Genomic DNA, 56,058 nt, shown 5'->3' on the forward strand with positions numbered 1-56,058 from the left:
CCCGAAAAATTAAAGACAACGGCACATCACAATTGAAGAGTGGAAAACCGGGGCAATTTTTGGTCTGTCCTTCATTTAGAAAGTTTTAATAAGTAAAGATGCCCTTTGCGCTTATTTTTATTGCAAATATTGCTATTTAAAAAATAGCATTCAGACCAGTATTAATGGTTTGACCAAAAGTGGCCAAAACACGGGTTTTTTCAACGCCCTGTATTTCCACTAAAAGCAATTTCATTGAAAATCTTGATGGCGTAACATTTTAATTAAATCTGATACAAAAATATTTCTTGAAAAAGAATGGCGTTTTTTGGCTTGGGCTTAGCTGCTTTCAAAAGGCAGTTTCAAGTAAGTTTTATTGCTACGAGGTGGAAGGCGAGGCACACGCTGATGGATAGATTGGTGTCGGGCGTTGATTCGTTACAGCGTCAAGTGGCAACAAAATCCAGATCACGCGAAGATGGGTGTCAAAACAGATGGTGAAGTGGGTGCATGTCGCTTTTGTGAAAAAACAACAATTTGCAAAAAGCCGTGACCAAGTCACGGGTCCAAAAAAGTCTGCCTTACTTGCCTATAACCATCCAAAAATCGAGCCTGTCGCGAAGCGGGCCCTTGTCGGTGAGTGCCATCTGTTGTTATTTCAAGTAGTAATCAATACAGTGGGTGATTCCGCCATGCTGCTGAAAGCCAAGCACAATGAACAGCGAGCGCAGAGCGCATTAAACAGATCATCACACTCATGACAAGGCTGCAAAAATGAATCAAGAAAATTTTATGGAAATTCTTGTTCGGGAAGGATTCAAGGAAGTGGTGACCGTCACGCGGGAACCCGACGGATCTCTTGAAATGCACACGCATCCTTTCGAGGCCAAAGCGCTGATCCTCAGGGGTGAATTGCAACTGCAGGCCGGGGATGAAGACCGCTGCTACCGGGTCGGCCAGGTGTTTCATCTGCTTGCAGGTGTTCGGCATTCCGAGCAATACGGGCCTGAAGGCGTGACGTATCTGGTGGGTCGTCGATAACTGTCCGTGCATGGGCAAAGCCCTGCTTGGCCACGGCTGCCCGGTTTAGCGTGCCAGCTGGTTGAGCTGGATGATAGGCAACAGCACGGCAAGAACAATCATCATCACAACCAGGCCCATCACCACGATCAGCAGCGGCTCCAGCAAGGTTGCCAGTTGCAGTGCGCGGCGTTGCACTTCGGTGCCGAGCTGCTTGGCCGCACGGTCCAGCATCACCGGCAACTGGCCGGTCTGCTCGCCCAGGCGGGCAAACATGCTCAGCAGCCCTGGAAAACGCTTTTTATGCCCGATGGCAGACGCCAGCGTCGTGCCTTCACGAACCAGTACCAGCGCGTCCAGTGCATCGGCGCGCATGGCCCGGTTTGACAACGTGTCGGCCGCCGCCTGAAGGGCCCTGAGAATCGGCACGCCAGCGCCCGCCAGCATGGCCAGGGTACCGGCAAAGCGGGCGGCGTTGTAGCCTCGTGAAAGTTTTCCCAGAATCGGCAATGTCAGCCAGCCCGCATCGAACCTTTCTCGAAAAGCAGCACTGGTCCAGGCCAGACGGAAGGCGCCTGCCATCACGGCCAGCGCCAGGATCACCAGCCAGCCCTGGTTGCGCACGAAGCCTGCCAGGCCCAGCATGATGACGGTCAGCACTGGCAATGCCCGCTTGCTGCCGGCAAACACCTGCGCCACCTGCGGCACCACGTAGCCCAGCAAAAAGGTGACGATGGCAATCGCTACCAGCGTGACGATGGCTGGGTACAGTGCCGCGCCTACCAGCTTGGCCTTGAGCTCCTGGCTCTGCTCCAGGTCATCGGCCAGCCGCTCCAGCACCATGCCGAGATTGCCGCTGTGCTCGCCAGCGCCCACAACTGCGCAATACGTCGCTGAAAACTCGCGCGGGTGCTGAGCCAGCGCGGTGGCAAAAGGGGTGCCGCCATTGACCTCAGCGCGCAGGTTGGCGACCAGGTGGCGCTGGGGAATATTTTCGGATTCGTCGGCCAGCGCCGTCAGCGCCCGCTCCAGCGGCAAGCCCGAAGTCACCAGTCCGGCGATCTGGCGCGTCCAGATGGCAAGTGCCGTGGCATTGAAGACACGTTTGCTCCACAGCGTGGTGTTCCAGCCTGAAGTGTCGGCCGGCTGCGCACCTCTGCCTGTCGCACCGACCGACTGGACCGACAGCGGCACCAGTGCCTGCGCCCGTAGCATGCTGCGCGCCGCACGTGCCGTATCGGCCTCAATGATGCCCTTGCGGGTTGCGCCCTCGGCAGTGAGGGCTTCGAATGAATAGGCGGGCATGGAAAGTCTCGTTAAACGTTCAGCAACCCCAGCGCCCGACCGCCCCAAACCAGCCAGGGCCGCGGAAACGGCTTAGCCAGGCCGCAGGCGCAGCGGCCCTCTCGGGGGGGCAGCGCAGAGCGCGTTGTGAAAAGCGTGGGGGTCATTTAGTCGCGTGTTACGCGCATCAACTCTTCGCGCGTGGTGATGCCGGCCCGTACCAGCCGCTCGCCATCGTCACGCATCAGCATCATGCCGTTTTTAAGGCCCGCTTCGCGCAGGTCGGCTTCTGCTGCCTGGTGGTGAATCTGCGCCCGTATGGCGTCGTTGGTCGCCAGCAACTCGAACACGCCAGTGCGTCCCTGGTAGCCGGTCTGGCCGCAGGTGGCGCAGCCGGCACCCTGGCAGTGAACGCAGACCTTGCGCACCAGTCGCTGCGCCAGCACGCCGAGCAGTGACGAACTGAGCAAAAACGGCTCGATGCCCATGTCGGTCAGGCGCGTAACGGCACTTGCGGCGTCGTTGGTGTGCAGCGTAGCCAGTACCAGGTGGCCGGTAAGCGATGCCTGGATGGCGATCTGTGCGGTTTCGAAGTCGCGGATTTCGCCGATCATGATCACGTCCGGGTCCTGGCGCAGGATGGCGCGCAGTGCCTTGGCAAAGTCCAGGTCTATCTTGGCATTGACCTGCGTCTGTCCGACACCGGCCAGCTCGTACTCGATCGGGTCTTCGACCGTCATGATGTTCTGGCGCCGGGTGTCCAGCCGCTCCATGGCGGCGTACAGCGTCGTGGTCTTGCCAGAACCCGTGGGGCCGGTCACCAGAATGATGCCGTGCGGCTGAGCCACCAGGTGCTCGAAGCGACTCAGCACGTCGCCTTGCATGCCAACGGCTTCCAGGTTGAGCCGGTCCCCGCTTTTGTCGAGCAGACGCAGCACGGCGCGCTCGCCATGCGCGCTGGGCAGCGTGCTGACGCGCACGTCCACGGCACGCGTGCCGATGCGCAGCGAAATGCGGCCGTCCTGCGGCAGGCGTTTTTCGGCAATGTCGAGTTCGGCCATGATTTTCAGCCGCGAGATCAGCGCCGCGTGCAGTGCCCGGTTGGGCTGCACCACGTTGCGCAGCGAACCATCGACGCGAAAGCGCACAGCGGAGTGGCGCTCGTAGGGCTCGATGTGGATGTCACTGGCGCCATCGCGCACCGCCTGCGTCAGCAAGGCATTGAGCATGCGGATGATGGGGGCATCGTCTGATGTCTCCAGCAAGTCCTCAATGGCCGGCAGCGCCTGCATCATGCGCGACAAGTCAACATCGCTTTCGACTTCGCTGATAACAGTGGCGGCGCTCGATTCGCTCTGGGAGTAGGCAGCGCTGATGCGTTGCTGGAGCAACTCGGGGGTCTCGACGCTGATGTGCTGAACCTCGAATTTGCGCATCACTTCGCTGATGGCGCCTGCCGTTTGAGGCGTGCCCAGGCTGTGCAGCCACAGTGTCAGGTCGCCGCCGAAGTCTTCCAGCAGCAACTGCTGGCTGCGGGCAAACGCATACGGCAAAGGGTAGCGGGCGGGATGTTCCATGCCTAGCGGTCGTTGATCATCGGCAGCGGCGTCGTCTGGAACAGGGGGGCTGGCACTGGACTGGCTGGCGCCACCCCGGGCATGGGCTTGATGTCCGGCAACACAGGCGACTCATTGATTGGCACCAGGCTGCTGTTGCGGGGCTGTGTCTGCTGCTGGGTAGTGCGCATCAGGTCATAGCGGTCCATCGACAGGGCATTCGTTGAAGCGCCGTCGCGTACCACCACCGGCCGCAAAAAGACCATCAGGTTGGTTTTCTTGCGACTGCGGCTTTCAGACTTGAACAGGTTGCCAAACACCGGCACGTCACCCAGCCCGGGCACCTTCTGGTCGTTTCCCGAATATTCGTCTTGCAGCAGCCCGCCGAGCACGATGATCGCGCCGTCCTCGACCAGTACGTTCGACTCGATCGAGCGCTTGTTAGTGATGATGCCGGTGGCGGAATTGACCGAACCCGGCTGCACGCTGGAGACTTCCTGGAAGATCGACATCTTGACTGTGCCGTTTTCGCTGATCTGCGGCTTGACCCGCAAGGTCAGGCCCACGTCCTTGCGCTCGATGGTCTGGAACGGGTTGACGCTGCCGTTGCCGCCACCGCCGGTGTTGGTGAACTGGCCTGTGACAAACGGCACGTTCTGGCCAATGATGATCTTGGCCTCTTCGTTGTCCAGCGTGATGAGGTTGGGTGTTGAGAGGATATTGCCAGCGCCCGAGGTCTGCAGAAAGTTGGCCAGGAAGCCGAGAAAGTACACGCCGTTGTTGCGCGCCGCCACGCCCAGGTTGAAGCCGGTTCCAGGGGGCAGAGGGGTGCCGTTGGAAGCGCCGAGGGCCGACTGGATGATGTTTTTGCCGCTGGTGCCAAAGTTGGTGCCTAGCAGGCCAATCAGGCTGTCGCCCTTGCCGCCAAGGGGCCCTTGCCACTGAATGCCGAACTCGGCTGCCTTGTCCATGTTGACTTCGGCAATCAGGCTTTCCACGTACACCTGCGCCCGCCGGCCATCGAGCTTTTCAATCACCGCACGCAGTTGCCGGTACTGGGGTTCCGAGGCAGTGATGATCAGTGAATTGGTCGCCGGGTCAGCCTGGATCTGCCCGCCAGTCGAAGGACCTGCACTCGGCGTGATGGGGGTGGTTGCCGCACTGCTGGACTGGCCTAGATTGTTGGCCCCGCCCGACTGAGCCCCCGTATTTATGGCCGATGGATTGCCCAGAAATGGCAATGCGGGACTGGAAGAGCCGCTGCCGCCGGTTCCGCTCATTGCAGCGCGCAGGACCGAGGCCATGTTGGTGGCATCTGCATTCTTCAGGTAGACCACGTAGATGTTGCCGGCGTCGCCGTTCGGGCCGTTCAGGTTCGGCGTGTCCAGGGTCTTGAGCAGCGACTTGACCAGTTCCAGGCGCGCGCCATTGGCGGCACGGACAATCAGCGAATTGCTGCGTGGCTCGGGGAGCACGGTGGTTTTGTAGCTGGCCTCGGCCGTCGCCACGCCGCCGCTGGCACTGTTGTCGAGCAGCCGAGTCAGCAGAGGCGCGAGGTCGGTCACCGACGCATAGCGCACCGGGATCAACTCGACATTGGTGGCGTTGGACACGTCCAGCGCTGAAATGATACGGCCCAGACGGTTCAGGTTGTCGGCATAGTCGGTGATCACCAGCGAATTGTTGCCGGGGTTGACGTTAATGGTGTTGTTCGGGCTGATCAGCGGGCGCAGGATTGGCAGCAGGTTGTTGGCATTCTCAAAGCTGAGTTTGAAGATCGTCGTGGCAATCTGGCCGCCGGCGACAGGCACATTTGTCGAAACCGCGCCGCCCTGAAGCTTGGCATCGGCTTCTGGAACGATCTTGTCCAAGCCAGCAGAATTGACCACCGTGAAGCCCTGCAGGCGCAGGATGGCCAGAAACTGGGTGTAGGCCAGAGCCGGGCTGACCGGGCGTTCGGTCGTCAGCGTGATCGTGCCCTTGACGCGTGGATCAACCACCACATTGCGGCCTGTCAGCGTAGCCATGGTGCGGGCCACTGCGTCAATGTTGGCATTGACGAAGTTCAGCGTGATGGCTTCGCCGCGCCGGCCTTCGGATGCCGGTGACGCGACTTGCGGCTGCGCTTGTGAATTAGAAGGAAATATGCCTGTTCCGCAAGCTAGAAGGGCACTTCCAGCTATTGAAAATATAGCAATTTGGTGTCGTTTGAAGTTCGGATGTTTCATGCGGCATTAACCCACTTTAATGACGGCCGTTGCGCCATTGCGCCGCCCGATGATGTTCAAGAGATTCGAGAGCGCGTCGACGCTCCCGGGCGTGGCGCTGGCAGAGCCGTCAAATCGCAGCCGCTGACCTACCCACTGGCCCTGGCCCGTGAGCAGCAGGCTGCCGTCAAGGGTAATCAGTTCCAGCGTGGACGGGTTGCCGCCCGTCAGCGTGACGCGGTAGCTGCCCATGGGCTGCAGCGTGGAAAGGCGTGAGGACATCTTCAGGGCGTCAAGCTGCAGGCGGCCTGCCAACTCTAGCCTGCCCTGCATCCAGCGGGCGTTAAGACCCTGGGTGGAAGCTGCCAGCTGACCTTGCGCCTGTACCGTATTCCACGGTGTGCCGAGGCCTGAAAGCAGTGCGGCAGGCCATTGCGACTGGCTGTCGGAAAGCGTCAGCTGAACGCCACCCCAGCCAGAAGTACGGGCCTGAACTTGCCATGCCTGCTGCATGCAGCATTCGGCGTTGAGCTTAAGATCCAGGCCAGTCCAGGCCGGCCGGATGCGCCAGCTCACCTGACCCGGCAGGGCCACGGCGTCCAGGCTGCCAGCGCCACCCGATAACACGAGTTGCGCCGAACCCTGCCAGAAATTGCCGCGTGGTGCGGCCAGCATGGCATGACCACCACTGGCCTGCAGGACCAGCGTCGCCAGCCAGCGTGCCGGAGCAAACAGCACAAAGGCAATTAGTAGGCCGCCCAGCGCGCCCGCCGCTGCCCAGCGCCAGGGGGCATTGGCAAAAGCAGGGATGGCAACGTTTGGGCTGGAGTAGGACATTGTCTGGCTAGCGGGCCGGCAGGCCCATCACGAGAACGCCATTCCAGACCGGTTCGCCTGGTTTCGCGGCGCGCACCAGGCGGGCTTCAATCAGTGCCGAGCGGGCATTCAGCCGCGCCTGCGCCAACCACTCTGCCAGCGCCTCCGGACTGGCGTCCTTGACGGTAATGTTGGCGCGCTCGCCTGCCAGCACCAGTTGTGTTCCCGCGCCCAGGGTCTGCTTGGTGGCGGCGGTCAGCGCGCGCACTGCCTCGTCAAAGCCCAATGGCGGCTGCTTCTGCACAGCCTGTGCCTGCAACTGCATCGCCTGCATGGTCTGCAGCTGCGCGCCCAGCGCTTTGGACTGCGTGTCTGCGGTGCGCAGCGTGGCCAATGACGGCCCGACGCTGAACTGCCAGAGCAGCAAAGCCAGGACCATCAGGACAGCCAGCCGGATGACGGTTTTTTCACGGCCCGGCAACCGGACCCAGCGCGCTCGCAGCGGCGCCAGAGTGCTCGTCAGGCTCATGGAAAACGCTCCTCTTTCATCGTCAGGCCTTCGGCATCCATGCGCAGGCGGTAACCCTGGGCCTGCAGCCGTGCGGCGATTTCAGCCACCGCCGAAGCCGGGAGAGAAAGCCCTTTCAAGCGGAGTTCAGTTGATATGAATTCAATAGCTGCTGGTACAGGGGTGTCGGGCGCTGCAGCCTTAAAATGCCCTAATTGAGTTTCCATGTCGGCAGTCGAGGCGATACCATTGCGGCGCTGCAGGTCAGACAGCGCGCGGGCCATCTGCACCGGCGCATTGACGACCACACGCACGTCGGGAAACGTGGTTGTCAACAGGTTGCGGATGGCGGCGCGCTGGGCGGCCTGCGAAGACTGCTCTTTCCAGGCCCAGGCCTGCAGGCCCACCACGTTTGCCAGCACCAGGGCTACGCTCGCCCAGCGCGCTGCGCGCCAGCGCGGCGCCCTGAACAGCGAGGAGATCATGGCCGACAGATGCTTGCGGGTGCGCGTGCCGCGGGTGTAGAGCAGGTCGAACTGCGCTAGGTCCCAGTCCGACTGCGCTGCCGCCAGCCAACGCTCGGGCGGTGTCTGCAGACGCGCGGGACGGTTGAAGAAATGTTCTGCCAATTCGGCAACGCCAGGTTCGGCCAGCACTTCGGCGTCTTCTGGCCATGCCATCAGCGCGGCGCTGGCCACTGAAAGCGGCAGCAGTGTCACGCCCTCTGGCCCGGTGCGCATCAGTTGGGGCTGGTCGGCTGTGCCGGTGACATGCAGCGACACGACCCCATCGCCAGATGGCGGTGTAAGTTCGGGGACGATGCGAGCTACCGGCCGGCCGGCCTGCGTCAGCATGGCCAGCCAGGCATGCAGCCAGGCTTTCTCGCAGGTCGCGACCCACACGGGTTCGTCGGTGCGTGGCTTTGGCTCGATGGCGAAATGCAGATGGCTGGTCTCGTCGAGCACGCTGTCTTCCAGCAGCCCGTCGAGCACGGCCCGCAGCCGCCCCGCATTGCCATCCTGGAACAGCCCGCCTTTCAACGCCCCACGCGGCAGGGCAAGTCGGTGCCAGGACAGGCGACAGGCAGGAACCACGGCCACGATGACGGCGCTGGAAGGTGCGGGCAACAGCGCTGCAGGCGCCTGCACAACGCTGAGCACGGTGAATCCGTCATCACTCAGAACGCCCTCGCAAAGCATGGCGGCAGTCGGAAGTGTCCGGGGAAGGGTGACGAGAAGTGTTGTCATGCTTGAATTCAGGGGCCCATTGTATGGGGGCGGGCGTCTCAATGCGCTGGTGCGCCCCGGTCTCGCCATAATGTTTTCACCTCCAGGCCGTCGCGCTGAACCACTGAATGTTCCTCAACCACCGCTTGGTTAAGTCGCAGCCGCCCTTGGACCTCGAAGAAACGTGAATTGACGCTGTGCTGCGCTTCATTAAGTGGCATGGCGGTCTGGCCGAGTTGTTCGGTCACTTCGGCCAGGGTCTTGAAATGATTTGCCTGGCGCATATTCACCAGGCGCTGGGCCAGCCCCATTTCCAGTGATGGGATGCAGGCTGAGAGCACCGTGGCGCTGGCGGTGTTCAGGTTGACCGGCGTGCGCACCGGCAGCAAGGTGATGTGAGGCCGCAGTATGGCCAGGCTAGCCGGCGACAGGCCCAGCCAGACCAGCTGGTCTAGGCGCTGCGGCATCAGGGGCGCCTGCTGGGTCGATGCGTTCTCAGGATTGACATCCAGCGCGAGCCGCAGGTTTTCAACCAGTACCTGCAATTCTCCGGGGGGAAGCCCGAGCAGCTCGAACAGTTTGGCAAAGGCCTTTACAGAAGGCTCGGACACTTTGCCGGCGCTGTCCACGAGGTTGATGACGTTCAGGCGCGACTGCAAATCGGTGATCAGGCCAGACAGGAAGGTTTGCGACGCGTTGGCCTCATCGTCCGGATCGGTTTTCTTGTCGGCTGCCAAAAAGGTTGACAACCGCGCTTCTTCAAGGGGCACCGCCCAGGGTTCCGACAGGTAGTCGGCGCCACCAGATCTGGCGTCTTCACGCAGGATCAGGCGCGCCCAATCGAGCGCACCGGTCAGCAGCCAAAGTGATTGCACCCGCGCGCGTTCGGCGGCCTCGACTTCGACACTGCGCCATTGTTGCCATAACGCGCCAGCTGCCAGGCTGGCCACCAGCGCCACCGTCAGCATTGCCGTGAGAAGGGCTGCACCCGCCTGTCGTGCAACTGCTGCACTGCACCGCCGAACCGGGGACTTTACAGCCGGCATCATGATTTGGCACCCGCCAGGGAGGGGCGCACCCAGTCGCGCGTAATGACGCCGTGGAGGGCTTCGCTGCCAGGCAGCGTCAGCACCAGCCGAACGCCGTCCGGCAGTGCTTGGTCGGAGTTCACGGGTTGTGTCGGGCTGCGGATCGGTGTGGCTGGTGAGTTGGCGTTGTCGCTGGACAAAGGATTGGTCCAGGCATTGCCGCGAAAGTAAAAAATCTGCCAATTTTCCAGCGGTGTGACACGGACTTCGTCCCTTTTTTCGGCATCGCCCGGGTTTTGTGCCCACTGGGCAGCACGCTCCCAGGCGATTTGCAAGGCGCCCTTGGAAAACTGTGGCGGCGACTGCCAGCGCAGCCATTGGTCGGTGCCATTCACATTGCGCCGCGACCATGCCACTACCAACAGACCGTCACCAGGCTGAACGGTGCTGCGGCGAATAATCCGCAGTCCGCGCCCGTCCCAGTCCAGCGTCGGTGTGCGCGGCAGTTGCGCCAAGGCATCCAGGTCAGAGGACCATTGCGTGAGCCCAGCCTGCAAGGTGAGGACCGAATCGGCGCGTTGCTGGATCTGTGCCTGTGCCCGCACCATGCCGTCGAGCCCGCGCCAGCTCAGGCCCGCCATGATCGCCATCGCGGCCAGCGCCACCAGCAACTCGATCAGGGTGAAGCCGCGGGCCTGCGCAGGTCGCGACAAGCCGCGTGAAGCAGTAAGTAGCCGCGCCATGCTCAGTACCGTCCCACGATGGTCGAAAGCGCAAGTATTCGGGTTGCACGGTTGAGCACCTGCGCTTCAACCCGCAGAAAATTCGGATTGGGCGTGGGTTGCACCCACAAGCGCACTGCCAGGCTGCGGCCGGCTTGTTCGCAAGTGCTGGTGTTGTCGCCAACTGCTGGCATTTGTCGCGACAGCCGCACATTCACCAGTGCATTTTCAGCGCAAAGATGGGCCAGTAGCAGGTCCGACTGGCGTTCCGAATTGCGCATCAGCGAGCCTGTGGCGCGCACGCCAGCAGCCAGCGCGACTGCGACGATACCCAACGCGACCAGTACCTCGATCAGCGTGAAGCCGCGAGCGCCAGAACGCCGTATCCGGCTGCATAGCATCATCGGGAACCGTCCGACAGAACCGAAAACGGCCGGATGCCGTCTGTCGCCAGGATCAGGCTGCGCGAAGGGTCCGAAATGGACACCAGGCGAATTTGCTGCGGTCCGATGATCGGTTCCGGCCCAAGCACCAAGACGTTGGCGACGGCTGCGCGTACGTCCTGGCCCAGCCAGGTGGACGGAAAACTTGTGCCTTTCGCCAAACCTTCAAAAACAAAGCCTGTGGCGGTGGGTCGCCAGCGCACCGGGTTGGCGGTCATGCGCGATTGCGCCCTGGCTGAATCCAGCAAAACGGCCAGCCGCTGCGCATCGCGCTCCAGCGCCGTCCCCGACGTGTCGCGCAGCGCCAGCCCGACGCCCGCCGTCGCGATGGCCATGATCGCCACCACCATCAGCAACTCGATCAGCGTGAACCCGCGATGGCGAATCCGACGCAAAGGCGCACGGTGCGTCATGGCACCGCTTGGAAAGCGGCGAACCCACATAGCGAAGATCAGAGACGTACCCGCTCGAAACCAGCCGGAGCCGTGGAACTGGCTTTGCCAGGTCGCAGGCGCAGCGACCCCCGCGGAGGGAAGCGAACCACACGCAGTGGGGAGCGTGGGGGCTACTTCAATCCCAGCTGCCAATATCGGCATTCTTGCCCTCGCCCCCGGGTTGCCCATCGGCACCAAAAGACATCACGTCGATTTCGCCCTTGATACCAGGATTCAGATATTGGTAAGGGCGGCCCCAAGGGTCGTTGGGCAGCTTGTCCACATAAGATTTCCAGTTGAAGGGAATTGGCCCCGTCGTCGGCTTTGCCACCAGCGCCTGCAACCCTTGCTCAGCAGCAGGGTAGCGCTGGTTGTCCAATCGATAAAGCTTGAGCGCCTGCATCAGATTATTGACGTCGGTTTTGGCGGCTGTGGCGCGCGCATCATCGGCACGGTCCAGTACGTTGGGCACCACCAGCGCTGCCAAGACGCCAATGATCACCAGCACCACCATCAGCTCTATCAAGGTGAAGCCTGCGGAAATGCGTCGTCGAAGGGACGCGAATGAAGGTTGTTGTGTAGTCATATGGTTGCATCAATCATAATCCTGTCATGCAGACAGACGCCTATCGCCTATGGACCACCAGAATTGTGACATTCGCCATCTCCGCATTGGCTGCTGCTAGCGTGGTCTACTGGGGTCTGAAAGTCTGGGGTTTGTCTTCGCCAGCCGTGCTTTCATCAACACTGATTGAGCCAATACTCGCTCCCGATTCACAGACAATTGCCCGGGCATTTGGAGGCGGAATGGCCACTGCTGCCACGACGTCAACCGCAGCGCCTGCAGCCAGCCGCTATAGTTTGGTTGGCGTGTTGTCAGGACGGATCCAAGCTGGTGCTGCGCTGATTTCGATTGATGGTCAGGATGCCAAACCGGTTCGCGTGGGTACTTTGGTTGACAACGACATGGTGTTGGAATCTGTAAATGGGCGGCAGGCGGTGCTGTCTTCGAATACGGAAAATTCGACAAAAGTGGTGCTTGAAATGCCCAAGCTAACCCAGTAAGTTTTCTTTTTCCATAGGCTGGACAGGTAGTGTTCCGAATTTTCGCTAACTCAAAGCAGAAACAGTCAAGAGAACGTCCGCTGACACTGCTTTTTTAAGTTATTGAGTTTTTGTACAAAGTAGTCACAAAATGTGAAGAATATGTACATGCAAGGTTTACACCTTGTAATCATTAAGCGATGATTCTTTCTTTGATAACGCATTGAACATCATGTCTGTTACAGAGACCGTACTGAAAAATCCAGTATCCGCGACGTTGCCCGGACTTGGCAGAGCTTTGGTGTCCGCAGGAAAGCTGGGGCAAAAGGCTGCCGAGGATATTTTTTCAAAAGCGCAAGTCAGTCGAAACAGCTTTATCGCCGAGTTGACAGGATCAGGCGCTGTTTCTGCATTTGACTTGGCGCACATCATGTCGATGTCTTTTGCCGCGCCTTTGGTAGACATGGACGCTGTTGACATGCTGCATTTGCCCAAGGGCTTGCTCGATACAAAAATCTGCCGATCCTGTCGAATCGTGGTGCTGGGAAAGCGCAACAACCGGCTCATCGTTGCAACCGCAGACCCGTCTGACCAAAGTGTGGCGGAACAAATTAAATTCTCAACCCAATTGGGCGTTGACTGGATCATTGCAGAATATGACAAGCTTTCCAGGCTTGTCGACGTTTCTGGGTCCACAGCGTCAGAAGCTGTTGAAAACATCGTTGGCGCGGATTTCGAGTTTGACGATGATCTCTCGCTGCCGGCTGCTCAGGAAAACGAAGCGAGTGTTTCGGAGGTTGATGACGCGCCGATTGTCAAATTCCTGCAAAAAATGTTGATCGATGCTTTTAACATGCGTGCATCCGATCTGCACTTTGAGCCTTTTGAAAATTCTTACCGGGTTCGATTTCGCGTCGATGGCGAGCTGCGTGAAATTTCTTCTCCACCCGTAGCCATCAAGGAAAAGCTCGCCGCGCGCATCAAGGTGATTTCCAAGCTGGATATTTCCGAGAAACGAGTGCCCCAGGACGGCAAGATGAAGCTCAAGATCGGGCCCGACCGTGTGATTGACTTCCGGGTCAGCACCTTGCCCACCATGTTTGGCGAAAAAATCGTCATTCGTATTCTGGACCCCAGCAGCGCCAAACTGGGCATTGACGCATTGGGCTACGAGCCGGAGGAAAAAGAACGCTTGCTGGAAGCGATCAAGCGGCCTTACGGCATGGTGCTGGTGACGGGGCCAACGGGCTCGGGAAAAACAGTCTCGCTCTATACCTGCCTGAATATACTGAACACTGCCGGCGTGAACATTTCCACGGCTGAAGACCCTGCCGAGATTACCTTGCCCGGGGTCAACCAGGTCAGCATGAACGAAAAGGCCGGAATGACCTTTCCGGTGGCCTTGAAGGCTTTCCTGCGGCAAGATCCCGACATCATCATGGTCGGTGAAATCCGCGATGTCGAAACCGCCGACATCGCCATCAAGGCAGCGCAAACCGGCCATTTGGTGTTGTCTACGCTGCATACCAATGACGCGCCGACGACCCTGACGCGCATGCGCAACATGGGAATTGCGCCTTTCAACATCGCCTCCAGCGTGATACTTATCACTGCCCAGCGGCTGGCACGGCGCTTGTGCCCGCACTGCAAGGCGGCTATCGATATTCCGCGCAATGCCTTGCTCCAGGCTGGCTTCAAGGACCATGAGGTCGATGGCTCATGGAAGCCTTTTCATCCAGTGGGTTGCGCCAAGTGCAACAACGGCTACAAGGGCAGGCTGGGCATTTACCAGGTCATGCCCATTTCCGAAGAAATTCAGCGCATCGTCCTGCGTGACGGCAGTGCCATGGAAATCGCGGCCCAGGCTGAAGCTGAAGGCGTGCGAAGTCTGCGCCAGTCCGGATTGTACAAAGTTAAACTGGGAATGACCTCGATGGAAGAGATATTGGGCTGCACCAATGCCTAGCTTCGTGCGTGGCTTAGACACGACAAGTGCATCTGACAAGATAGACCGAACGGCTCGAAGGCCGTCCACACAAAAATAAGGCTTTATGGCAACCGCATTGTCCAAAGATATCAAGGAATTTGTTTTTGAGTGGGAAGGCAAAGACCGAGGCGGCAAACAGGTTCGTGGCGAAGTCCGTGCTGTAGGCGAAAACCAGGTCAAGGTATCGCTGCGCAGACAAGGGGTGATGGCAACCAAGATTAAAAAGCGCCGCATGCGTTCGGGCAAGGCCATCAAGCCGCGTGATATTGCAATCTTTACGCGCCAGCTCGCCACGATGATGAAGGCCGGCGTGCCACTGTTGCAGTCTTTCGACATCGTGGGTCGCGGTAATCCCAACGGCAGCGTAACCAAATTATTGAACGACGTGCGTACTGATGTTGAAACCGGAACCTCCCTGAGCAGTGCTTTCCGCAAGTACCCGATGTACTTCAATGCGCTTTACTGCAACCTTGTCGAGGCTGGCGAAGCGGCTGGTATTCTGGAGTCGCTGCTTGATCGACTGGCGGTTTACATGGAAAAAACCGAGGCCATCAAGTCAAAAATCAAGTCGGCGTTAATGTATCCGGCTTCCGTCGTGGTCGTGGCTTTCGTGGTGGTTGCCGTGATCATGATTTTTGTGATCCCTGCGTTCAAGGAAGTCTTTTCATCTTTTGGCGCCGATTTGCCAGCGCCAACGCTCATCGTAATGGCCATCAGTGAATTTTTTGTTGCCTACTGGTGGTTGATTTTTGGCGGCGTCGGCGGCGCCATATATTTTTTCCTCCAAGCCTGGAAACGCAGTGAAAAAATGCAGAAGGTCATGGACCGTCTGCTGCTGAAGCTGCCGGTATTTGGAACCTTGATCGAAAAATCCGTCATTGCTCGCTGGACGCGTACCCTGTCCACCATGTTCGCTGCCGGTGTTCCACTGGTCGAAGCGCTCGACTCGGTGGGCGGCGCATCGGGAAATTCGCTCTACGCAGACGCCACCGAGAAAATTCAGCAGGAAGTCTCGACCGGCACCAGCCTGACCGCCGCCATGACCAATGCCAACCTGTTTCCCACCATGGTGTTGCAAATGTGCGCCATTGGAGAGGAATCGGGCTCGGTAGACCACATGCTTGGCAAGGCTGCCGATTTTTACGAAGCCGAAGTTGACGAAATGGTTGCTGGCTTGTCCAGCCTGATGGAGCCCATCATCATTGTGTTTCTGGGGACCCTGATTGGCGGAATCGTGGTGTCCATGTACCTGCCGATCTTCAAATTGGGCCAGGTCGTTTGATGTTGTTGGCAACTGACATGGATCCCGGTTTCATCGCAGCGCTTGCGCTAATTCTGGGCCTGCTCATTGGTAGCTTTCTGAATGTGGTCATCTACCGGGTTCCCAAGATGATGGAGTACCAGTGGGCAGCCGAATGTGCCGAGCTGAATAGCGTTACAGCGCAGCCGGCAGAAAAGTTCAACCTGCTGACGCCGCGTTCACGCTGCTCAAGTTGCGGTCATTTGATCCGCTGGTATGAAAACATTCCCGTGCTCAGCTATGTTTTTCTTCGCGGCAAGTGTTCAACTTGCCGTGTGCCTTACGGGATTCGGTATCCACTGACAGAGGCCGTCACAGGTGGCCTGTTTTTCTTTTGTGCATGGCGCTGGGGCTGGACGATGACGGCACTGGTCTGGTGCGGATTTTCGGCCGCGCTGCTGGCGCTCGCAGTGATTGACTGGGACACAACCCTGTTGCCTGACGACATCACTTTGCCCTTGCTGTGGGCGGGACTGATAGCGGCAGCACTGCAGTGGAATCCGGCCGTTGATCTGACTTCAGCATTGTGGGGCGTGGTCGCTGGCTATCTTTCATTGTGGGGGGTGTACTGGGCCTTCAAGCTGGCCACCGGCAAGGAAGGCATGGGTTACGGCGACTTCAAGCTGTTTGCCGCGCTTGGGGCCTGGTTTGGCTGGACAGCGTTGGTGCCCATGATCCTGATGGCTTCGGTGATTGGTGCGATGGTCGGCATCGGGATGAAATATTCAAGCGGCCTGCGCGAAGGAGGCTATGTGCCCTTCGGTCCTTTTCTGGCCGGGGCTGGCTTTACCGCGATGATTTCCGGTCCCCAGTCGATTCTTCAGTTCATTGGTTTGTAAGCCATGCATCCGGGGGTCCAGCGTATAGGCCTGACAGGCGGCATCGGAAGCGGCAAAAGCACGGTGGCGCGCGTGCTGGTGGCGTGCGGCGCCGCACTGATTGATGCCGATGCAATTTCCCGGCAGTTGACCGCGTCCGGAGGGGCTGCCATCAATGTGTTGGCAAAGCAGTTCGGGCCGTACATCATCACCGAAGAGGGCGCAATGGACCGGGAGCGGATGCGCCAGCTTGCTTTCAGCGACCCCGCGATCAAAGGGCAGCTCGAAGCCATCATTCACCCGTTGGTAGGCCAGGAATCCATCCGCCAAGCCAACGCAGCTGTGCAAGCTGGCCGCCTCTGCATCATTTTCGATATCCCTTTGCTGGTCGAGTCAGGGCATTGGCGCCAGCAGCTCGACCATGTGCTGGTGGTTGACTGCACGCAAGAAACGCAAATTTCTCGTGTCATGGCCAGAAACGCCATGTCGCGTGAAATGGTGGTAAAAATCATCGCTGGCCAGGCCAGTCGTGCGCAGCGGCTGGCAGCAGCTGATGCCTGTATTTGTAACGACAACTTGTCGTTGGAAGCACTTGAGCTGCAAGTGCGTGAGCTGGCTCGCAGCTTACGGCTATGATGACAAAACATCTACTGAAGCCAGGAAAACCAGTTCCGTGATTCTTTACGAGCATCCCTTTAACGAACGTATACGTACCTACCTGAGGCTCGAGCACCTGTTTTTGCGCCTGGCTGAACTGATCAAACGGGAAAGCCCGATTGACCATCACCATGCTTTGGCAACCATTTTTGAAATCATGGATGTCGGCGCGCGGGCCGACCTGAAAACCGATGTGCTCAAGGACATCGAAAAACAGAAACATGTGCTCAACGGCTACCGTGGCAACCCGGTCATCTCCGAGAGGGTGCTTGACGACATTACCGCCGAGCTCGAAGCCTGTTTTTCCAGCATGAATGAACTTTCTGGCAAGGTTGGCCAGTCATTGACGGAAAATGAATGGTTGATGAGCATTCGCAGCCGGGTTGGTATTCCAGGTGGCACCTGCGAATTCGACTTGCCGGCCTACCACGCCTGGCAGCACCTTGGCGCCAACGTTCGCCAGCATGACCTGCAGCGCTGGGTGCTGCCGTTGGTGCCGCTGGCCGAAGCGCTTAACCTGTTGCTCAGGCTAGTGCGCGATTCGGGGGCGCCGCAAAAGGTGATGGCACCGGCAGGTCAATACCAGCAAATGCTGCCGCAGGGACGAAATTTCCAGTTGCTTCGGCTGCGGCTGCATTCGGGCGCTACCGTGATTCCTGAAATCAGCTGCAACCGCCTGATGGTGTCGGTGCGTTTCATGTCCCATGACAACGACGGTCGCCAGCAAGCCAGTACTCAGGAAACCGTGTTTGACCTGACTTTGTGCACCTGAGCCAGACCGGACTGAATGCGCAGCGCCACTTTCATCCTCACTCGAATGTTTTTCTCCCTATGAAAAAAGATCCTTCCACTGTGCGGCAGGTAACGTGCCCCGGCTGTGGCGGTCCCAGTATTTATGCGCTTAGCAACCCTTTTCGTCCCTTTTGCAGTGAGCGCTGCAAAAATATCGACATGGGGGCATGGGCAAGCGAAGATTTCCGTTTGCCCGCTGACACGCCGCCTGATGACGCCCTTTATGGTGATCCAAAGCTGCATTGAGACTTCGCCTGCCTTTCATTCAGGCAGGACAACGGGACTGAGTGCGTAAATGGGCAGAAACAGGAAGATAAAAATGAAAAATAGCGTAGTCAAGCCATTCTGGGCTGCCATGTTCATGAGCGCCATGCTGATAGTCAGCGCGCATGCCAGTGCGTCATCTACAACTTCTGGCGACAAGCCGACGACGCCCGTCAAAAAGAAGAAAAAAGCAGCTTCCAGCGGCCAGGTCCGGTTCTTGCCGGGTTCCGCTGAAATGCCGAAGGATCGAATCAGCCGCCTGAAACGTGAATGCCAAGGGCAAGTCAATGCCGGCGCCTGCGCAGGCTATACACGCTGAAGCAGAAACGAAAAACGCCCGCATCGCGGGCATTGCAGGCTGGGGCCGCTTCGCTTCAGTCTTTGGGTGCGCCCAGCATTTCCTGAAGCTCGCCGTTCTCGTACATCTCCATCATGATGTCGGAGCCGCCCACGAACTCGCCCTTGACATACAACTGGGGAATGGTCGGCCAGTTGCTGTAAGTCTTGATGCCGTTGCGGATGCCTTCGTCTTCCAGCACATTGACTGTGGCTGGCTTGCTAACGCCGCAGGCCTTGAGCACCTGGATAGCGCGGCCGGAAAAACCGCACATTGGAAACTGGGACGTGCCCTTCATGAAAAGAACCACGTCGCTTGATTTGACAATCTGCTCAATGCGTTGCTGGGTCGGGTCGTTAGAGCTCATGTTGAAATCCTTCAGTTGAAAAGGCCTTGCCAGGCCGTGAGGTCGGTAACCGGCCAAGAGACCGGAGCGTTGAATGCGTGGAGCTTGAATAAAGCCATTCCAAAAATGGATTATCGCTGCCTGCCAGATGCCGCGCACCTGTCAGGGATTGTTCGTCATGCCGGCCATTGCCCACCTGAACAGCGCTCGATGCCTGCCAGGTCGCGGCGGCTCTGTATGTGCAAAAAACCTTGCCGCCTCAGCAACTCGCGCACCTGTTCTGCTTGGTCGTAACCATGCTCCAGCAGCAACCAGCCGCTAGGCAACAGGTGGCCTGGCACCTGCTGGATGATGTGACGGATATCGTCCAGCCCGTCCGTTCCGGCGGTCAGCGCCTGCAGCGGTTCGTGCATTAGCGCGGGCAGGTGAGGGTCGGCGCTGGCAATATAAGGCGGATTGCTGGCGATCAGCTGAAAGCGCCCGTCCACTTCCTGCAGCCAGGAGCTTTGAATGAAATCCACCGCCAGACTCAGCCGCCGTGCGTTTCCACGGGCAACATTCAGCGCATCGGCGCTTGCATCAATTGCTGTGACTTGCACTTCACGGTCGATTGCCTTCAGACTGTATGCAATAGCCAGAGCAATCGCGCCGCTGCCAGTTCCCAAGTCGAGAACCTTTACTGGCCGTGTTGAGTCGGACATTTCCAGCACGGCCAACGACCACTCCACCAGCGTTTCAGTATCAGGCCGGGGCACCAGCACGCGTGGGTCGACTTGCAGCGACAGGCCAAAGAACTCCTTGCGGCCGACGATGTAGGCCAGCGGCTCGCCCTCGGCCCGGCGCAGGCTCATTGCATGAAAAAAGCTGACTACGCCTGGCGCGAGTTGCTCAGTGTCGTGCGTCACCAGCCAGGACCGCTCGCTGGCGGGCTTGCCCAATGCGTGCAGTAACAACAACTGGGCGTCCAGCCGGTCAAGCCCAAGGCGCTTGGCCAATGCCAGGGCTTGCGTGCAATTGATTGGCTCCACAGTTTTTACTTTTACTTTTAATTGCTATTTAAATAATAGCTGCTTATGCTCGTGCTTATTGCGCCAAGCAGCTATTTTCCTTAAAACCAAAAAATTTTTCTGATCAACCGCCGTTATTTGCCGTTTCCAGCTCGTTGAGTTGCTCGGCGCCGCGCGCCACCTGCAGCGCCGTGACCACGTCGTCCAGGTCGCCTTCCATGATCGTGAGCAGCTTGTACAGCGTCAGGTTGATACGGTGGTCGGTCAGCCGGCCCTGCGGAAAGTTGTAGGTGCGGATGCGGTCGCTGCGGTCGCCGCTGCCAATCAGGCCCTTGCGCTCGGCAGCGTCCTTGGCGGCCTGTGCCGAGCGGTCTTTTTCATGGATGCGCGCGGTCAGCACCTTCATCGCTTGCGCCTTGTTGCCGTGCTGGCTGCGGCCTTCCTGGCATTCGGCGACGATGCCGGTTGGAAGGTGGGTGATGCGCACCGCCGAATCGGTCTTGTTGATGTGCTGGCCGCCCGCACCGCTGGCACGGTAGGTGTCGATGCGCAAATCAGCCGGGTTGATCTGGATGGCGACGGCTTCGTCTGGCTCGGCCAGCACGGCCACGGTACAGGCGCTGGTGTGGATGCGGCCCTGGGTTTCAGTCGCCGGCACGCGCTGCACGCGGTGGCCGCCCGACTCGAAGCGCAGCTTGCCGTACACGCCCACGCCCAGAATGTCCGGCGGGCCGTCAATGCGCAGCACCACTTCCTTGTAGCCACCGAGTTCGCTGGGCGATTCGCTGATGATCTCGACCTGCCAGCGCTTGCGCTCGGCAAAGCGGGTGTACAGGCGGAACAGGTCGGCGGCAAACAGCGCCGATTCGTCGCCGCCAGCGCCGGCGCGGATTTCAACGAAGGCCGCGCGCTTGTCGTTCGGGTCTTTGGGAATCAGCATCAGCTGCAGCGCTTCGTCGATCTGGGCGATGTCGGCCTTGGCGGCGTCGATTTCTTCCTCGGCCATGGCGGCCATGTCGGGGTCGTTCCTGGCTTCGGCCAGCATCACTTCGGCACCCGCCTGATCGGCCTCGCGGCGGGTCAGGCGGTTGTACTGCTCGGCCACGACGCTGGCCTCGGCATGTTCGCGGGTCAACGTGCGAAAGCGGTCAAGGTCGCTGACCACGTCGCTGGCGGACAGCAGGGCGTCCAGTTCATGCAGGCGCAGCAGCTGGCGGTCCAGGGTGTGGCGAAGAAAAGGTTTCATGAAGGGCAGCGCCGCAAGGCGAAAAATCGGAATCGGGATGAACAAACCGGCTGGAGTTCCAGTCGAAAGGGCGCAGCCAGAACAGTGGCGACGACACGGGGAACGCAGCGCTAACGCTCTTTGCGTTGTGACGCAGGCGTGCGGCCGCGCAAAAACAGCTTGGACACGGTACGCGCCGTGGCTTCGCGGCTGCTGGCATCGCCCGCATGCAACTCGGCCATGGCGCCGTGCAACATTTTTTGCGTTAATCCCCGGCTCATCGCTTCGAGCACTTCTTCAATGGACTCGCCACGGGCCAGCAATTTTTTGGCCCGCACGATTTCGGCGGATCGCCACACATCGGCCTGCGCATTGAGCTGCTGGATCAGCGGCACACTGCCACGTTGGTCCAGCCAGTGCATGAAATTCTGCACGCCTGCGTCGATGATGACTTCGGCTTCAGCCACCGCCGCCTGACGGCTGTCGCGGCCGGTCTGCACCACATGCGCCAGGTCATCAACGGTGTAGAGGTAGACATCCGACAGCGCCTTGACTTCAGGCTCGATATCGCGCGGTACTGCCAGATCGACCATGAACATCGGCCGGTGCTTGCGCAGTTTAAGGGCGCGCTCGACGGCCCCCAGGCCGATGATGGGCAGGGTGCTGGCGGTGCAGCTGATGACGGCATCGAACTCGTGCAGGCGGCCGGGCAGGTCGGCCAGGCGCATGACCTCGGCACCAAAGCGGGTGGCGAGTTTCTCGCCGCGCTCCAGTGTGCGGTTGGCAATTGCCATGGCTTTTGGGTTTTTGGCGGCAAAGTGTGTGGCGGCCAGGTCGATCATTTCGCCGGCGCCGACAAACAGCACCTTGATGTCTTCCAAATCTTCAAACAGCTGACCCGCCAGTCGCACGGCGGCGGCCGCCATGCTGATGCTGTGGGCGCCGATCTCTGTGCTGGTCCGCACCTCTTTGGCCACAGAAAAAGAGCGCTGGAAAAGTTGGTGCAGCGTCGAGCCCATGGCTCCGGCGTCTTCGGCGGCGCGCACCGCGTCCTTCATCTGGCCGAGGATTTGCGGCTCGCCCAACACCATTGAATCAAGCCCGCTGGCCACTCGAAAGGCGTGGCGCGCGGCCTCGTCGTCCTGCAGCGTGTAGGCATGGGCGCGCAGCAGGTCGGGCGACACGCCGCCGTTGTGCGCCAGCCATTCCATGGTGCTGTCCAGGTCTTCGGTAGCGCCGGCGCAGTAGATCTCGGTACGGTTGCAGGTCGACAGCAGTGTCGCCTCCGGCTGGCGCGCCAGAGAGGCGCGCAGACCGCGCAGGGTGGGTTCTACCTGGTCGAGCGCGAAGGCGAAGCGCCCGCGCAAATCCAGCGGAGCGGTGTGATGGTTTAGCCCCAGGGCCCAGACTGACATGTGCGCATTATAAAATTGAAGTGGTCAAAAGCGAGCGCCTGGTCACAATCTCCTTTTACCCATTTCCATCAGCCGCTTCTGGCGTGTTTCCCTGAATTTCGACGGACTGCCATGACTGCTTATCTTCTTGCCGGACACCTGCTCAACCTCTTGGCACCTGCTGCGCTGATCGCCTTGCTGCTGGTGGCGTTGTCCCGTTTATTTCCTCGTTTTTTTACATCAAATAAGGCGTTTTCGCATTATCTGTGGGTGCAGGCAGCTATCAATTTTATAGTGGGATCAGCGGTGCTGGTCATTGGCTTGGTATGGCTAAGCCATGACGGCAAGATGCTGACCTATGTGCTCCTGTTGTTGGCCATGGCGACCAGCCAGTGGTGCCAGCTGGGCAGCTGGAAGCGCTAGCACCAGGCTGCCCGATACAAGTCTGTCAACCGGTTTGTTGATCCACATCAATAAACCGGAGGCTGCCTCAAGCCGGACTGAACAGATCCACCCGGTCGGTGATGATGCCGTCGGTACCCAGATCGATCAGGCGCAGGGCGGCTGCTTCGTCGTTCACGGTGTAGCTCACGGCGCGCAAACCCGCTTCATGGGTTTGCTGAACACAAGCGCCGTTCCACAAGGCGTGGTTGCACACCACGGCGACACAACCCAGCGCGACGGCGGCTTGCAGCCAGCCGTCAGGCAGCGTGTCCAGAAGCAGGCCGCGCGGCAGACCGGGCGCGGTTTCACGCGCACCCTGTAGCGCATCGTGTGAAAAAGACGTCAGCAGCGGTAAAACTCTTGCGCCTTGCCACAGGCGCAGGGCATGCGCTGCCACCACTTCACCCGTGCGGCGCTCGGTTCCCGGCGTCGGCTTGATCTCGATGTTCAGGGCATAGCCATTGGCACGGCAAAAACGGGCGACGTTTTCCAGCGTCGGCAGCGGCTCGCCGGCAAATGCGCGCGAATGCCAGCTGCCAGCGTCGAATTGTGACAATTCGGCCCAGGCATGGTCGCCTCCTGCTGGGCTGGCTTCAGCCACCTGCTTTTCAAGGGCGTTGGTCGTGCGCGCAAGCGTGGCGTCATGCATCAGGAAAGGCACGCCGTCGGCGCTGAGCTTGGCATCGCATTCAAACATGCGGTAGCCGTGCTGCGCGCCCAAGCGGAATGCGGCGAGCGTATTTTCTGGCGCCAGTTTGCCAGCGCCCCGGTGCGCGATCCAGAACGGGTAAGGCCAAAAGAAGGCCCCCACGCTCCCCACTTTGTGTGGTTCGCTGCCCCCCGAGGAGGCCGCTGCGCCTGCGGCCCGGCGAAGCCGGTTCCGCGGCCCTGGCTGGCGGGGAACCGCCTCTGCACTCCCCACTTCATGTGGTTCGTTGCCCCTGGAGGGGGCTGGTCTTGCTTCGGAGGCGCGTTCGGCGCTGAGCCCGTTGCTGTCGGGGTCAGGCACTTCTGGTGCTGTTTCTGCCTGTCCGGTCACAGGCGCTGGCCGGTGGCCGCGTCGAACCAGTGCAGCCGGTCGGGGCGGGGCGCGACATGCAGCGTGGCGCCAATCGTTGGCGCGGTTGACAGGCTTTCGTCGGTTCGCACGATCAGGAACTCGTCGCCCAGGCGGCAGTACAACAGGCGCTCGGCGCCCAGCATTTCGACGGTGTCGACCACCACTTTCCAGCCGGTGTCGCCGACCAGCAGGTGCTCGGGCCGGATTCCCAGGATTGCGCCTGGCTGGCCGCCAAAATCAGCGTTGGACACGTTCTTCAGCAGGTTCATCGGCGGCGAGCCCATGAAGCTGGCGACAAAGGTGGTCGCCGGACGGTTGTAAACCTCTTCCGGCGTGCCGAACTGCTCCATGCGGCCGGCGTTCATCACCATCATGCGCTGGGCCAGCGTCATGGCTTCAACTTGGTCGTGCGTGACGAAAAGGGACGTGATGCCGAGTTCGCGGTGCAGCTTCTGAATTTCAAGCCGGGTCTGCACGCGCAGCTTGGCGTCCAGGTTGGACAGGGGCTCGTCAAACAAAAACACCTGTGGCTGGCGCACGATCGCCCGGCCCATGGCGACGCGCTGGCGCTGGCCGCCCGACAGGGCGCGCGGCTTGCGGTCGAGCAGGTGGCCGAGTTCGAGAATCTTGGCGGCCTTGTCGACACGTGACTTGATCTCTTCCCGGGGCACCTTGGCAATCTTCAGGCCGTAGGCCATGTTGTCGAACACACTCATGTGCGGGTAGAGCGCGTAGTTCTGGAACACCATGGCAATGTCGCGCTCGGACGGCTCCAGATCGTTGACGACCTTGCCGCCGATGGAAATCTGGCCTTCGGTGACTTCTTCCAGCCCGGCGACCATGCGAAGCAGGGTGGATTTGCCGCAGCCCGACGGGCCAACGATGACGATGAATTCGTGGTCGGCAATCTCGGCGCTGACGCCGTGCAGCACCGGGACGGCGGTTTTGCCGGCGCCGTAGCGCTTGATAACGTTGTTTAGTGAAAGCGATGCCATAGCGAATGTTTGCCTGTCTTTTTGTCTATTTCTCAGTGTCAACCAGGCCCTTGACGAACCACTTTTGCATCAGCACCACGACCAGCGCAGGCGGCAGCATCGCCAAAATGGCAGTGGCCATGACCACATTCCATTCATTGGCTGCGTCGCCGCCGGCAATCATTCGCTTGATGCCGATGACCACCGGGTACATATCTTCGCTGGTGGTGGCCAGCAGCGGCCACAGGTACTGGTTCCAGCCGTAGATGAACTGGATCACGAACAGCGCAGCCATCGATGTCTTGGACAAGGGAAGCAATATGTCCCAGAAAAAACGCATTGGGCTGGCCCCGTCCATGCGGGCCGCCTCAACCAGTTCATCGGGCACGGTCATGAAAAACTGGCGGAATAAAAACGTGGCGGTGGCCGAGGCAATCAGCGGAATCGTCAGACCGGCATAACTGTTTAGCATGCCCAGGTCCGACACCACCTGGTAGGTTGGCCCGATGCGCACTTCCACCGGCAGCATCAGCGTGACAAAAATCGACCAGAAGAAGAAATTCTTGAACGGAAAGCGGAAGTACACGATGGCAAATGCAGACAGCAGGGAAATCGTGATCTTGCCAAATGTAATGACCAGTGCCGTGACAAGGCTGACCCACATCATCCGGGCCACGGGTGCAGTCGAGCCCGCACCATCGCCGCCGCCGAACAACGCGGTCTTGTAGGTTTCCCACATGTTGCTGCCCGGCCACATCGGCATCGGCGCCTGGATGATGTCCTGCGCCGTGTGGGTGGAGGCCACAAAGGCCAGGTAGAGCGGAAAAGCCACCACCACAATGCCCACGAGCATGACGAGGTGTGCAAAGATTTTCAAGAGGGCGCTTCGCTCAACCATGGCGCAAACCCCCATGGCCCGAACGGATGACACCAGACCCGCTGCGTTGTGCAGAACCACACGCCGCGAGGAGCGCGGCGGCGTTATTCAAGCAGAGGCCGTGAAACCGGCTTTGCCGGATCGCAAGCGTAGCGGCCCTTTCGCGGAGGCAGCGAGCGACACGAAGTGCGCGAACGTGGAGGAACATCAGTACTGGACCTTCTTTTCAACATAACGGAACTGGACCACGGTGAGCGCCACGACGATCACCATCAGCACCACCGACTGTGCGGCCGAGCCACCCAGGTCGCCGTTTTTGAATCCGTCGTGGTAAACCTTGTAGACCAGGATCAGGGTGTCGCGACCGGGGCCGCCCTGGGTCGAGGCGTCAATGATGGCAAAGGTGTCAAAAAACGCATAAACGATGTTGATCACCAGCAAAAAGAAGGTCGTCGGTGACAGCAGTGGAAACTGGATGGACCAAAAGCGCCTCCAGGGGCGCGCGCCGTCGATCGCGGCGGCTTCAATCAGCGACTTGGGGATCGATTGAAGTCCGGCCAGGAAAAACAGGAAGTTGTACGAAATTTGCTTCCACACCGCCGCCATGATGATCAGCGTCATGGCGTGGCTGGAATTGAGAAGGTGGTTCCAGTCGATGCCGATGCTGCTCAGTGCATACGCCACCACGCCCAGCGTGGGTGAAAACATGAAGATCCACAGCACGCCGGCCACGGCAGGCGCCACGGCGTACGGCAGGATCAGGAGGGTTTTGTAAGCCAGCGCGCCCTTGATGATGCGGTCGGCAAACACCGCCAGCACCAGCGACAAACTGATGCCCAGGATCGCCACCATGAACGAGAAGAAGGCTGTCGTCTTGAACGACTCCAGGTAAGCCTCGTCGTTGAACAGGTGCCTGAAGTTTTCCAGTCCCACCCACTCCCTGGACAGGCCAAAAGCATCCTGCAGCTGGAATGACTGCAGCAGCGCCTGTGCGGCGGGCCAGAAAAAAAAGACACTGATGACAATCAGCTGAGGTGCCAGCAGCAGCCAGGGAAGCCAGGCAGAGCGAAAAAGAACGCGTTTTTCCATATGTCTGATCAGGTCGAGGTCACCCGGGCTGCCTGCTTTTTGGCAGGCCGGGCATAAAAAGTGGTGAGTCTAGCAGCCGGCATGGGCCGGCCGGAAGATCAGGACTTGTTGGCCTTCTCGAAGCGTTCGAGTTGCTCGTTGCCGCGTTTGATGGCGGTATCCAGGGCTTCCTTGGGTTGCTTCTTGCCGCTCCAGATCTGTTCGGTTTCCTCGTCAATGATGGTACGGATCTGGTTGAAGTTGCCCAGTCGCACGCCGCGCGACTTGTCGGTGGTCTTGCGGATCATCTGGCTCACAGCAACGTCGGTACCCGGATTCTGCTTGTAAAAACCCGATTTTTCAGTCAGCTCGAACGCTGCCATGGTGATCGGCAGATAGCCGGTGCGCTTGTGGCTGGCCGACTGCACTTCAGGTCGGGACAGGTAGTTGAAGAAAGCCGCTACGCCCTTGTATTCAACTGGCTTCTTGCCAGCCATGGCCCACAGGCTGGCGCCACCGATGACGGTGTTTTGCGGCGCACCGGTCACGTCCGGGTAATACGGCAATTGGGCAATGCCATAGGCAAATTTGGCTTCCTTGCTGACCCGGGCATACAGGCCTGACGAGCCGGTCATCATCGCGCATTCGCCTGAAGGAAAGGACACGTCCGCCGCATTGGCGCGGCCCTTGTAGACAAACAGGCCCTGCTTGGACATGTTGGCCAGGTTTTCGAAGTGACGCACATGCAGTGGCGAGTTGAAGGCCAGCCGGGCAGAAGGGCCGCCAAAGCCGTTGTTCTGGGTGGCAAACAGCGTGTTGTGCCAGGTCGAGAAGCTCTCCAGCTGCGTCCAGCTCACCCAGCTTGTGGTGAACGGGCATTTATGGCCGGCGGCCTTGAGCTTGCCAGCGGCCAGAGCCACCTCGGGCCAGGTGGTCGGGGCTTTTTCCGGGTCCAGCCCAGCCGCCTTGAAAGCATCCTTGTTGTAATAAAAGATCGTCGTCGAGCTGTTGAACGGAAAGCTCAGCATCTGGCCGTTGGGCGCTGTGTAGTAACCGGCGACGGCAGGAATGTAGGCCTTGGTGTCAAACTTGGCGCCGCCCTCGGTCATGACTTCTCCGACAGGCTTGATCGCGCCTTTGGCGGCCATCATGGTGGCTGTACCCACTTCGTAGACCTGCAGGATGTGCGGCGCATTGCCGGAGCGAAAAGCCGCTGTTGCCGCCGTCATGGCCTCGTCATAGGTGCCCTTGAAGGTGGGCACGACCTTGTAATCTGTCTGGCTGGCGTTGAAGTCCTTGGCCAGGTCATTGACCCATTCGCCAAGCGGCCCGCTCATGGCATGCCACCACTGGACTTCGGTCTGGGCCTGGCTGGCCAAAGGCGCGCACAGCGCGCAAATGGCCAGTACGAGGGTGGATGAACGGTGCTTCATGAAGTCTCCTGAAGGAAAAGCGGGATTTGCGGGAATAGAAAAAGAGTCTAGTGGCGTTTTGTGACAGTGCCATTTAAACGACCCGTTGCGCGCAAGGCAAGCGGAGTTTCCATGAGGTCATTCCGGCCGGGTGCTTATAAAAGGTGCGCTGCGATAATATCGGACCAAAGCGCTGGACGTGGGTCCGAAGCCGCTGAAATTTCACGATGAACGCACCTACCACTCTTCAAGAACTGAATGTTTTCGCCGACGGCGCAAAGCACGCCGAACCCCGCATCCGCGAGATTCCCTACAACTACACGTCGTTTTCTGACCGGGAGGTGGTGATTCGCCTGCTGGGCAGCCGGGCCTGGGACTTGCTCAACCTGCTGCGCGGCGAACGCCACACGGGCCGCTCTGCGCGCATGCTGTACGAAGTGCTCGGCGACATCTGGGTGGTGCAACGCAATCCTTACCTGCAAGACGACCTGCTTGACAACCCCAAGCGCCGCAAGTTGCTGGTCGAAGCGCTGCAGCACCGGCTGGCAGAAATCGAGAAACGCCGTACGCCGCAAGCCGATAGCGAACGCGATGCCATCGTGGGTGAGTTGCTGCAAGGCGCACAGGCAGCGATTGGCCGGTTTTCGGCGTCGTTCGAGGAAGTTGCCAGCCTTCGCCAGCAAACCGAGCGCCGGCTGCGCAAGATCACGCTGAAGGACAATATCAAGTTCGACGGCCTGTCACGCGTCTCGCATGTGACTGACGCGACCGACTGGCGCGTCGAATACCCGTTTGTGGTGCTCACGCCCGACACCGAAGTCGAAATGGCCGGACTGGTCAAGGCCTGCATCGAGCTGGAGCTCACGATTGTTCCGCGTGGCGGCGGCACCGGCTACACCGGCGGCGCGATTCCGCTGACCTGGAAGTCGGCGGTCATCAACACCGAAAAGCTCGAAGCCATGACGGAAGTCGAGATGGTTTCGCTGCCCGGCCTGGACCACCCGGTGGCCACTGTCTGGACCGAAGCCGGCGTGGTGACGCAGCGCGTGGCCGACGCGGCCGAGCGCGGCGGCTTTGTGTTTGCGGTTGACCCGACCTCGGCGGAGGCGTCGTGTATTGGCGGCAACATCGCCATGAATGCCGGCGGCAAAAAGGCCGTGTTGTGGGGCACGGCGCTGGACAACCTGGCGAGCTGGCGCATGGTGACGCCTGATGCCGAGTGGCTGGAAGTGACCCGCGTGGGCCACAACCTGGGCAAGATCCACGACGCCGAGATGGCGAGTTTCGATTTGAATTACTTTGAGGCTGACGGTAAGACGCCAATTCGCACCGAGCGGCTTGATATTCCCGGCAAGACCTTTCGCAAGGAAGGCCTGGGCAAGGACGTGACCGACAAGTTCCTGAGCGGCTTGCCGGGCATCCAGAAAGAAGGCTGCGACGGCCTGATCACCAGCGCGCGCTGGATCGTGCACCGCATGCCGGCGCACACGCGCACGGTCTGCATGGAGTTCTTCGGCAACGCCAAGGACGCCGTGCCGAGCATCGTCGAGATCAAGGACTTCATGTTCGCCGAGCAAAAGCGCGGCGGTGCGATCCTGGCCGGTCTCGAGCATCTGGACGATCGCTACCTGCGCGCCGTGGGTTATGCCACCAAGTCCAAGCGCGGCGGCAACGGCAAGGGCGGTGTTACCGGCGTGCCGAAAATGGTGTTGATTGGTGACATTGCCGGGGACGACGCCGACGTGGTGGCGCGTGCCACCAGTGAAGTCGTGCGCATTGCCAATTCGCGCAGCGGCGAAGGCTTTGTGGCCATCAGCCCCGAGGCGCGCAAGAAGTTCTGGCTGGACCGCAAGAAAACAGCGGCGATTTCGCGCCACACCAATGCCTTCAAGATCAATGAAGACGTGGTGATTCCGCTGCCGCGCATGGCTGAATACACCGACGGCATCGAGCAAATCAACATCGAGTTGAGTCTGCGCAACAAGATCAAGCTGTGCGACGCACTGGACGCGTTTTTCCGCAAGGGTAGTTTGCCTTTGGGCAAGGTAGAGGACGCCAGCGAAATTCCTTCGGCAGAGCTGCTGGAAGACCGGGTCAGCCAGGCGCTGGCGCTGGTGGCCGAGGTGCGCAGTCTGTGGGCCGGCTGGCTGCAGGGCGTGGCGGTGCATTTTCCGGAACTCCAGGACCACACGCTCCGCGCCAGCTGGAAAACCCAGATTCGCGCGCCGCTGCAGGCGATTTTCAGCGGTGGCGCGTTCAAGCCGATACTTGAGGAATGCAGTGCGATTCACAAGCGCGTGCTTAAGGGCCGCGTCTGGGCCGCGCTGCACATGCACGCGGGCGACGGCAACGTGCATACCAACCTGCCTGTCAACAGCGATGACTACGAAATGCTGCAAACCGCGCATGAAGCGGTGGCGCGCATCATGGTGCTGGCGCGCTCGCTCGACGGCGTGATCTCGGGCGAGCACGGCATCGGCATCACCAAGCTCGAATTCCTGACCGACGAGGAACTGCGGCCTTTTACCGAGTACAAGGCCAGAATCGATCCGGAAGGGCGTTTCAACAAAGGCAAGCTGCTACGAAATTCAGAGCTTCTAACGCCCGGCCAGCATGCGCTAGCGGCCGATTTGACCAATGCCTACACGCCCAGCTTCGGATTGATGGGCCATGAGTCGCTGATCATGCAGCAAAGCGACATCGGCGCAATTGCCGACAGTGTGAAGGACTGCCTGCGCTGCGGCAAGTGCAAGCCGGTCTGTGCCACGCATGTGCCGCGCGCCAACCTGCTGTACAGCCCGCGCAACAAGATTCTGGCCACGTCGCTGTTGGTCGAGGCTTTTTTGTACGAAGAACAGACCCGGCGCGGCATCAGCCTGAAGCACTGGGAAGAGTTCGAGGACGTGGCCGACCATTGCACGGTGTGCCACAAGTGCCTGAATCCGTGCCCGGTCGATATTGACTTTGGCGAAGTGTCGATGAACATGCGCAACCTGCTGCGCAAGATGGGCCAGAAGTCGTTCCGGCCCGGCAATGCAGCGGCGATGTTCTTTTTGAACGCCACGAATCCGCAAACCATCAAGGTGATGCGCACGGCCATGGTCGGTGTCGGCTTCAAGGCGCAGCGCCTGGCCAGTGATGTGCTCGGCGTGCTGGCTAAAAAGCAGACGGCGCTTCCACCTTCAACCGTGGGCAAGGCCCCGGTGAAAGAGCAGATCATTCACTTCATCAACAAGAAAATGCCCGGCGGTTTGCCCAAGAAGACTGCCCGCGCCTTGCTGGACATTGAAGACAAGGACTACGTCCCGATCATCCGCAACCCCAAAGCCACCACGGCCGAAACTGAAGCGGTGTTTTACTTTCCGGGCTGCGGCTCGGAGCGCCTGTTCAGCCAGGTCGGTCTGGCGACGCAGGCCATGCTCTGGCACGCTGGCGTACAGACCGTGCTGCCGCCTGGCTACCTGTGCTGCGGCTATCCGCAGCGCGGCAGCGGCGACTTTGACAAGGCCGACAAGATGATCACCGACAACCGGGTGCTGTTCCACCGGGTGGCCACCACGCTCAACTATCTCGACATCAAGACCGTGGTGGTGAGCTGCGGCACTTGCTACGACCAGCTGCAGGGTTACCAGTTCGACAAGATATTCCCGGGCAGCCGAATCATCGACATCCACGAATACCTGCTGGAAAAAGGGATCACGCTGCCGGCCAACCAGCCCGGATTTTTGTACCACGAGCCGTGCCACAACCCGATGAAGCTGGGCGACTCGATGAAGACGGTCAAGGCGCTGATTGGCGACAACGTGCTCAAAAGCGAGCGCTGCTGCGGCGAATCCGGCACGCTGGGCGTGACCCGGCCTGACATTGCGACCCAGGTGCGCTTTCGCAAGGAAGAAGAAATCCGCAAGGGAGAAGCCGAACTGCGTGCTTCAGGGGCAGTAGCCGCGACGGGCAACGTCAAGATCCTGACCAGTTGCCCCAGCTGCCTGCAGGGGTTGAAACGCTACGGCGACGACCTGCAAAACGGCCTGCTGGAGGCCGATTACATCGTGGTCGAAATGGCGAACCAGATACTGGGCAAAAACTGGCTGCCCGACTACGTGGCCGTCGCCAACCAAGGCGGCATTGAACGGGTGCTCGTATGACGAATGCGGCATGCCCCTTGTGCGAGGGTGACGGCGGCCTGCTGGTGTTTCGCAATGAAGATTTGCGCATCATCCAGGCCAGCGAGGCTGGATTTCCGGGGTTTTACCGCGTGATCTGGAACCGCCATGTGGCCGAGTTTTCGGATCTGTCGGCCAGTGAACGACAGATTTGCATGCATGCCGTCGCAAAGGTCGAGCAAGTGCTTCGCAGCGAATTGCAGCCCGCGAAGATCAACCTGGCCGCGCTGGGCAACATGGTGCCGCATCTGCACTGGCATGTGATTGCCCGCTTTGAGGGGGACAGCCACTTTCCGGCGCCGGTCTGGGGCGCGGCACAGCGTCCGGTGGACGAAGTACAGGTGGCGGGCATCACCTCGCAGTGCCTTGACATCAACCGGCTGATTGCCGAAGCCATGGCGCTTTGAAGCGCTCTTACCCATTTATTCAGAAAGCGAGACACCCGATGGCAGGTCTTCAATCCGGGTCGCCGACCCCCACGGCGCTGACAGTTCACAGCCAATCGCGCCTTCTCGAAGTCGCTTTTTCAGACGGCGCGCAGTTCAGGATTCCTTTCGAGTTGATGCGCATCTATTCGCCATCGGCAGAAGTGCAGGGCCATGGTCCCGGGCAGGAAATCCTGCAGACCGGCAAACGCGAGGTCGATGTGGTGGCGCTGGAGCCGATTGGCAATTACGCCGTCAAGCCGGTGTTTTCCGATGGCCACGAGAGTGGGCTGTTCACCTGGGACTATCTGTACCACTTGGGCAATGACCAAAGCCAGCTCTGGGGCGACTACGAGCGCAGGCTGCAAGCCGCTGGCGTGGCGCGTGACGCGCCCATGGCTGTGGCGGGCGGGCAGGGCTGCAGCAGCCACTAACCCGGCATGGCTTGTGTGGCGCCATTGATTCTTACGAAAAATTTCCCCTCCAATGACCTGAGTCAGTACAGGGTTGTCGCTGTCAACTGGCACTTTTCCATCTAGCATTCACCTTATGACAACTACCCACTTTGGTTTTGAATCGGTAGACGAGCAGGACAAGGCGCGTCGTGTGCGAAGCGTGTTCGATTCCGTCGCCCCCAAATACGATGTGATGAACGACCTGATGTCGATGGGTCTGCACCGCGCATGGAAGGCCTACACCGTGCTGGTCGCCAATGTCAAGGAAGGCCAGCAGGTGCTCGACATTGCGGGCGGCACGGGCGATCTGGCGCTGGCGTTTGCGCCCAAGGTGGGCACCACCGGGCGCGTGGTGCATACCGACATCAATGAAGCCATGCTCAGGGAAGGGCGCAACCGACTATTGGACGCCGGCGTGTGCCTGCCAACGCTGGTGTGTGACGCTGAAGCACTTCCTTTTCCCGATGCCGGCTTTGATGTCGTCACCGTGGCCTTTGGCCTGCGCAACATGACGCACAAGGATGTGGCTCTTAAGGAAATGAGCAGGGTGCTCAAGCCCGGCGGCAAGCTGCTGGTGCTGGAGTTTTCCAAGGTGGCCAAGCCGCTTGAAAAGCTTTATGACTGGTATTCGTTCAAGGTCCTGCCCAAGATCGGCAAAGTGGTGGCCAATGACGATGCCAGCTATCAATATCTGGCCGAGTCCATCCGCATGCATCCGAGCCAGGAAGAGTTGAAAACCCTTATGAAAAATACTGGCTTTGGCCATGTGGATTATCACAACATGTCAGGCGGGATGGTGGCATTGCATGTTGGAATCAAGTGCTGACAGGTTTTGCGGCTTCTTGCCGTGATCGGGTTTTAATTGGTTTGATGAAGGAGACGACATGAAAATTTGGCAGGTCATTCTTTCCGCAGTTTTTGCGGTAACCCTTACCCTGTCTGGCGCGCCGGCGGACGCCAAGCGTATGGGCGGCGGCGGGTCCTTTGGCAAGCAGTCGTCCAACGTGACGCAGCGCCAGGCACCTGCCAACAATGCATCAACTCCGGCTGGAGGTGCAGGCGCTGCCGCAGCTGCCGCACCGAAAAAACCATGGGGCGCCATGCTTGGCGGTTTGGCTGCCGGACTAGGACTGGCTTGGTTGGCATCGTCGCTGGGGCTGGGCGGCGCTTTCGGCCAGATCATCATGTTCGCCTTGTTGGCGCTGGTGGTCATGGTGGTAATTGGCTTTGTCATGCGCCGACTCAAGGGGGGCGCGGCGAATTCGCCGGGCGCCACGCGGTCGCAGTCGCCTTTCGCCTTCCAGGGTGCTGGCAATGCGCCTGAAGCCACGACGGCCCGTAGCTACAGCCCGGCCAATGTGGGTAACGACGCGTCGGCACGTCCCTGGGAACGCAGCGCAACAGCTTTTGACAGCAATGCGGTTGCGCCTGCAGCAGGTGGCTCGATGATCGGTTCTGGCCTGACGGGTTCGCAGTCATGGGGCGTGCCTGCCGGCTTCGACGCCGAAGGCTTCCTCAAGGCCTGCAAGTCGAATTTCGTGACTCTTCAGGACGCCTGGGACCGTTCCGACATCCAGAACCTGCGGTCCATGATGACCGACGACATGCTGGAGCAGATCAAGACGCAACTGGCAGACCGCGAAACTCATACGGGCGGCACATCCAACAAGACCGAGGTGGTCATGCTCGATGCGCAGTTGTTGGGTATTGAGGAAATGAGCGACGTGTACATGGCCAGCGTCGAGTTCTCCGGCATGATCAAGGAAGACGCCTCCAGCGGCGCCAGTCCATTCCGGGAAGTCTGGAACATGACCAAGCCCCGTGTTGGCGGCAGTGGCTGGCTGGTTGCCGGTGTTCAGGCCTTGCAGTAATCGGGTTTTCAAGCAAGCAGTAATACCTTAAGGCCAAGCCAGGGACATTAGGCCTCAAGGGCTTTTTATCCTGCAAAATCGGAGACGTATGAATAACACGTCTCCTTTTTCATTTCTGAAATCCATCGCCACCCGTTTTCAGCCTCCTGCATGGGTGGTTGACGAAGGACAGCAGCGACTGGTGCTTTTTCTCAATCATGTTCTTCTGCAGGAAAAGCAGGCCCAGGAACGGCTTTTGCGTCAAAAAGGCCGTGTAGTGCATTTGCGCTGGGGTTTGTTTGCTATTGATTTAATAGTTACTCCAGCTGGTCTGGTGGACCGTGCGGCTGAATTTTCAACGCCTGACCTGATTCTGTCGGTTGCCGCTGAATCGCCTCTGGCAGCAGTGCAGTCGGTGCTGGCGGGAAAGACACCTGCCGTCAAGATCGACGGCGATGTGCAACTGGCGGCCGATATAGGCTGGCTGGCTGAAAATTTGCGTTGGGACGCAGAAGAAGACCTGTCCCGCCTGATCGGCGATGCGTCAGCCCACGCGCTGGCCGACGCCGGACGACGATTGGCTTCCGGTCTGAGGCAGTTCTTGACCAAGGGACCACTGGCATCTGCTGCGCAGTCTACAGCTACACCCCCCCAAGCCGCCGCCGCCGCCACTCCCATGCCACCGCGCAGGACTGCACCGGCAGCGCAATCGTCGCCCACATCGACGACCCGCCCCTTGCCTGCCGAGGTGGCTGCAGATTCTGCTGAGTCCACCGGACACGGTAAGTCAGCCGGTGGTTCCCTGCCTCCCGGCGACACCAGCTTGCCGCCTCAGGAAGGCGAGTCATTTCCCATACCGCCCGGGACTGCTGCATGAGCCGGATCTTTCGGGGTTTCATCATTGTCTGGACCGTGTTGCGGTTCGGGTTGGACGAACTGGTCCTGTCAAGTTTCGAGAAGCCATGGATTCGTCTACTTTCACGCATCGTGTCCTTCGGGCGCAATCTCAAAGCCCCCCGAGGGGAACGTCTTCGGCAGGCGCTTGAACAACTGGGGCCGATTTTTGTCAAGTTTGGTCAGGTGCTTTCCACCCGCCGTGACTTGCTGCCTCCTGACATTTCTGATGAATTGGCGCGACTGCAGGACCGCGTGCCACCGTTTCCTTCGGCTGTCGCCGTGGCGATCATTGAAAAAGCCTTTGGCAAACCGATTGATTCCATTTTCGAAACCTTCGAGCAGACGCCGGTCGCCAGCGCATCGATAGCGCAGGTGCACTTTGCCACGCTGCCCGGCGGACGCGAAGTGGCGGTCAAGGTGCTGCGGCCCAACATGCTTGCCGCTTTGAAAAAAGATCTGGCGCTGATGCGCATGATGGCGGGCTGGGTCGAGCGTGCGTCAAAAGACGGCAAGCGCCTCAAGCCGCGCGAGGTGGTGGCCGAGTTCGACAAGTACCTGCACGACGAACTTGATCTGCTGCGTGAGGCATCGAACGCGGCGCAATTGCGGCGCAATATGCAAAGCCTTGATCTGGTGATGATTCCCGAGATGTACTGGGACTACTGTATGCCTGATGTGATGGTGATGCAGCGCATGTACGGGGTTCCCATTGGCCAGACCCAGCGCCTGCGCGATGCCGGCGTTGACATGAAAAAACTGTCGCGCGATGGCGTCACACTGTTTTTTACCCAGGTGTTTCGCGACGGTTTCTTCCATGCCGACATGCACCCCGGCAATATCCAGGTCAGTCTGGCGCAAGAAACCTTTGGTCGCTTGATTTCCCTCGATTTCGGCATCGTTGGTACGCTGACCGAGGTGGACAAGGAATACCTGGCGCAGAACTTCAGTGCCTTTTTCCAGCGCGACTACAAGCGTGTGGCTGAACTGCATATCGAATCGGGCTGGGTTCCGCCAGCCACCCGTGTCGACGAACTGGAGTCGGCCATTCGCGCCTGCTGCGAGCCGATGTTCGACAGGCCTCTTAAGGAGCTTTCACTGGGCATCGTGCTGATGCGGCTGTTTCAGACGTCGCGCCGCTTTCAGGTAGAAATCCAGCCGCAACTGGTTCTGCTGCAAAAAACGCTGCTCAACATTGAAGGACTGGGACGCGACCTTGATCCTGACCTGGACCTCTGGAGCACAGCCAAGCCTTTCCTCGAGCGCTGGATGCTGGAGCAGGTCGGCCCTGAAAAACTCCTTGCCCAACTCAAGGCAGAAGCGCCTTTGTATGCCAAATTGCTGCCCATGTTGCCGCGTCTCATGGCGCAGTACCTGAAGGCAGGGCCGCCAACCAACTACAAGCATCTGAACGAATTGCTGGCCGAACAAAAGCGGACCAACAAGCTGCTGCAAAGCCTGATTTACGGTGGGATGGGTTTCGTTCTGGGGCTGATTTTCATGCAGATGGTCTTGCGAATCCACCTGTTTTGATGCGAAATCCCCCTGGGCGGGCAAGGCCTGCGAAGTTTGTCCGCGTGGCGGGCAAGCCCTATAATTAAAGGCTTTGTACCGTCTGGCCTTTGCTGGCGGCAACTCCCCGGAAAACGAGCTTAAGCACCATGCCTATCTACGCCTACAAATGTGAATCCTGCGGATTCGCCAAGGATGTACTGCAAAAAATGTCGGATGCTCCCTTGTCAGTATGCCCGCAATGCAACGCACCGAGCTTCAAGAAGCAACTGACTGCAGCTGGTTTTCAGCTAAAGGGCTCCGGCTGGTATGTCACGGATTTCAAGGGCGGCAACAGCGGTGCACCTGCTGCCAAATCGGCCGAGGCACAGGCCGCAGCCCCGGCAGATGCGGGCAATACTTCCTCTAATGCTGGGGCGAGTAGTGGTTCAGCAGCAAGTCCGGCCGCAACGCCATCGGCGACGGCTTCTTCCCCCGCACCTAGCACCAGCAATACCGGCAACAACGGCGCACCCAAAAAATCGTCATGATGAGCTCGATTCGCCGGTGGCTGTTGGCTGGACTTCTGGTGCTGGTGCCGCTGGCCATCACCCTGGCAGTGCTTAACTGGATTGTGGCCACGCTGGACCAGACTCTACTGATCCTGCCTGTTGCGTGGCACCCGGACAGGCTGCTGGGTTTTCATCTGCCCGGTTTTGGCGTGCTGCTGACGCTTGGAATCGTTCTGTTGATGGGCGCTATTGCCAGCAACTTCCTGGGCAGGAAACTGCTAATGGTTGGCAATGCCCTGCTGCGCCGCATTCCGATCGTCCGCTCGATATACTCCAGCGTCAAGCAGGTTTCCGACACCTTGTTTTCCGAAAACGGCAATGCCTTTCGCAAGGCCCTGCTGGTGCAATGGCCCCGTGAAGGCGTCTGGACAATCGGTTTTCTTACTGGCTCGCCAGGCGGCGATGTTGTGAACCATTTGCCTGCGGATTACGTTAGCGTCTATGTGCCGACCACACCAAATCCCACCGGCGGCTATTTCGTCATGCTCAAGAGAGCGGAATGCATTGAGTTGAAAATGAGTGTTGATGAAGCACTGACTTATGTCATCTCCATGGGTGTCGTGGTTCCGGCCACCCGTCCTGTTGCCCCACTCAATCCCCCCCTGTAAACAGCGCAACAGCGCTGATCATCCCGAGTATTTTTTATGGCTATCGCTGAAACACAAGGCGCTAAAATGCGCACCACTTATTGCGGTCTGGTGACCGAAAGCCTGTTGGACCAGACGGTCAGTCTTTGCGGCTGGGTCAATCGTCGGCGCGACCATGGCGGTGTGATTTTCATTGACCTGCGCGACCGCGAAGGCTATGTGCAGGTGGTGTGCGATCCGGACCGCGCCGACATGTTCGGCATTGCCGAAAACGTGCGCAACGAGTTTTGCGTTCAAATCAAGGGTTTGGTGCGCGCCCGACCGGAAGGCACTGCCAACGACAGCCTGAAAAGTGGCAAGGTCGAAGTGCTGTGCCATGAATTGATCGTGCTGAACCCCAGTGTTACCCCGCCTTTTCAGCTAGATGATGACAACCTGTCGGAAACCACGCGGCTGACGCATCGGGTACTTGACCTGCGCCGTCCCTACATGCAGAACAACCTGATGCTGCGCTATCGCGTGGCAATGGAAACGCGCAAGTTCCTCGATGCCAATGGATTCATCGACATTGAAACGCCGATGCTGACCAAGAGCACACCCGAGGGCGCGCGTGACTATCTGGTTCCGAGTCGCGTCAATGAGGGCCAGTTTTTTGCCCTGCCGCAAAGCCCGCAGTTATTCAAACAATTGTTGATGGTGGCCGGTTTTGACCGTTACTACCAGATCACCAAATGCTTTCGCGATGAAGACCTGCGCGCCGACCGCCAGCCGGAATTCACGCAGATCGATATCGAGACGTCGTTCATGGGCGAGCAGGAAATCCGGGATATGTTCCAGGACATGATGACCGGGCTGTTCAAGACGGTGCTGAACACCGACCTGGGCGAGTTCCCGGTCATGGCCTATGCCGAAGCCATGCACCGCTACGGTTCGGACAAGCCCGATCTGCGTATCAGCATGGAATTCACCGAACTGACCGACGTGATGGCGGATGTTGACTTCAAGGTTTTCAGTGCACCCGCCACCACAGTAGGTGGTCGCGTCGTTGCCTTGCGCGTTCCTGGTGGCGCTGAAATCAGCCGCAGCGAGATCGACGCCTATACCGAATTTGTCAAGATCTACGGTGCCAAGGGCCTGGCCTGGATCAAGGTCAACGACATCACCAAGGGTCGTGAAGGCCTGCAAAGCCCCATCGTCAAGAACATCCATGATGCGGCGGTGGCAGAAATCCTCAAGCGCACCGGCGCGCAAAACGGCGATATCCTGTTTTTCGGTGCTGATAAGTCCAAGGTGGTCAACGACAGCATCGGCGCATTGCGCTTGAAGGTTGGCCTCAGTGCCTTCGGCAAAAAAACCGGTTTGTTCACCAAGGGCTGGAAACCGCTGTGGGTGGTTGACTTTCCGATGTTTGAGTACGACGAAGACGGCAAACGCTGGAGCGCGGTGCACCATCCCTTCACGGCTCCCAAGGACGGCCATGAAGACTGGATGGACACCGACCCTGGCCGCTGCATCGCGAAGGCCTACGACATGGTGCTCAATGGCTGGGAACTGGGCGGCGGCTCGGTGCGCATTCACCGCGCCGATGTGCAGAGCAAGGTGTTCAGTGCGCTGAACATTGGCCCTGAAGAAGCGCAGTTGAAATTTGGTTTTTTGCTGGATGCCCTGCAATATGGCGCGCCACCGCACGGCGGTTTGGCCTTTGGTCTGGACCGCATCGTTACCATGATGACCGGTGCCGAGTCCATCCGCGACGTGATCGCCTTCCCGAAAACCCAGCGCGCGCAGTGCCTGCTGACCCACGCACCTAGCCCGGTCGATGAAAAGCAACTGCGCGAATTACACATTCGCCTGCGTAACCCATTGCCGCTCTGAACGCGTTCACCAGCATTAAGGCAATCAACAAAAGGGCACTCCAAGGGTGCCCTTTTTGTTTTCCGAGTTCATCTTCTGATTAGCCGGACAGCGCTTGATACAAGGCTTTTACCGAAAGCGAATTGAGGTTCTGCCAAAGTCGTCTTAGCGCAGGACCAGGACTGGTACGGTGCTGTGTGTCAGTACATGCTGAGTTTCGCTGCCCAGCAGCACCCGTTTGATGCCTTTTCGGCCATGCGACGCCATCACTACTAGGTCACACCCATGTTTTGTAGCGGCGGAAATGATGGATTCGGCGATCAGGTCAGATTGCGCCACAACCGCTTTGGCTATGACATCTTGGGCCTTGGCTTGTTCTTGTACGGCATCGACAACTGCCTGGCCCTTGTCGCTCCATTGCTTCTCGGTACGCGCAATGTCTTCAACTGAAATGGTGATGCCGCCTTCAAAATAACTTACCGGGTAGCGCGGTACGACATAAAGCGCGACCAGTTCGGCACCTATGGCTGCTGCCAGTTCAATAGCGCTGCCCACGGCGGTTTTTGAAAGATCCGAACCGTCGGTAGCGACAAGAATTCGCTTGTACATGATGACTACTCCAATTTAAATAGAAAGTTTCAGCGTAAGCGTACGCAGACTTGCTTGTCTTCATTCAAGTCAAGCGCCGTAACACCCTCAACAATCTTATACCGTGGAAAATTTCATTAAGTGCATCACGAATTTCAAGAATAAAACAAGTTTGACATACATCAAGGCAAAAACTCCCAGCTTTTTGCTATTTTATTAATAGCTGCTAGCGCTTATGCAGCCAGCGCGGCAGAAATTTTTGGTATTAAAAATAATTTATTTTCAGAAGAAATGAGTTGTATCAATTTTTTATTGCAAAAGCTAATCTGAACTGGGTAGCAAAGTCTGTAACCGCAATAACGTTTTGTAGATAACCCCTGCTATCCCACAAACTGCATTCCCATTTGCTTTAAGGTCGTCGCATGAGTAAATAAAGAGAGGTGCGTTTGCCTTTGTATTGTCAGGTGTAGCGATCAGCAATGCATTAAAAGCAGCGTACAGCCTGAAGTCATGACGGCAAGCAAAATAATTTTCGGAGTAACCATGAAAAGCCAAATGCATTTTCAGCTCGATTCAAAAAAAACTGTAAGAGTGGGCGACAAGTGGCCCGCCAGTCATCAGTTTCAGGATCAATTTCATGGACTACCACTCCTGCACAAAACGCTTCGGGTCAATATTCCTCTGATGCCAGCTGAAACCGCACAACTGTTGGAAGAACGACGTGCCTTTGCAATCGCAGCACAGGCGATCCGCGAAGAAGAAAAAGCGCGTTTGGCCCGAGAGTTACACGATGAACTCGCGCAGTCGTTGACTGCACTGAAAATGGACGCAATATGGGTTCGCGACCACGCTTCATCCGTTCCCGGGAGGGTGATCGACAAGCTGACCGAGATGGTGGAAATGCTTGACCGCACGGTGGCTGCAACGCGCAGAATGGCCGCCGACCTACGGCCGCTGATGCTCGATGATTTGGGTCTGGTGCCGGCAATTGAATGGCTTGCAAGCAGTTTCATGCAGCGCTGCGGTGTGCCCTGCACACTTTCGGTCAATGACGAACCAGCGCTTGAATTGCCTGAGCCATATGCAACGGCCGTGTTCCGGATTGTTCAGGAGTCGCTTAACAACATTGCCAAGCATGCGGCTGCCTCCCAGGTCATCGTCACGCTGGACAAGACCCTGGATACGGTACGACTGCGCGTGGAAGACGATGGCTGCGGATTTGTTTGCAAGGGTATGCGCAAGCCCCAGTCGCTTGGACTTCTGGGTCTGCGCGAGCGGGCACAACTTCTTGGTGGAAGCGTTGCCATCCGTAGTGCGCGGGGGAAAGGAACAACCGTTGAAGTAAGCATTCCCCTGCACGAGATGGGAGTTCCGCAATGATCAGAATTGTTATCGCCGATGACCATGCCGTTGTGCGAGAGGGCCTAAAACGTATTGTCACCTCAGCGGAAGACATGACCGTGGTCGGGGAAGCATCCAACGGAACGGAGGTCATGCGCCAAGTGCGGGAGTCTGATTTCGATGTCCTGGTTCTGGACTTGTCCATGCCGGGCCGAAGCGGCATGGAACTGATCAAACTGGTGCGTTGCGAAAAGCCAAAACTCCGTATTCTTGTGCTCAGCATGCACGAAGAACTGCAGTACGCCGTCCGCTCGATCAAGTCTGGTGCAAGCGGCTACCTGACCAAAGAAAGCGCGCCGACGCAACTGATGCAGGTGCTGCGAAAAATTGCCGCAGGCGGCGCCTTCATCAGTTCAGGGGTTGCCGAGCAACTGGCACTTGGCTCCATGCTGGGGTCATCCTCTGCAGCGCATGAAAGGCTGACGGACCGGGAGTTTGAGGTATTCCGTTTGATTGCCATCGGCATGTCGGTCACCGACATCGCGGGACGGCTGAACCTTTCGGCTAAAACCATTAGCACGCACAAAGCCAATCTCATGCAAAAGATGAATTTGCAAAACCAGAGTGAACTGATTCGTTACGCCATCAAGCATGGTGTGACCGAGCCGCTGGAGCCATGAATCAATTTAAAGATGTTTTTCGTTCATTAATGGTGTTGATAAAAACTATTGCCTGACGCTCGACCTGTAGGATTGGCTGAACGGTAGTGGGCGTCTATCTCTTGACGTGTCCGGAATTTTCCGATGCTGCTTTTCAGGCAACGCGTATGGCGCGCGCCGTAAAAGTACCGCAAAGTAGTGCGATGGGTTCAGAAAATGCAGCATTAAGAATTTTTATTGCAGACGATTCGCTTCTTGTACGTGAGCGCGTAGCGTCGATGCTTGGAGCCAGCGCCATGGTCATCGTCGGTCAGGCTGAAACGCCCCAGGATTCAATAGACGGCATTCTTGCCGTTTATCCTGACGTGGTAGTGCTGGACGTTCAGCTCGAAGGGGGCTCTGGCCTGCAGGTCTTGCGGGCAGTTCGTCACGCCGCGCCTGACATTGCCTTTGTGATCTTTAGCAACAATTCGGACCTTGTTTACCGGAAGTGCTATCTGGGAGCCGGTGCCGAGGACTTCCTGGACAAGACCTACCAATTCGGGGAACTCGTTAACGCAGTGTTTAACGCCGCGCAAAATGCAGAGTGTTGAGATGTTTCAGCATCAGCTGAAATTTACTTTCTTCTTAAACGCGATCAATCAGTGTCAATATCTACGCTATAATTTGAAGCTTGGCGGCTGTAGCTCAGTTGGATAGAGTACTTGGCTACGAACCAAGGGGTCGTGGGTTCAATTCCTGCCAGCCGCACCAAAAAATGAACGGGTTATGAAAGAAATTTCGTAACCCGTTTTCCTTTTTCCAGCCTCAATATCCTACAAGTTACTAAAAAGCCCTAGATTGCTACGACAGCTCACGGCTATTATTCAAAAAGACATCGGCCTCGTAAATTTTTAGCTTTGTATCGCTGGTGTTAACAGAGCTGGGGCCTTTGTTTGAACAGTCAAACGGTTTTGATGGGTGCAGTCTGTTCTGGGTGACTATCCTGTTAGCTTGAGGTCCCGCAGGGATTCCAAGTAAACCGTCATCGCATTGAGGCAGACTGCCCGAAAAAGGGCAGTCCAAGCGCAACTCATCTATGCGGTGCATGCGTTTAATGTCATCTTTACTTGCTGGTCGAGTCTTTCAGCAACGCACACTTCGACTGATTTTGAGCAACTTGGCTTGTGCATGACAGGCAGAACATAGGCGAATGGCGATCGTTTTTTGCTCAGCAATCCTGCCTTGCCGAGCGCGCCATGCAAAAAATCTTTACCCAAGATGAGCTATTTCAATAATTGGTCTGGAACTGTTCAGTTTTGCAAGACCATCTTTGTCGCAGGCATCTATTCAAACGCAGCGAATTCCGTATGTGAGTGAGAAATTTCAGTGCGCTGCTTTGTAATATTGGTGTAGCGGTAACAAAAGTTTCAGATTTTTATTCGGATTGTTTGAGCCTTTAAAAATGCCTAAGTGAATGCTATTCTGCTTACTGCATGAATAAAGCCTTCACCAAAGAAACCGATGCTGACGATGAAGATGCACTTCCCATGCCCCGTCCGCTGTCAAGCGGCAAGAACTACATCACCCCTGAGGGCTATGAGCGCCTGCGGCTGGAATTACATGATCTGATCGACAACGAGCGGCCCAAGATCGTCGATATCGTTCACTGGGCGGCAAGCAATGGCGACCGTTCAGAAAACGGCGATTACCTGTATGGCAAGAAGCGGCTTCGAGAAATAGACCGACGCATCCGCTTTTTGACGCAGCGGCTAGAAATTGCCGAAATCAGCGACCCTAGCATCCACTATGGTGATGATCAGGTATTTTTTGGTGCCTCGGTCACCTATATAGACGAACAGGGGCACGAAAGTACGGTGACTATTCTGGGTGTTGACGAAGCCGTTAGTACGGAGGGGCAGATCAGCTGGATTTCGCCAGTGGCACGTGCTTTGCTGAAAGCGCGGACGGGTGATGAAGTGACGCTGGTCACGCCCAAAGGAACGCGGTTACTGGAAGTGCTTAAAGTAAACTATCCCGAACCTGGCACAACGGCCCGGCATGCATGATTCTTTTAATTCTTTAAAACAAAAGCTCAACTTTTAGGTGCTGGCTTTGGATCGCTGCACCCGAATCACCGACGGGGCACGCTTGACATTGCGCATCGCTGAAGCCAAGTGAACGCGGTCGCGCACTGCCACGCTAAAACGCAGGTCCGTGGCACCATTTGCAGGCTCATGGCCCATGTCCACATGGGTAATATCCACCTCGGCGCTAGCGAGCGCGGCAGCCACCTTAGCAAGTACGCCCTTGCCGTTGGAGACTGTGACCATAAGAGTAGTTTCAAACGTTCTGGTGGGTTCATCTGACCAATCCACTGCAATGAAGCGTTCAATGTCGCGTAGCTGCAGTCGCTTGGCCACTACGCAGTCTTCGATGTGTACGAGCAACCCTTCACCGCGACCGAGATAGCCCACGATGGCATCGCCGGGAATCGGGCTACAGCACCGGGCGAACTGGACAGAACTTTTCTCGCTGCCATCAAGCACCAAGCCGCCTTGGGCAATGGATTCCTGCGGAATATAGCGTTCCCGGCTCATGAGCAAAGCATCAGGTTTCTCGCCTTTTTCAGCCAGAAAAGAAACGATGCGCTTGGCAATCATGCTTGCAATGCGTTTGCCCAGGCCGATGTCTGTCAGCAATTCGGCGCGCGAACGATTACCGGTAAACCGAAGTATTTTTTCCCAGATCGCATGATGTGCGTCGTCATCTTCCGAAAGACTCTGCCGGTCTATCCCCTCGGCTCGTAACGCTTGGGCGAGCATTTTTTCACCCAATTCCTGCGATTCCGTGATGGCCATGCTTTTGAGGTGATGGCGGATTTTTGAACGCGCCTTGCCGGTTCGGACAAATCCCAGCCAAGCGGGGTTTGGTGTAGAAACTGGCGCGGTGATGATTTCGATGACATCGCCGTTCAGCAATTCAGTACGCAGGGGAACCTGTTCGCCATTGACCTTGGCGGCAATCGCATGGTGGCCTACATCGCTGTGAATGGCATAGGCAAAGTCGACAATCGTGGCTCCGCGGGGCATTGCCATAATCTGGCTTTTCGGGGTAAAGACGTAGACCGCTTCGGGAAACAGATCGATCTTGACATGGTCCCAGAACTCGGCAGCGTCATGAGTTTCGTTCTGGATGTCCAAGAGCGACTGCAGCCACTTGGTTCCCAGGCGCTGCGATGTGTCGCTGTTCGGATCGGACGCCTTGTACAGCCAATGGGCCGCTACGCCGGCTTCGGCCACCACGTGCATCGCATCGGTGCGCATCTGGAACTCGATGTTGGTGCCAAACGGGCCGACCAGCGTTGTGTGCAATGACTGATAACCATTGACCTTGGGAATTGCAATGTAGTCCTTGAACTTGCCCGGCAAGGGCTTGTAGAGCTGGTGCAGGATGCCCATGGCGCTGTAGCAGGTCGTCACTTCATTCAGGATCACCCGAAACCCGTACAGATCGGTCACTTGCGCAAAAGACAGGTGTTTTTGATCCATCTTGTGGTAGATCGAATAAAGCGTTTTTTCACGCCCATAAATCCTCACGGGAATCTGTGCCGAGGCAAAAGCCGCCTCAACTTCCGACTGCACCCGCTTGATCACGTCGCGCCTGCGTCCCCGCGCGCGGGTCAGGGCCTTGGCCAAAATTGCATAACGCCATGGATGCAGGTGCTGGAACGAGCGATCCTGCAGTTCGCGATAGGTCGAATTCAAGCCCAGGCGGTAGGCGATCGGGGCATAGATGTCCAGCGTTTCACTGGCAATCCTTTTCCACTTTGTGCGGGGTGCGTCGCCAAGCGTTCGCATGTTGTGAATGCGGTCAGCCAGCTTGATCAGGATAACCCGGACATCACGCGCCATGGCCAGCAGCATCTTGCGGAAAGACTCTGCCTGGTTTTCTTCGCGGGTGTTGAATTCGAGTTTTTCCAGCTTGGTTAGTCCATCTACCAGTTCTGCCACTGGCGCACCAAAGCGCTCGATCAACTCCGATTTGCTGACATCGCAGTCTTCCATTGCATCATGGAGTAGCGCCGCCATAAGGGCCTGAGCATCGAGTTTCCATTCGGCGCATTGCTGGGCCACGGCAATCGGATGCGTGATGTAGGGCTCGCCGCTGTTTCTCAATTGTCCCAAGTGGGCTTCATCGGCAAAGCGGTAAGCCTGACGGACATTCTCTATGTCAGCCGCGTTCAGGTAATCGAGTTTGGCGGTCAGGGCCGCAAAACTTGCTGCCGCTGCATTGGCTGCGGCAGGTGTCGGCTTGTGGGGAACGGCGGTCGTCAGCATTGCGTTCATATCCCTAAATGTAACGCTACCTGAATAGAATCAAGGACAAATGGTTTTAGTAAGCTTCAAAAATGAATAAAGCACCTCGAAAGGTGCTTTATTTGATAAATTCAACAGATCTAATTTGGGACTTTTTTCAACATTTCCAGACCCACCTTGCCAGCGGCGATTTCCCGCAAGGCCGTGACACCGGGTTTGTTTTTGCTTTCGATCCTGGCAGCATGGCCTTGACTGAGCATGCGAGCGCGGTAGGTGGCAGCCAAAACCAGTTGGAAGCGGTTCGGGATTTTTTCGAGGCAGTCTTCGACGGTAATGCGGGCCATGGTGTTCTTTCAGGTGATCGTTGACTTAGGGACAGTAACTTAGGGAATGTGAAGCGCCATGAAAGTCTCGGCTCTGGCGCGTCGCTGAGCTGAATATTTCAGCCGCTGGGCGTGCACGATGGTTTTCAGGTCGAAAACTGCCCGCTCAAACAACTCATTGATTATAACGAAGTCGAATTTTTGCGCCTGTACCATTTCCAGGGCCGCATTCTGAAGCCGCAACTCGATGACTTCCGGACTGTCTTCGCCACGACGCTGCAGGCGAGAGCGCAGTTCTTCCCAGCTTGGCGGAAGAATGAAAATAAGGATCGCATTGGAAAAAATTTGCTTGATGTTGATGGCGCCCTGGAAATCGATTTCCAGAATCACGTCGGCGCCATGCGCTACCCGCTCTTCAATCGTGTGGCGCGACGTCCCATAGCGGTGGCCGTGAACATGCGCCCATTCCAGGAAAGCATCGCGCTTGACCATGCTGTCAAATTCTTCCGTCGAGAGAAAAAAGTACTCCCTGCCATGCTTTTCCTGGCCGCGCGGCGGGCGGGTTGTGTGTGATACCGCCGGCTGGATGGCTGAATCGAGTTCCATCAGGGCTTTGACCAAGCTGGATTTGCCAGCCCCGCTGGGGGCGGCAACAACAAATAGATTTCCGGGATAGTCCATACTGGGCGAGCGATGTTTGCTATTGATTTAGAGGATGTAGAAGGTCAGCGGTGTTATTCGATGTTCTGGACCTGCTCGCGAATCTGCTCGATCAGCACCTTCATGTCGACCGACACGCGTGTCATTTCCAGCGACGCTGATTTGGAGCCCAGGGTATTGGCTTCGCGGTGGAGTTCCTGAATCAGGAAGTCCAGGCGCTTGCCCAGTTCGCCGCCGCTGGCCAGAAGGCGGTCGATTTCATCTAGGTGCGATGCCAGGCGGGTAATTTCCTCGGCCACGTCAATCCGGATGGCAAACGCTGTTGCCTCGGTCAACGCCCGGTCTTGGGCGATTTCCGGCAGCACACTGCTGCTGCCCAGCGCCAGCGCTTCTTTCCAGCGATCCAGAAAGCGGGTTTTTTGCTGTTCAACCAGTTTCGGAACCATAGGCACAGCCGATTCGGCCAGCGCCCGCAATTGGGCGGTCCTGTCCAGCAGCATGAGGCTCAGGCGAGCGCCTTCGCGCTCACGTGCCGCCATCAATTCGTTTACCGCCTGTCGGGCGGTCTGCAGCAATTCTTCGCTGTAGTCGTGCGGTTTTTTATCTTCATTCGTCGCAATCCGGAGCACGTCCGCCACGCTGAGCGGTGCAGCCTGCGGCAGCCATGACTTGATGTTGTCTTCAAGCGAGCCCAGTCGCTGCAGCGTGGCGGCTGAAGGCGCGCGCAGGTTGCTGGCCGTCGTGCTTTCAAACGAGACGCGTACCTCGACCTTGCCGCGCTTGAGCTTGCCGGTGAGCAACTCGCGCAGCGCCGGCTCGGCTTGGCGCAATTCGTCGGGCAAGCGAAAAGCCAGGTCCAGGAAACGGCTGTTGACGGAACGGATTTCAATGCCGAGCCTCGAACTGCTGTCACGCGACGGTTCGGTTTCGCTGGCAGACTGCGCGGTGCTCGACTGCAGGCTTGCATAGCCCGTCATGCTGTAAACTGACATTCGCTTTTTACGCCTTCCTAAAGAGAGAAGAGACTGGGTGACCTTCCACCCGGCCCACCAAAGAATTTATGTCAAAGGTCAAGCCTTCACCCCTGCCGCCTGACTCCATGATCGGAGGCTATCGCATTGAGCGAAAACTTTCGGCCGGTGGATTCGGTGTAGTTTACTTGGCTGCAGACAGCGAAGGCCAGCAGTTTGCCATCAAGGAGTACCTGCCTTCGTCTTTGGCCAGCCGCGCCGTTGGCCAGTTACTGCCGCAGGTACTCCCTGAAAAACTTTCGTTATACCGGTTAGGTCTGAAGAGCTTTTTTGAAGAAGGCCGTTCACTGGCGCAGATTTCGCACGGCTCGGTGGTCAGCGTGCTGAATTTCTTTCGCGAGAACGAAACCGTCTACATGGTCATGAATTACCTGGAAGGAGGAACCCTGCAGGATTTCATCATCACGGCGCGCGACCTTAAAAAATCCAAGGTGTTTCGCGAATCTACCATTCGTTCGCTGTTTGACGAAATTTTGCGGGGCCTGCGCATCGTGCACCAGCACAAAATGCTGCACCTCGACATCAAGCCGGCCAATATCTTTATCACTGACGACAACCGGGCGGTGATGATTGACTTTGGCGCGGCCCGAGAGGTGTTGAGCAAAGAGGGCAATTTCATCCGGCCCATGTACACGCCCGGATTTGCGGCGCCTGAAATGTACCGGCGCGATTCGTCCATGGGTCCCTGGACCGATATTTATGCGATTGGCGCTTGCATTTATGCCTGCATGCAGGGTTATCCGCCCAACGACGCTCCGCAGCGAATTGAAAAAGACAGGCTGTCATTGGCCTTGTCTCGTCTGCGCGGGATTTACTCCGACAATTTGATTGAAGTCATCCTGTGGTGCATGGCACTGGACCCACTGGCACGGCCGCAATCGGTGTTCGCCCTGCAAAAGGAGTTGAGTCGCGAAAGCGCGCGCAGTTACACCAAGTTGACGGTTGGCGAAAGGGTGCGATTGCAGTTTGACAGCGTGGTGTCCGACAACAAAAAAGCAGCGCGCAAGACCAATATTCCGGAAACCCGGATTACATGAAATTTTCGGTTTTTCAACTCAGTCGCATTGGCGGCCGTGCGGTGAATGAAGACCGTATGGGCTACTGTTACACACGAGAGTCAGGCCTGTTTGTGCTGGCTGACGGCATGGGCGGACATCCTGAAGGAGAAGTCGCCGCCCAGATTGCCCTTGACACGATTTCGGCTTTGTATCAGAAAGAAGCCAAACCCATGATCGGTAACCCGGCTGAGTTTCTTGCCAGTGCTGCGCTGGCAGCGCACCACCGCATCATTCGCCATGCGTCTCAAAAAGGCATGCTTGACACCCCGCGAACCACGCTGGTAGCAGCGGTCGTGCAGGGCGCCAGTGCAAGCTGGGTGCATTGCGGCGATTCGCGTCTCTACCTGGTTCGTGATGGAAAGTTGCTGATGCGAACCCGTGACCATTCACTTCTTGAGCAGTCGCGGGCCGGGCTGAAAGCGTTGGAACCCGTAAATCGCAACATCCTGTTCACTTGCTTGGGCTCTCCCGCCAAGCCAACTCTGGAGATTGCCGGTCCATTTGCCTTGCAGCAGGGGGACAAACTGATGCTCTGCTCAGACGGTTTATGGGACAGTCTGAACGATGCGGAAATAGTTGCGCAACTAAGTAGCCAGAGCGTTTCCATTGCAGTTCCGGCAATGGTGGAAAGTGCATTGCTGGCGGGGGGAGAGCACAGCGACAACGTCACTACCCTGGCCATGGAATGGGAAACGCCCGATGTGTTTGAGTCCATCCGGCACGACTCTGCCGAAACCGTGATGGACTGCAGTTTTGCTTCCACGCTCGATGCCGGTGGTTTGGACAGCGAATCCGACGACCTCGATGACGCCATGATCGAACGCTCGATCGCCGAAATCAATGCGGCCATCCTCCGTTCGACTTCCAGGAAAGCCTGATCGCACCGTTCAGTCGTTCAGGTCTGGTACTTGCACAGCGCTTTTTTTCCTTATTGATGCAGCCGGCGTTTTCCAGCCCGACAATTGACACTGTGCGCGCCTTCGACGAAATCACCACACGTGATCGAATCGCCTCACCAGTGCTTTTGTCGGCAGCGTGGCATCAAGGCGTCATTTACTATTAAATTAATAGCTATCAATACCCGTTGAACATGCGTAAATACCTATTTCCATCATGAAAATTGTCCTAGCCTCAAACAACCAGGGAAAACTGGCCGAACTTCAGGCCATGCTCGCGCCCCTTGGCCTTGAACTGGTCAGGCAGTCCGATCTGGCCATCCCGGAAGCCGAGGAGCCGTTTCGCACCTTTGTAGAAAATGCCCTTGCCAAGGCGCGCCATGCGTCTGCCCTCAGTGGCTTGCCAGCTCTGGCTGACGACGCCGGCCTTTGCGTGGAAGCGTTTGGCGGACAGCCCGGCGTGGACACTGCGTTTTATGCCACACAGTTCGGCTATTCCAAGGGCGACGACAACAACGTCAAGGCTTTGCTGGAGCAGATGGCACACCTGTCGCAGCCCGCAGAGCGTCGCGCCGCCCTGGTCAGCACGCTGGTCGCGGTGCGCTCTGCCGATGATCCCGAGCCGCTGGTTGCCAGCGGGCGCGTGGCCGGTGAAATTGCCCTTTCGCCCGTGGGCACCAACGGCTTTGGGTTTGACCCGGTGATGTTCCTCCCCGCGTTCGGCCAGACTTTTGCCCAATTGCCGGTGAGCGTGAAAAACGCCAACAGCCATCGTGGCAAGGCGATGCGGCAAATGATTGAATTGCTGCGTGAACGCTGGCTGTAAACCGGACTCGAAATCTTCATGACCCAAAAAGACGTTCAGCACTACATGCGCAGCGGCACCTTGCAACTCGCCGCGTTACCGCCGCTGTCGCTGTATGTGCATTTGCCTTGGTGCATCAGGAAATGCCCGTATTGCGACTTCAATTCGCACGAAGTGGCGGGCATCATGCCCGAGCAGCGCTACATCGATGCGCTGGTGGCCGATCTGGAAGCGTCGCTGCCACTCGTCTGGGGCCGCACGGTGCACAGCATCTTCATTGGCGGCGGCACGCCCAGCCTGTTTTCGCCGCAGGCCATCGACCGTCTGCTGGGCGACATCCGCGCCCGGCTTAAGCTGGCGGCCGACTGTGAAATTACGCTTGAAGCGAATCCCGGTACGTTTGAAAAAGACCGTTTCAAGGCGTTTCGCAGCGCCGGCGTGAACCGCCTGTCGGTCGGTGTGCAAAGCTTTGACGATGTTCACCTGAAGGCGCTGGGCCGCGTGCACGACCGCGCCCAAGCGATTGCGGCAGTAGAGGAAGCCGCGCAGGCCTTTGACACCTTTAACCTCGACATCATGTACGCGTTGCCCGGCCAGACGCTGGAAAACCAGGCGCAGGACATGCGGCAGGCGCTGGCCCTGGCGCCGCCGCACATCTCGATCTACCACCTGACGATCGAGCCCAACACCTACTTCGCCAAGTTTCCGCCGGTGATCCCGGAGGAAGACACGGCCTACGCCATGCTCGACCAGATCACCGAGATGACCGAAGGCGCAGGCCTGCAGCGCTATGAAGTGTCGGCTTATGCCCGGGACGGCCACCGCTGTTTTCACAACACCAACTACTGGCAATTCGGCGACTACCTCGGCATTGGCGCCGGCGCGCACAGCAAGCTCAGTTTTGCGCACCGGGTGGTTCGCCAAGTGCGTTACCGCGAGCCGAAGCTCTACATGGACAAGGCGCTGGCCGCCGATGCGGTGACTCAGGAAACAGAAGTCAGTCGTGCCGACCTGCCGTTTGAATTCATGCTCAATGCCTTGCGGCTGCGGGACGGCTTCAAGCTGCAGGATTTTGCCGACAAGACCGGCTTGCCATTCACCGCGATCCAAAAAGGGCTGGAAGAGGCCGAGCGCATGGGACTGGTTACGCGTGATTTTGTCCACGTCAAGCCGACCGAGCGCGGCTTTGATTTTCTGAACGATCTGCAATCTCTTTTTCTGGCTGATTGAGCCGGCATTCACACACCATGGAACTGGAAACTTCAAGCATCATCCTGCTGGCCATCAGCACCCTCGCGAGCTTTGGCGTGGGGCGCACCTTCATGCATTTTCGCAAGAAGAAGCAGAAAAAGGAGGTTCAGGAACGAGAGGCGCGGGCCCTGCGTGATCGGCCTGTCGAGCCGGAATCGAAAAACAAGAGCAAACGCAAGCGGCAGCTTCAGCAGATGGAAAAAGCGCAACCCGGCCAGAAGCGCTGAGGCGCCTTGAACCAAGTCAGGAAAGACCGCGTGATTTTTCGGTGGAACAGGGCTGGGCGACAAAAAGAAGTGCTACCTTCTGTGGTGCCGATATTGGCGTTTGGAGGTGAACGTGGCCAACCCAGAGATGAAAAAATACCAGGATGCGACAACAGCAGACAAGCTGGGCAAAAGCGTCCAGCAGGCACGGGAACTCCATGCACAGTTTTTCGCTCTGTTCGACCAGTTCAGGCAGGCTCTTCTCAATCTTGACATCGCTTCAGAACCGGTACCGCAGGGCGATGGAACGACCCGGTTGCGGGTCATCACACCGTTTGGTAACCTTTATGCCTCCGCTGCCTACGCATTTGATGATGGACATGCCGGCGCCGCCATGCTTTTTACCGATGAGAAGAAAGTCGATGACCGCACCGTTTCGCGAAAACTCAATGCCGTCATCCTGGGCCGGGAGGGGTTCTGGATTGACTCGGATGGCGACCGGCTGAAGACGCCTTTCACACAGATAAGCGAGCAGATTGTCTACGCGTCCGTTCACAAGGCGCTGGCCGCTAAGCTCAAAGCCGACTCTGAATACGTCTCCAGTTTTACGCGCGCATTCCTGGTCTGAGGGCAAGTCCCTTTTATGCGGATTTGGGGTAAGCAGAGCGCAGCCAACGGCCACTGATCGCTATAAAACGCCGTTTGCAGGCGTTCATTGATTAATGTTGCGATGTGAGAAATGTCACCTGATTGCCGTGAAACCTGCATGAATGCCAAGTTTCCTGGCGGAAGCGGTGTCCGCTTGGATTGCGTAGTATAACGTCCTAGGAAGTACTTTTTCCTTAGATAAAACAACTACTTAGGAAGCTAGTAGTCCTAATTGGCTCTATCCAATTCGACCAAATCCAACTACAATTTGATAGTTGTTTTGATAGTCGAAAAATTAATGGCACGCCAATTAAGCAAGCTCACTGCTCTTCAGGTTACCAAACTCACCAAGCCTGGTTTATACGGGGATGGCGCAGGGCTGACCCTTCAAATCACAAAAGCTGGTGTGAAGAGTTGGCTGTTCCGATTCATGCGTGAAGGAAAGGCTTTTGGCATGGGACTCGGAGCGACGCATACCGTTAGCTTAGCCGAGGCTCGCCAAAAGGCGTTGGAAGCCCGAAAGCTGCTGGCCGATGGTCACAATCCTCTTGCTGAAAAAAAACAGAAGCTCTTGGCCCAGGCGCTGGAACGCGCGAAGATGATGACCTTCGACCAGTGTGCGAAGGCTTATATAGAGGCGCACAAGGCCAGCTGGAAGAATGCCAAACACATCGACCAGTGGACCAACACTTTGGCTACCTATTCCAGTCCTGTATTCGGGCAGTTGCCCGTGGCGGAAATTGACACGGCACTGGTCGTCAAATGTCTTGCCCCAATCTGGCAGACGAAGACTGAAACAGCGAGCCGTTTGCGGGGTCGCATCGAATCCGTGCTGGGGTGGGCCACCACCAGCGGATACCGTACCGGCGAAAACCCAGCCCGTTGGAAAGGACACCTGGAGAACCTTCTTGCCAACATCAGCAAGACCTCAAGGACGAAAAATCACCCATCGCTACCTTGGCAACAGATTGGCGACTTCATGGCGGCCATCAAAGCGAGAGAAGGCAATGCCTCTCGCGCCATGGCGTTCACGATCCTTACCGCTTGCCGATCTGGCGAGGTGCGCGGCGCGCAATGGGCAGAGTTTGATTTCAAAGAAAAAGTGTGGACCATTCCGGCCAAGCGCATGAAGGCACACAGAGAGCACCAAGTTCCCCTGTCAAATGCTGCTCTGGCCTTGCTGGCCTCCATGCCTCAAGACGGCGAGTTCGTATTTCCAGGCTCCAAGGGGCAGGCGTTATCAGATATGTCACTGACGGCGGTCATCCGGCGCATGAACAATGACGCTGTCAAGCCTGTTTGGGTAGATGCTTCTGGAGAAGGTATCACGGTTCATGGCTTCCGATCGACATTTCGCATGTGGACCGCTGAGACCACAGCTTATCCGCGTGAGGTCGCCGAGCATGCCTTGGCGCATAAGTTGCCAGATATGGTCGAGCGAGCCTATCAGCGTGGAACCCAGTTTGCAAAGCGGCAGTCGCTGATGGCTGAGTGGGGGATGTATTGCACCACGGCTAAAAAAGATGCAGTAGGTGATCGAGTTCACAAAAAGCCGATATAAGCTGTCCGGCACAGTGGGGCAAAAGGTCGGAGCCTCTTTTTTTTTGACACGATATCTTCCACTACCAGGTAAATTCAGAATGGCTGGACCAATTCTTCGACTCAAAGACCTCATGGTCCATACGGGGCTCTCGCGCTCTGCGATCTACGATCGCATGGACAAAAAATCCCCACGGTACGCTGAAGACTTTCCGAAATCATTTCCTTTAGGCGG

At 58.0% G+C, this 56,058-nt stretch carries 58 protein-coding genes and 1 tRNA gene (1 of these 59 only partly in view); 34 read left to right on the plus strand and 25 right to left on the minus strand.

Annotation, left to right across the window (positions count from 1 at the left end; translation table 11 throughout):
* Positions 1-461: 461 nt before the first annotated feature.
* Positions 462-740 carry a hypothetical protein gene (locus IWX87_RS03580; protein ID WP_196862138.1) on the plus strand — a complete coding sequence of 93 codons (279 nt, stop codon included), beginning with the start codon at positions 462-464 and terminating at the stop codon, positions 738-740.
* 13 nt (positions 741-753) lie between these two features.
* Positions 754-1,020, plus strand: a complete 267-nt coding sequence (locus IWX87_RS03585; RefSeq protein ID WP_196862139.1) for a cupin domain-containing protein — start codon at positions 754-756, stop codon at positions 1,018-1,020.
* 45 nt (positions 1,021-1,065) lie between these two features.
* Here IWX87_RS03585 and gspF read toward each other — a convergent pair whose 3' ends face one another.
* The 11 genes from gspF to gspG all read right to left on the minus strand — a co-directional run bounded on the left by gspF (position 1,066) and on the right by gspG (position 11,809).
* Complete coding sequence (gene gspF / locus IWX87_RS03590; protein WP_196862140.1) at positions 1,066-2,304, minus strand: type II secretion system inner membrane protein GspF; 1,239 nt, start codon at positions 2,302-2,304, stop codon at positions 1,066-1,068.
* 146 nt (positions 2,305-2,450) lie between these two features.
* Positions 2,451-3,860, minus strand: coding sequence for a GspE/PulE family protein (locus tag IWX87_RS03595; protein WP_196862141.1), 1,410 nt, complete (start codon positions 3,858-3,860; stop codon positions 2,451-2,453).
* A 2-nt stretch (positions 3,861-3,862) separates the two neighbouring features.
* On the minus strand, positions 3,863-6,067 hold the full coding sequence (gene gspD, locus IWX87_RS03600; protein WP_196862142.1) for a type II secretion system secretin GspD: 2,205 nt from the start codon (positions 6,065-6,067) through the stop codon (positions 3,863-3,865).
* Positions 6,068-6,073: 6 nt separating this feature from the next.
* Positions 6,074-6,883, minus strand: a complete 810-nt coding sequence (locus IWX87_RS03605; RefSeq protein WP_196862143.1) for a type II secretion system protein N — start codon at positions 6,881-6,883, stop codon at positions 6,074-6,076.
* Positions 6,884-6,890: 7 nt separating this feature from the next.
* Positions 6,891-7,391 carry a type II secretion system protein GspM gene (gene gspM, locus IWX87_RS03610; RefSeq protein ID WP_196862144.1) on the minus strand — a complete coding sequence of 167 codons (501 nt, stop codon included), beginning with the start codon at positions 7,389-7,391 and terminating at the stop codon, positions 6,891-6,893.
* A complete protein-coding gene (gspL, locus tag IWX87_RS03615; protein WP_196862145.1) occupies positions 7,388-8,617 on the minus strand; it encodes a type II secretion system protein GspL in 1,230 nt (409 codons plus the stop codon). The genes gspM and gspL overlap by 4 nt, the downstream gene beginning before the upstream one ends.
* Positions 8,618-8,655: 38 nt before the next feature.
* Positions 8,656-9,645 carry a type II secretion system minor pseudopilin GspK gene (gene gspK, locus IWX87_RS03620; protein WP_231374544.1) on the minus strand — a complete coding sequence of 330 codons (990 nt, stop codon included), beginning with the start codon at positions 9,643-9,645 and terminating at the stop codon, positions 8,656-8,658.
* Positions 9,642-10,367: a type II secretion system protein J gene (locus IWX87_RS03625; protein ID WP_196862146.1), complete on the minus strand. Its 726-nt coding sequence runs from the start codon at positions 10,365-10,367 to the stop codon at positions 9,642-9,644. The genes gspK and IWX87_RS03625 overlap by 4 nt, the downstream gene beginning before the upstream one ends.
* Before the next feature lie 2 nt (positions 10,368-10,369).
* Positions 10,370-10,750: a type II secretion system minor pseudopilin GspI gene (gspI, locus tag IWX87_RS03630; protein ID WP_196862147.1), complete on the minus strand. Its 381-nt coding sequence runs from the start codon at positions 10,748-10,750 to the stop codon at positions 10,370-10,372.
* Positions 10,747-11,202, minus strand: a complete 456-nt coding sequence (locus IWX87_RS03635) for a prepilin-type N-terminal cleavage/methylation domain-containing protein (RefSeq protein ID WP_196862212.1) — start codon at positions 11,200-11,202, stop codon at positions 10,747-10,749. The genes gspI and IWX87_RS03635 overlap by 4 nt, the downstream gene beginning before the upstream one ends.
* A gap of 157 nt (positions 11,203-11,359) precedes the next feature.
* Positions 11,360-11,809, minus strand: coding sequence for a type II secretion system major pseudopilin GspG (gspG, locus tag IWX87_RS03640; RefSeq protein ID WP_196862148.1), 450 nt, complete (start codon positions 11,807-11,809; stop codon positions 11,360-11,362).
* Between the two features lie 26 nt (positions 11,810-11,835).
* On the opposite strand from gspG, the gene IWX87_RS03645 reads away from it, so the two are divergent.
* The 8 genes from IWX87_RS03645 to IWX87_RS03680 all read left to right on the plus strand — a co-directional run bounded on the left by IWX87_RS03645 (position 11,836) and on the right by IWX87_RS03680 (position 18,404).
* Entirely contained in the window at positions 11,836-12,288 is a 453-nt protein-coding gene (locus IWX87_RS03645; RefSeq protein WP_196862149.1) for a general secretion pathway protein C, read from the plus strand.
* 211 nt (positions 12,289-12,499) lie between these two features.
* Positions 12,500-14,233: a type IV-A pilus assembly ATPase PilB gene (gene pilB, locus IWX87_RS03650; RefSeq protein WP_196862150.1), complete on the plus strand. Its 1,734-nt coding sequence runs from the start codon at positions 12,500-12,502 to the stop codon at positions 14,231-14,233.
* Positions 14,234-14,318: 85 nt separating this feature from the next.
* The gene (locus IWX87_RS03655) at positions 14,319-15,536 is read left to right on the plus strand and encodes a type II secretion system F family protein (RefSeq protein WP_196862151.1); all 1,218 of its coding nucleotides are present in this window, start codon (positions 14,319-14,321) and stop codon (positions 15,534-15,536) included.
* Between the two features lie 17 nt (positions 15,537-15,553).
* Positions 15,554-16,393, plus strand: coding sequence for an A24 family peptidase (locus IWX87_RS03660; protein ID WP_370583748.1), 840 nt, complete (start codon positions 15,554-15,556; stop codon positions 16,391-16,393).
* Between the two features lie 3 nt (positions 16,394-16,396).
* Positions 16,397-17,008: a dephospho-CoA kinase gene (gene coaE, locus IWX87_RS03665; protein ID WP_196862153.1), complete on the plus strand. Its 612-nt coding sequence runs from the start codon at positions 16,397-16,399 to the stop codon at positions 17,006-17,008.
* A gap of 37 nt (positions 17,009-17,045) precedes the next feature.
* Positions 17,046-17,801: a cell division protein ZapD gene (gene zapD / locus IWX87_RS03670; protein ID WP_196862154.1), complete on the plus strand. Its 756-nt coding sequence runs from the start codon at positions 17,046-17,048 to the stop codon at positions 17,799-17,801.
* A 59-nt stretch (positions 17,802-17,860) separates the two neighbouring features.
* Positions 17,861-18,067, plus strand: a complete 207-nt coding sequence (locus tag IWX87_RS03675; RefSeq protein WP_196862155.1) for a DNA gyrase inhibitor YacG — start codon at positions 17,861-17,863, stop codon at positions 18,065-18,067.
* Between the two features lie 73 nt (positions 18,068-18,140).
* The gene (locus IWX87_RS03680; RefSeq protein WP_196862156.1) at positions 18,141-18,404 is read left to right on the plus strand and encodes a hypothetical protein; all 264 of its coding nucleotides are present in this window, start codon (positions 18,141-18,143) and stop codon (positions 18,402-18,404) included.
* Positions 18,405-18,459: 55 nt separating this feature from the next.
* On the opposite strand, the gene grxD is transcribed toward IWX87_RS03680, so the two are convergent.
* The 4 genes from grxD to hemA form a co-directional block, all read right to left on the minus strand.
* The gene (gene grxD, locus IWX87_RS03685) at positions 18,460-18,789 is read right to left on the minus strand and encodes a Grx4 family monothiol glutaredoxin (protein WP_196862157.1); all 330 of its coding nucleotides are present in this window, start codon (positions 18,787-18,789) and stop codon (positions 18,460-18,462) included.
* Between the two features lie 155 nt (positions 18,790-18,944).
* Positions 18,945-19,796 (minus strand): peptide chain release factor N(5)-glutamine methyltransferase, encoded by an 852-nt coding sequence (prmC, locus tag IWX87_RS03690; protein ID WP_196862158.1) that lies wholly within the window; start codon positions 19,794-19,796, stop codon positions 18,945-18,947.
* A gap of 103 nt (positions 19,797-19,899) precedes the next feature.
* The gene (gene prfA, locus IWX87_RS03695; protein WP_196862159.1) at positions 19,900-21,021 is read right to left on the minus strand and encodes a peptide chain release factor 1; all 1,122 of its coding nucleotides are present in this window, start codon (positions 21,019-21,021) and stop codon (positions 19,900-19,902) included.
* 110 nt (positions 21,022-21,131) lie between these two features.
* Complete coding sequence (gene hemA, locus IWX87_RS03700; RefSeq protein ID WP_196862160.1) at positions 21,132-22,415, minus strand: glutamyl-tRNA reductase; 1,284 nt, start codon at positions 22,413-22,415, stop codon at positions 21,132-21,134.
* Between the two features lie 111 nt (positions 22,416-22,526).
* Here hemA and IWX87_RS03705 point away from each other — a divergent pair, with 111 nt between their 5' ends.
* Entirely contained in the window at positions 22,527-22,817 is a 291-nt protein-coding gene (locus tag IWX87_RS03705) for a hypothetical protein (RefSeq protein WP_196862161.1), read from the plus strand.
* A gap of 67 nt (positions 22,818-22,884) precedes the next feature.
* Here the strand turns inward: IWX87_RS03705 and ugpQ are convergent, their stop codons facing one another.
* The 5 genes from ugpQ to ugpB all read right to left on the minus strand — a co-directional run bounded on the left by ugpQ (position 22,885) and on the right by ugpB (position 28,250).
* Positions 22,885-23,649 (minus strand): glycerophosphodiester phosphodiesterase, encoded by a 765-nt coding sequence (gene ugpQ, locus IWX87_RS03710; RefSeq protein WP_196862162.1) that lies wholly within the window; start codon positions 23,647-23,649, stop codon positions 22,885-22,887.
* A 224-nt stretch (positions 23,650-23,873) separates the two neighbouring features.
* Positions 23,874-24,893 carry a sn-glycerol-3-phosphate import ATP-binding protein UgpC gene (locus IWX87_RS03715; protein WP_196862163.1) on the minus strand — a complete coding sequence of 340 codons (1,020 nt, stop codon included), beginning with the start codon at positions 24,891-24,893 and terminating at the stop codon, positions 23,874-23,876.
* A gap of 25 nt (positions 24,894-24,918) precedes the next feature.
* Positions 24,919-25,770, minus strand: a complete 852-nt coding sequence (gene ugpE / locus IWX87_RS03720; protein ID WP_196862213.1) for a sn-glycerol-3-phosphate ABC transporter permease UgpE — start codon at positions 25,768-25,770, stop codon at positions 24,919-24,921.
* Between the two features lie 186 nt (positions 25,771-25,956).
* Complete coding sequence (gene ugpA / locus IWX87_RS03725; RefSeq protein ID WP_196862164.1) at positions 25,957-26,838, minus strand: sn-glycerol-3-phosphate ABC transporter permease UgpA; 882 nt, start codon at positions 26,836-26,838, stop codon at positions 25,957-25,959.
* A 98-nt stretch (positions 26,839-26,936) separates the two neighbouring features.
* Complete coding sequence (gene ugpB, locus IWX87_RS03730) at positions 26,937-28,250, minus strand: sn-glycerol-3-phosphate ABC transporter substrate-binding protein UgpB (protein ID WP_196862165.1); 1,314 nt, start codon at positions 28,248-28,250, stop codon at positions 26,937-26,939.
* A 206-nt stretch (positions 28,251-28,456) separates the two neighbouring features.
* On the opposite strand from ugpB, the gene IWX87_RS03735 reads away from it, so the two are divergent.
* From IWX87_RS03735 to aspS, 10 genes are all read left to right on the plus strand, one after another.
* Positions 28,457-32,374 carry a DUF3683 domain-containing protein gene (locus IWX87_RS03735; RefSeq protein ID WP_196862166.1) on the plus strand — a complete coding sequence of 1,306 codons (3,918 nt, stop codon included), beginning with the start codon at positions 28,457-28,459 and terminating at the stop codon, positions 32,372-32,374.
* Positions 32,371-32,799 carry an HIT family protein gene (locus IWX87_RS03740; protein ID WP_196862167.1) on the plus strand — a complete coding sequence of 143 codons (429 nt, stop codon included), beginning with the start codon at positions 32,371-32,373 and terminating at the stop codon, positions 32,797-32,799. The genes IWX87_RS03735 and IWX87_RS03740 overlap by 4 nt, the downstream gene beginning before the upstream one ends.
* A 38-nt stretch (positions 32,800-32,837) precedes the next feature.
* Positions 32,838-33,251 (plus strand): gamma-butyrobetaine hydroxylase-like domain-containing protein, encoded by a 414-nt coding sequence (locus IWX87_RS03745; RefSeq protein WP_196862168.1) that lies wholly within the window; start codon positions 32,838-32,840, stop codon positions 33,249-33,251.
* A gap of 115 nt (positions 33,252-33,366) precedes the next feature.
* The gene (ubiE, locus tag IWX87_RS03750) at positions 33,367-34,098 is read left to right on the plus strand and encodes a bifunctional demethylmenaquinone methyltransferase/2-methoxy-6-polyprenyl-1,4-benzoquinol methylase UbiE (protein ID WP_196862169.1); all 732 of its coding nucleotides are present in this window, start codon (positions 33,367-33,369) and stop codon (positions 34,096-34,098) included.
* 58 nt (positions 34,099-34,156) lie between these two features.
* A complete protein-coding gene (locus IWX87_RS03755; protein WP_196862170.1) occupies positions 34,157-35,143 on the plus strand; it encodes a Tim44 domain-containing protein in 987 nt (328 codons plus the stop codon).
* An 88-nt stretch (positions 35,144-35,231) separates the two neighbouring features.
* Positions 35,232-35,999, plus strand: coding sequence for a hypothetical protein (locus IWX87_RS03760; protein ID WP_231374543.1), 768 nt, complete (start codon positions 35,232-35,234; stop codon positions 35,997-35,999).
* On the plus strand, positions 35,996-37,549 hold the full coding sequence (ubiB, locus tag IWX87_RS03765; RefSeq protein WP_196862171.1) for a ubiquinone biosynthesis regulatory protein kinase UbiB: 1,554 nt from the start codon (positions 35,996-35,998) through the stop codon (positions 37,547-37,549). The genes IWX87_RS03760 and ubiB overlap by 4 nt, the downstream gene beginning before the upstream one ends.
* 128 nt (positions 37,550-37,677) lie before the next feature.
* Positions 37,678-38,058, plus strand: coding sequence for an FmdB family zinc ribbon protein (locus IWX87_RS03770; RefSeq protein ID WP_196862172.1), 381 nt, complete (start codon positions 37,678-37,680; stop codon positions 38,056-38,058).
* Positions 38,058-38,687: a DUF502 domain-containing protein gene (locus IWX87_RS03775; protein ID WP_196862173.1), complete on the plus strand. Its 630-nt coding sequence runs from the start codon at positions 38,058-38,060 to the stop codon at positions 38,685-38,687. Before IWX87_RS03770 ends, IWX87_RS03775 begins: the two co-directional genes overlap by 1 nt.
* 66 nt (positions 38,688-38,753) lie before the next feature.
* Complete coding sequence (gene aspS / locus IWX87_RS03780; RefSeq protein ID WP_370583749.1) at positions 38,754-40,541, plus strand: aspartate--tRNA ligase; 1,788 nt, start codon at positions 38,754-38,756, stop codon at positions 40,539-40,541.
* Positions 40,542-40,685: 144 nt separating this feature from the next.
* Here aspS and IWX87_RS03785 read toward each other — a convergent pair whose 3' ends face one another.
* Entirely contained in the window at positions 40,686-41,129 is a 444-nt protein-coding gene (locus IWX87_RS03785; RefSeq protein ID WP_196862175.1) for a universal stress protein, read from the minus strand.
* Positions 41,130-41,651: 522 nt separating this feature from the next.
* Here IWX87_RS03785 and IWX87_RS03790 point away from each other — a divergent pair.
* From IWX87_RS03790 to greB, 5 genes are all read left to right on the plus strand, one after another.
* Complete coding sequence (locus IWX87_RS03790; RefSeq protein WP_231374542.1) at positions 41,652-42,488, plus strand: sensor histidine kinase; 837 nt, start codon at positions 41,652-41,654, stop codon at positions 42,486-42,488.
* The gene (locus IWX87_RS03795) at positions 42,485-43,129 is read left to right on the plus strand and encodes a response regulator transcription factor (RefSeq protein WP_196862177.1); all 645 of its coding nucleotides are present in this window, start codon (positions 42,485-42,487) and stop codon (positions 43,127-43,129) included. The genes IWX87_RS03790 and IWX87_RS03795 overlap by 4 nt, the downstream gene beginning before the upstream one ends.
* A 146-nt stretch (positions 43,130-43,275) precedes the next feature.
* Complete coding sequence (locus IWX87_RS03800; RefSeq protein ID WP_231374541.1) at positions 43,276-43,701, plus strand: response regulator; 426 nt, start codon at positions 43,276-43,278, stop codon at positions 43,699-43,701.
* Between the two features lie 83 nt (positions 43,702-43,784).
* Positions 43,785-43,861 (plus strand) — tRNA-Arg (locus tag IWX87_RS03805).
* A 722-nt stretch (positions 43,862-44,583) separates the two neighbouring features.
* On the plus strand, positions 44,584-45,156 hold the full coding sequence (greB, locus tag IWX87_RS03810; RefSeq protein WP_196862178.1) for a transcription elongation factor GreB: 573 nt from the start codon (positions 44,584-44,586) through the stop codon (positions 45,154-45,156).
* Between the two features lie 33 nt (positions 45,157-45,189).
* Here the strand turns inward: greB and IWX87_RS03815 are convergent, their stop codons facing one another.
* The 4 genes from IWX87_RS03815 to IWX87_RS03830 all read right to left on the minus strand — a co-directional run bounded on the left by IWX87_RS03815 (position 45,190) and on the right by IWX87_RS03830 (position 49,381).
* Positions 45,190-47,436, minus strand: coding sequence for a bifunctional (p)ppGpp synthetase/guanosine-3',5'-bis(diphosphate) 3'-pyrophosphohydrolase (locus IWX87_RS03815; RefSeq protein WP_370583750.1), 2,247 nt, complete (start codon positions 47,434-47,436; stop codon positions 45,190-45,192).
* Between the two features lie 110 nt (positions 47,437-47,546).
* Positions 47,547-47,750 carry a DNA-directed RNA polymerase subunit omega gene (rpoZ, locus tag IWX87_RS03820; protein ID WP_029523754.1) on the minus strand — a complete coding sequence of 68 codons (204 nt, stop codon included), beginning with the start codon at positions 47,748-47,750 and terminating at the stop codon, positions 47,547-47,549.
* A gap of 39 nt (positions 47,751-47,789) precedes the next feature.
* Complete coding sequence (gmk, locus tag IWX87_RS03825; RefSeq protein ID WP_196862180.1) at positions 47,790-48,410, minus strand: guanylate kinase; 621 nt, start codon at positions 48,408-48,410, stop codon at positions 47,790-47,792.
* 53 nt (positions 48,411-48,463) lie between these two features.
* A complete protein-coding gene (locus IWX87_RS03830) occupies positions 48,464-49,381 on the minus strand; it encodes a YicC/YloC family endoribonuclease (RefSeq protein WP_196862181.1) in 918 nt (305 codons plus the stop codon).
* Between the two features lie 68 nt (positions 49,382-49,449).
* On the opposite strand from IWX87_RS03830, the gene IWX87_RS03835 reads away from it, so the two are divergent.
* The 8 genes from IWX87_RS03835 to IWX87_RS03870 form a co-directional block, all read left to right on the plus strand.
* Entirely contained in the window at positions 49,450-50,457 is a 1,008-nt protein-coding gene (locus IWX87_RS03835) for a serine/threonine-protein kinase (protein ID WP_196862182.1), read from the plus strand.
* Positions 50,454-51,356 (plus strand): PP2C family serine/threonine-protein phosphatase, encoded by a 903-nt coding sequence (locus tag IWX87_RS03840; RefSeq protein ID WP_196862183.1) that lies wholly within the window; start codon positions 50,454-50,456, stop codon positions 51,354-51,356. The genes IWX87_RS03835 and IWX87_RS03840 overlap by 4 nt, the downstream gene beginning before the upstream one ends.
* A 235-nt stretch (positions 51,357-51,591) precedes the next feature.
* The gene (gene rdgB, locus IWX87_RS03845) at positions 51,592-52,200 is read left to right on the plus strand and encodes an RdgB/HAM1 family non-canonical purine NTP pyrophosphatase (protein ID WP_196862184.1); all 609 of its coding nucleotides are present in this window, start codon (positions 51,592-51,594) and stop codon (positions 52,198-52,200) included.
* An 18-nt stretch (positions 52,201-52,218) separates the two neighbouring features.
* Positions 52,219-53,409: a radical SAM family heme chaperone HemW gene (gene hemW, locus IWX87_RS03850; protein ID WP_196862185.1), complete on the plus strand. Its 1,191-nt coding sequence runs from the start codon at positions 52,219-52,221 to the stop codon at positions 53,407-53,409.
* Between the two features lie 17 nt (positions 53,410-53,426).
* The gene (locus tag IWX87_RS03855; protein WP_231374540.1) at positions 53,427-53,657 is read left to right on the plus strand and encodes a hypothetical protein; all 231 of its coding nucleotides are present in this window, start codon (positions 53,427-53,429) and stop codon (positions 53,655-53,657) included.
* 112 nt (positions 53,658-53,769) lie between these two features.
* Positions 53,770-54,264: a hypothetical protein gene (locus IWX87_RS03860; protein ID WP_196862186.1), complete on the plus strand. Its 495-nt coding sequence runs from the start codon at positions 53,770-53,772 to the stop codon at positions 54,262-54,264.
* 252 nt (positions 54,265-54,516) lie between these two features.
* Positions 54,517-55,845 carry a tyrosine-type recombinase/integrase gene (locus IWX87_RS03865; RefSeq protein ID WP_370583751.1) on the plus strand — a complete coding sequence of 443 codons (1,329 nt, stop codon included), beginning with the start codon at positions 54,517-54,519 and terminating at the stop codon, positions 55,843-55,845.
* A 79-nt stretch (positions 55,846-55,924) separates the two neighbouring features.
* Positions 55,925-56,058, plus strand: partial view of an AlpA family transcriptional regulator gene (locus IWX87_RS03870; RefSeq protein ID WP_196862187.1) — the 5' end (the start) only. 667 nt of this gene lie beyond the right edge of the window; 134 of the gene's 801 nt are visible here — the first part of the coding sequence; the start codon lies at positions 55,925-55,927; its stop codon lies beyond the right edge, outside the window.

Source organism: Polaromonas sp. CG_9.7 (assembly GCF_015752205.1).
Classification (GTDB): domain Bacteria; phylum Pseudomonadota; class Gammaproteobacteria; order Burkholderiales; family Burkholderiaceae_C; genus Polaromonas.

Bases quoted from the DNA above. Each gene is read 5' to 3' on its own strand.
- IWX87_RS03585 (WP_196862139.1), top strand. From the start codon at position 754: ATGAATCAAGAAAATTTTATGGAAATTCTTGTTCGGGAAGGATTCAAG.
- gspF (WP_196862140.1), bottom strand. From the start codon at position 2,304: ATGCCCGCCTATTCATTCGAAGCCCTCACTGCCGAGGGCGCAACCCGC.
- IWX87_RS03595 (WP_196862141.1), bottom strand. From the start codon at position 3,860: ATGGAACATCCCGCCCGCTACCCTTTGCCGTATGCGTTTGCCCGCAGC.
- gspD (WP_196862142.1), bottom strand. From the start codon at position 6,067: ATGAAACATCCGAACTTCAAACGACACCAAATTGCTATATTTTCAATA.
- IWX87_RS03605 (WP_196862143.1), bottom strand. From the start codon at position 6,883: ATGTCCTACTCCAGCCCAAACGTTGCCATCCCTGCTTTTGCCAATGCC.
- gspM (WP_196862144.1), bottom strand. From the start codon at position 7,391: ATGAGCCTGACGAGCACTCTGGCGCCGCTGCGAGCGCGCTGGGTCCGG.
- gspL (WP_196862145.1), bottom strand. From the start codon at position 8,617: ATGACAACACTTCTCGTCACCCTTCCCCGGACACTTCCGACTGCCGCC.
- gspK (WP_231374544.1), bottom strand. From the start codon at position 9,645: ATGATGCCGGCTGTAAAGTCCCCGGTTCGGCGGTGCAGTGCAGCAGTT.
- IWX87_RS03625 (WP_196862146.1), bottom strand. From the start codon at position 10,367: ATGGCGCGGCTACTTACTGCTTCACGCGGCTTGTCGCGACCTGCGCAG.
- gspI (WP_196862147.1), bottom strand. From the start codon at position 10,750: ATGATGCTATGCAGCCGGATACGGCGTTCTGGCGCTCGCGGCTTCACG.
- IWX87_RS03635 (WP_196862212.1), bottom strand. From the start codon at position 11,202: ATGACGCACCGTGCGCCTTTGCGTCGGATTCGCCATCGCGGGTTCACG.
- gspG (WP_196862148.1), bottom strand. From the start codon at position 11,809: ATGACTACACAACAACCTTCATTCGCGTCCCTTCGACGACGCATTTCC.
- IWX87_RS03645 (WP_196862149.1), top strand. From the start codon at position 11,836: ATGCAGACAGACGCCTATCGCCTATGGACCACCAGAATTGTGACATTC.
- pilB (WP_196862150.1), top strand. From the start codon at position 12,500: ATGTCTGTTACAGAGACCGTACTGAAAAATCCAGTATCCGCGACGTTG.
- IWX87_RS03655 (WP_196862151.1), top strand. From the start codon at position 14,319: ATGGCAACCGCATTGTCCAAAGATATCAAGGAATTTGTTTTTGAGTGG.
- IWX87_RS03660 (WP_370583748.1), top strand. From the start codon at position 15,554: ATGGATCCCGGTTTCATCGCAGCGCTTGCGCTAATTCTGGGCCTGCTC.
- coaE (WP_196862153.1), top strand. From the start codon at position 16,397: ATGCATCCGGGGGTCCAGCGTATAGGCCTGACAGGCGGCATCGGAAGC.
- IWX87_RS03675 (WP_196862155.1), top strand. From the start codon at position 17,861: ATGAAAAAAGATCCTTCCACTGTGCGGCAGGTAACGTGCCCCGGCTGT.
- IWX87_RS03680 (WP_196862156.1), top strand. From the start codon at position 18,141: ATGAAAAATAGCGTAGTCAAGCCATTCTGGGCTGCCATGTTCATGAGC.
- grxD (WP_196862157.1), bottom strand. From the start codon at position 18,789: ATGAGCTCTAACGACCCGACCCAGCAACGCATTGAGCAGATTGTCAAA.
- prfA (WP_196862159.1), bottom strand. From the start codon at position 21,021: ATGAAACCTTTTCTTCGCCACACCCTGGACCGCCAGCTGCTGCGCCTG.
- hemA (WP_196862160.1), bottom strand. From the start codon at position 22,415: ATGTCAGTCTGGGCCCTGGGGCTAAACCATCACACCGCTCCGCTGGAT.
- IWX87_RS03705 (WP_196862161.1), top strand. From the start codon at position 22,527: ATGACTGCTTATCTTCTTGCCGGACACCTGCTCAACCTCTTGGCACCT.
- IWX87_RS03715 (WP_196862163.1), bottom strand. From the start codon at position 24,893: ATGGCATCGCTTTCACTAAACAACGTTATCAAGCGCTACGGCGCCGGC.
- ugpE (WP_196862213.1), bottom strand. From the start codon at position 25,770: ATGGTTGAGCGAAGCGCCCTCTTGAAAATCTTTGCACACCTCGTCATG.
- ugpA (WP_196862164.1), bottom strand. From the start codon at position 26,838: ATGGAAAAACGCGTTCTTTTTCGCTCTGCCTGGCTTCCCTGGCTGCTG.
- ugpB (WP_196862165.1), bottom strand. From the start codon at position 28,250: ATGAAGCACCGTTCATCCACCCTCGTACTGGCCATTTGCGCGCTGTGC.
- IWX87_RS03735 (WP_196862166.1), top strand. From the start codon at position 28,457: ATGAACGCACCTACCACTCTTCAAGAACTGAATGTTTTCGCCGACGGC.
- IWX87_RS03740 (WP_196862167.1), top strand. From the start codon at position 32,371: ATGACGAATGCGGCATGCCCCTTGTGCGAGGGTGACGGCGGCCTGCTG.
- IWX87_RS03745 (WP_196862168.1), top strand. From the start codon at position 32,838: ATGGCAGGTCTTCAATCCGGGTCGCCGACCCCCACGGCGCTGACAGTT.
- ubiE (WP_196862169.1), top strand. From the start codon at position 33,367: ATGACAACTACCCACTTTGGTTTTGAATCGGTAGACGAGCAGGACAAG.
- IWX87_RS03755 (WP_196862170.1), top strand. From the start codon at position 34,157: ATGAAAATTTGGCAGGTCATTCTTTCCGCAGTTTTTGCGGTAACCCTT.
- IWX87_RS03760 (WP_231374543.1), top strand. From the start codon at position 35,232: ATGAATAACACGTCTCCTTTTTCATTTCTGAAATCCATCGCCACCCGT.
- ubiB (WP_196862171.1), top strand. From the start codon at position 35,996: ATGAGCCGGATCTTTCGGGGTTTCATCATTGTCTGGACCGTGTTGCGG.
- IWX87_RS03770 (WP_196862172.1), top strand. From the start codon at position 37,678: ATGCCTATCTACGCCTACAAATGTGAATCCTGCGGATTCGCCAAGGAT.
- IWX87_RS03775 (WP_196862173.1), top strand. From the start codon at position 38,058: ATGAGCTCGATTCGCCGGTGGCTGTTGGCTGGACTTCTGGTGCTGGTG.
- aspS (WP_370583749.1), top strand. From the start codon at position 38,754: ATGCGCACCACTTATTGCGGTCTGGTGACCGAAAGCCTGTTGGACCAG.
- IWX87_RS03785 (WP_196862175.1), bottom strand. From the start codon at position 41,129: ATGTACAAGCGAATTCTTGTCGCTACCGACGGTTCGGATCTTTCAAAA.
- IWX87_RS03790 (WP_231374542.1), top strand. From the start codon at position 41,652: ATGAAAAGCCAAATGCATTTTCAGCTCGATTCAAAAAAAACTGTAAGA.
- IWX87_RS03795 (WP_196862177.1), top strand. From the start codon at position 42,485: ATGATCAGAATTGTTATCGCCGATGACCATGCCGTTGTGCGAGAGGGC.
- IWX87_RS03800 (WP_231374541.1), top strand. From the start codon at position 43,276: ATGGCGCGCGCCGTAAAAGTACCGCAAAGTAGTGCGATGGGTTCAGAA.
- greB (WP_196862178.1), top strand. From the start codon at position 44,584: ATGAATAAAGCCTTCACCAAAGAAACCGATGCTGACGATGAAGATGCA.
- IWX87_RS03815 (WP_370583750.1), bottom strand. From the start codon at position 47,436: ATGAACGCAATGCTGACGACCGCCGTTCCCCACAAGCCGACACCTGCC.
- rpoZ (WP_029523754.1), bottom strand. From the start codon at position 47,750: ATGGCCCGCATTACCGTCGAAGACTGCCTCGAAAAAATCCCGAACCGC.
- gmk (WP_196862180.1), bottom strand. From the start codon at position 48,410: ATGGACTATCCCGGAAATCTATTTGTTGTTGCCGCCCCCAGCGGGGCT.
- IWX87_RS03830 (WP_196862181.1), bottom strand. From the start codon at position 49,381: ATGTCAGTTTACAGCATGACGGGCTATGCAAGCCTGCAGTCGAGCACC.
- IWX87_RS03835 (WP_196862182.1), top strand. From the start codon at position 49,450: ATGTCAAAGGTCAAGCCTTCACCCCTGCCGCCTGACTCCATGATCGGA.
- IWX87_RS03840 (WP_196862183.1), top strand. From the start codon at position 50,454: ATGAAATTTTCGGTTTTTCAACTCAGTCGCATTGGCGGCCGTGCGGTG.
- rdgB (WP_196862184.1), top strand. From the start codon at position 51,592: ATGAAAATTGTCCTAGCCTCAAACAACCAGGGAAAACTGGCCGAACTT.
- hemW (WP_196862185.1), top strand. From the start codon at position 52,219: ATGACCCAAAAAGACGTTCAGCACTACATGCGCAGCGGCACCTTGCAA.
- IWX87_RS03855 (WP_231374540.1), top strand. From the start codon at position 53,427: ATGGAACTGGAAACTTCAAGCATCATCCTGCTGGCCATCAGCACCCTC.